Genomic DNA, 52,970 nt, shown 5'->3' on the forward strand with positions numbered 1-52,970 from the left:
GATCCTGGGCCACCGACGGCAGGGCGACCAGATCGTATTTGCCTTCGTCGAAGAAGGTTTCCAGCCGGTCGGCTGGCTTGATCTTCATGTGGTAGCCCGAATTGGGCACCACCCACTGATTGGCCTCGAGATCGCGATAGAACACCATCTCGCCCGACTCGGGGTCCTTGACCCAGAGGTTTTCCGGGGTCTCGCGCTTGGTATTGCCAAGGATCGAGCGGATTTTCGGACGGACGAAGTTATCGATCCAGTTCATGGAATTGACCCCTGTGGGTTAGCCCTGTTGTGCAGGATCTAGGGTATGATTGTGGCAAATCTTATCAGGTCGCGGTGATGGTGGCAAAGTCTGGTGTGGGGTTATGACTGCATTCTGCCACGCCCTCGTGGTTCGAGGCTTTGCCAAGAGCAAAGCACCTCACCATGAGGACTACTGACAAGCGCTACCCCAGTAGCCCTCATGGTGAGGCGGGAGCGTAGCGGCCCTCGAACCACGAGGGCGTGGCCACTAACCCCGTGCCATGCGAACGCCTTCGGCCAGCGCCGCCACCAGAGTACGCGCCGCCTCGACCGTGTGATCGGTGGCCTTGCCGTCCACCAGCGATTTGCCGATGGCATCGACCAGCACCGAACCCACCACGACGCCATCGGCATCGCGACCCAGGGTCCGCGCATCCTCAGGCGTCTTGATGCCGAAGCCGACCGCCACCGGCAGATCGGTATGAGCCTTGATGCGCTTGACCGCGTCGCCGACGGCAGCGCGCGACTTGATCGCCGCGCCGGTGATGCCGGTCATGGTGACGTAATAGACAAAGCCCGAGGTATTGGCCAACACGGCGGGCAGCCGCTTGTCATCGGTGGTTGGGGTGGCGAGACGGACAAAGTTGAGGCCGGCCCGCATTGCCGGCAGGCATAATTCCTCGTCTTCCTCTGGCGGCAGATCGACGATGATCAGGCCATCGACGCCCGATGCCTTGGCGACAGCCAAGAACTTTTCGACGCCGAAGATATAGATCGGGTTGTAATAGCCCATCAGAACGATCGGGGTGGTTTCGTCCTTGCGGCGGAAATCCTCGACCATGGCCAGGGTGGCCAGCAGCGTCTGCCCGGAGGCCAGAGCGCGCTGCCCGGCGAGTTGCACCGCAACGCCGTCGGCCATCGGATCGGAGAAGGGCATGCCCAGCTCGATGATGTCGGAGCCGGCCTGCGGCAGCGCTTCCAGGATCTTCTGGCTGGTGGCCAGATCCGGATCGCCCGCCATGATGAAGGTGACGAAGGCGGGTCGGTTCTGGGCGGCGCAGGCGGCAAAACGCTCGGCGATACGGGTACTCATTTACATCTTCATCCCGAGATAGCGGCCAACGCTTTCGACGTCCTTGTCACCCCGACCGCTGAGGCACAGCACGATGGACTGGTCCTTAGCCATGGTCGGCGCGATTTTCATCAGCAGCGCCAGGCCGTGTGCCGATTCCAGCGCCGGAATGATGCCTTCGAGCCTCGTGCAAAGCTGGAAGGCTTCCAACGCCTCATCGTCGGTGATCGGCGCGTAGGTGACGCGCTTGGTATCGTGCAGGAACGAATGTTCCGGACCGACGCCGGGATAATCAAGGCCCGCCGAGATCGAGTGACCCTCGAGAATCTGGCCGTCCTTGTCCTGCAGCAGATAGGTGCGGTTGCCATGCAGCACGCCGGGCGAACCGCCGGTCATCGAGGCGGCATGGCCGTTCTCGACGTCGATGCCATGCCCGCCCGCTTCGGCGCCATACATGGCAACTTCAGGGTCGTCAAGAAAGGCGTGGAAAGTGCCGATGGCGTTGGAGCCACCACCCACACAAGCAACCAGAGCGTCAGGCAGCTTGCCTTCGGCCTCCTGGAACTGGCTCTTGATTTCCTTGCCGATCACCGACTGGAAATCGCGCACCATTTCTGGATAGGGATGCGGGCCGGCGGCGGTGCCGATCAGATAGTAGGTGGTGTCGACATTGGTGACCCAGTCGCGCAGCGCCTCGTTCATGGCGTCCTTGAGCGTGCCGGCACCGGCCGTCACTGGCCGCACTTCAGCGCCAAGCATCTTCATGCGCAGCACGTTTGGCCATTGCCGCTCGACATCGGTGGCGCCCATGAAAATGGTGCAGGGCAAATCGAACTTGGCGCAAACGGTAGCCGTGGCGACGCCATGCTGGCCGGCGCCGGTTTCGGCAATGACGCGAGTCTTGCCCATGCGCTTGGCGAGCAGGATTTGCCCCAGGCAATTGTTGATCTTGTGGCTGCCGGTATGGTTGAGCTCTTCGCGCTTGAACCAGACCTTGGCGCCGCCGAGCTTTTCGGTGAGCCGTTCGGCATAGTAGAGCGGGCTGGGGCGCCCGGCATAGTGGGTGGACAGGTTCTGCAACTCGGCCTGATAGGCTGGATCGACCTGGGCGGCGCGATAGGCCTTTTCCAGATCCAGGATCAGCGGCATCAGGGTTTCGGCAACGAAGCGCCCGCCAAACATGCCAAAGCGCCCATGTTCATCAGGGCCGTTGCGCAGGGAATTGATACCGTCGGTGTCCACGAAATGTCCTAACCTGTCCTGCCGCGTCCAGACGCGGCGCCCGACCTTATACGGCGGCGCGCGCGTTTCGGATGAAGGCCTCGATCAGCCCTTTATCCTTGACGCCAGGAGCAGATTCCACGCCGGAGGACACGTCGACGCCAAATGGCCGAACGGTCTTGATTGCCTCCGCCACTGTCTTGGGCGTCAGGCCCCCGGAAAGCATGAATGGGAGTTCGGGGTCAAGCGCCTTGAGCAGCGTCCAGTCAAAGGTCTCGCCCAAACCACCCGGCCGATCGGCACCCTTGGGTGGTTTGGCATCAAGCAGGATCATGTCGGCGATATCGACGAAATCGCCGACATGGGTAACATCCTCGGCCGAACCGATGGGTAGCGCCTTCATGATCTCGACCCCGGCCTCGGCGCGGATCGCCTCGACACGATGCGGGGTTTCGGGGCCGTGCAACTGGATCCAGTCGGGGCCGAGCGCGGCCACTTCGGCAACGCAGGAATTGTCGGGATTGACCAGCACGACAACGGTCTGGATGCGACCGCGCGCCTCCGAGATCAGGGAAGCGATCTCTTCGATGGTGACATGGCGCGACGAGCGCACGAAGTGCATGAACCCCACCATGTCGGCACCGGCATCAATCGCCACTTCGAGCATTTCGGAGGTCTTGATCCCGCAGATCTTGATTACCAGAGGGGTGGTCATTTTGCCTTTGTGCCCGGTTACAGTCCGCGAAGGTCCATCAAATCATCGACTTCGGACAGGCCGTGTCCAGCAGGCTGGCCGTGCGTCTTGCGCAGGGCTTCGAGTTCATGGCTCAGCGTGGCCGCTTCGCGCCGCCAATGGCGCCCGCGCACGCGATGCACGCCCTGGGCAAACCAGCTGGCAACGCCGCCCAGCATGACGCCAAGCAGCAGCACTATGTAAAGCACCAGAAACAGCGGCACGCCATAGCCGGGCGCGCTGAGCTGTTCCGCCGAGACAAACGGATTGAAATTGAGCACGATGAGTTGGCGGTTCGCCAGGGCAAACACAATCAGCACCACGCACAGCGGCACCAGCACGACCCAACCAATAATTCGTCTGACCATGCGTTTTGTGCCTTGATGCGGCCCTGCCCCGCTAGTCGCGGTTCAGGCGCTCGCGGATTTCCTTGCCCGCCTTGAACTGGGGCACGTATTTTTCGCCCACGTCAACCTGTTCGCCGGTGCGCGGATTGCGGCCGACCCGCGCCGGGCGGTTCTTGACCGAGAAAGCGCCGAAACCGCGCAGTTCGACCCGGTCGCCGCGCGCCATGGCGTCGCCGACCTCGTCCAGAATCGCGTTGACGATATTTTCGATATCACGCTGGAACAGATGCGGATTTTCTTCCGCCAGTTTTTCGACGAGTTCCGATTTAATCATCTTCGCCCCCCCGGGCAGTGCCTTCGAAAATGTTATTCGGCTCGCATCCTGGAATGCTCATTCAACCTGCCAAAGCGAGACCACCCCGTCAAGCGCGATAGGACCGGAGGTCGGAAGCCCCAAAGCAGCGCGGGCCTGCCCGCCGACCATCTGGGTCAGCCAGCCAAGACCCTGTTCGGGCAGCGGAAAGGCAGTCGCCACCGGCAAATCCTTGCCGATCCCCTGGTCGGTTTGCAGCCAGGCGATGGCCTCGTTCTCGCCGCCAACCGCATCAATCAATTTTGCATCCAATGCCATGCGTCCCGACATGACGCCGCCATCGGCCAGTTTGAGCGTCACTGCACGATCGATACCGCGCCGTTCCGAAACAATGTCGACAAACCACTGGAAGGTATCATCGACCAGTGCCGCCAGCGAAGCGCGTACCGCCGGATCGATAGCCTCGTCGATCTCCGGCTTGCCCTTGAGCGGTCCGGAAGCGACCTTGTCCAGATCAACCCCGATAGTGCCAAACAGCTTGCTGGCGTCGACATGCTGCACATAGGCGCCGATCGAGCCGACGATCGACAGCCGCCTGGCAAAGATGCGGTCGGCCGCAATGGCGGTCATGTAGGCCGCCGAAGCGCCCAATTCGTCGATCACGGCGACCACGGGCTTTTTGGCGCGCAAGGCGCCGAGCGCTTCATACAGTTCTTCGCCGCCAGCCGTGGTCCCGCCAGGCGAATTGATCGCCACGATCACCGCCTTGACGCGATCATCCTTGGCCAGATCGTTGATGATCTCCAGCCGTGCCGGGTCGGTGGTGATGGCGCCATCGATCTTGATACGGGCGATCTGGTCGCCGACCGGGGTGTTGTTGGCAAAGCGACCCGCCACCGCCAGCACGGCAATCGCCAGCGCGATGAACGCCACGATCCGCCATGTGCCGCGCGAACGGCGATAGGCATCAGCGGCGAGAATGGCGTGGGGATCGGTGGTCTGGTCGGTCACAGCGGGCTCGCGGCTTGGACGTCGTGCCAAGGCAGGTAGTCCTGCCCTTGGGCAAAAGCAAGCCGGTCACGTAAAACGCCGCACCATGAACCGCGCCGCATCCTCGTAGCTGGCCAGCTTTTCGGTGAGCGCTGGAACATCTTCCACCACAAAACCATGCTTTTCCCAGAATGGCCGGCTGGCATTGACCGCCACCAGGCTCATCGTTGGAAAGCCATTGACCCGCGCGTGCTTGATCAGCGCTTCGACGATGTGATTGGCTGCGCCGATACCGCGGGTCAGCGGCAGCAGGGCCAGGTCGTGCAGATAATAGGTATCGGCATCGGCGGGGATTTGTCCGAGCAGCGAATTGAGCGCTGGCAGTTGGCCGAAGCGCCATGGATGGCTCAGCACATAGCCGGCCGGGCGTTCGCCCACTTCGAGCAGATGGCAGCCGCTGGGATAGAGCCGCTGACGTTCGGCCAGCACTTCGGGGGCTTCGAAAAAACCGGGATGCACCACATCGGCGATCTTTTGCACCGCCGCCATGTCGTAGCCGGACATGGCCCGCCAATGCACATCCTTGAGCTTCATTGTTTGCACCTCAAAAAAAGGCCCGCGCAGTGTTGCGCGGGCCTCGTATCTGCAAGCGGTTGTCCGCTTAGTTGCTGTCGCGGCCCTTGAGTGCGGCGCCCAGGATGTCGCCCAGCGATGCGCCCGAGTCGGACGAACCGTAATTGGCAACAGCTTCCTTTTCCTCGGCGATTTCCAGTGCCTTGATCGACAGGGAAATGCGCTGGGTCTTGCGATCGTACTGGACGACGCGAGCATCGACCTTTTCGCCCTTGGAGAAGCGTTCCGGACGCTGATCATTACGATCACGCGACAGGTCGGCGCGGCGGATGAACGCGGTCATTTCCGAGTCGGCAATCCGCACTTCGATGCCGCCTTCGTTGACTTCGGTCACGGTGCCGGTGACGACAGAACCCTTCTTGATCCCGCCGGTTTCGCCAGCATCGCTACCCCCTGCCGAGGACGAAGCCTCGCCAGTCGAGAGCTGCTTGATACCCAGAGAGATGCGTTCCTTTTCGACGTCAACGTCAAGCACCTTGGCCTGAACCATGTCGCCGCGATTGTAGTCTTCCAGCGCAATTTCGCCGGCCTTCTGCCAATCGATATCGGACAGGTGAACCATGCCGTCGACATCGCCGTCGAGACCAATGAACAGGCCGAATTCGGTCTTGTTCTTGACTTCGCCTTCGATGATGGCGCCAACCGGGAACTTCTCGGCGAAGCTTTCCCATGGGTTCGCCAGGGTCTGCTTGAGACCGAGCGAGATGCGGCGCTTGTCGGGATCGACCTCGAGCACGACGACTTCGACTTCCTGGGAGGTCGAGACGATCTTGCCGGGGTGGACGTTCTTCTTGGTCCAGCTCATTTCGGAGACGTGGATAAGACCTTCAATGCCGGGCTCGAGTTCAACAAAAGCACCGTAGTCGGTGATGTTGGTGACGCGGCCAGAGAACTTGGCATTGATCGGATACTTGGCTTCGATACCGTCCCATGGATCGGCCTGCAGCTGCTTCATGCCAAGCGAGATGCGGTGGCTTTCATGGTTGATGCGGACGATCTGCACCTTGATGGTTTCGCCGATGGTGAGCACTTCGGTCGGGTGATTGACCCGGCGCCAGGCGATATCGGTGACGTGCAGCAGGCCGTCGATGCCGCCGAGGTCAACGAACGCACCGTAATCGGTGATGTTCTTGACCACGCCGTCAACAACCTGGCCTTCTTCGAGCTGCTGAACGATTTCCGAACGCTGCTCGGCACGCGATTCTTCGAGGATCGCACGACGCGAGACAACGATGTTGCCACGGCGCTTGTCCATTTTCAGGATCTGGAACGGCTGCGGCACATTCATCAGCGGCGCGATATCGCGGATCGGACGGATGTCCACCTGCGAACGCGGCAGGAAGGCGATGGCGCCTTCGAGGTCGACGGTGAAACCACCCTTGACCTGGTTGAAGATGATGCCTTCAACGCGCTCATTGGCCAGGTGCATGGCTTCGAGCTTGACCCAGCTTTCTTCGCGGCGAGCCTTTTCGCGCGACAGCACGGCTTCACCGGCAGCGTTTTCGACACGGTCAACATAGACCTCGACGATCGAGCCCACCTTGATGGTGCCGTCACGGCCAGCCTGGCCGAATTCCTTGAGGGCAATGCGCCCTTCGGTCTTGAGACCGACGTCGATGATCGCCAGATCCTTTTCGATGGCGACCACGGTGCCCTTAACAACGGCACCCTCTAGAGGTTCGTTGTCGATGAACGAGTCCATCAAGAGCGATTCAAAATCTTCTTTAGCAGCAGTTTGCTGTGCCAAATAACTTCTCCAATTACGCCGGCGGTTCGGGGTTGCAACATCAACGGATACGTCACCCGCTCGAACTGGCCTGAGGCCAAAACGAGCCGGCGTACGGGAAACGTCCCGGGCTTTGATGTCGATGTGATCAGTCCACTACGGTAGGGTTAGATGATGATCAAAGAGTGGGGACGCAAGGTTTGAATTGAAGCTATTGCTTCGACTTGCGTTCCATCACCTCGTCGATGATCGCTACGGCGGCGCGGAGTGCGGCTTCTATACCCAGAAGCGTCGTATCTAGCAAGTGCGCGTCGGCGGCCTGGTAAAAACCACCATTGGGGTTGGCCATGTCGCGGGCATCGCGCTCTTCGATCTGGTGATACAGCGCATAGCGATCCACCTGCTGGCCGCGCGCTTCGAACTGGCGGGCGCGGCGCTCCATGCGCGCCTTGCTGTCAGCCTCTATGAACAGCTTGACGTCCGCATCGGGGCAGATCTTGGTGCCGATATCGCGGCCATCGAGCACGGCGCCGCCGTCCTGCTCGGCAAATTCGCGCTGGAAATCGAACAGCGCATGGCGCACCGCACCAATGACGGCGACCTTGGAAGCCAGATTGCCCACCTTGGCGGTGACCAGGAATTCCGGTTCGATATCGGCGGCATCGAGGGTCTGGGCTGCAGCAATGGCGCGCTGCTCGAATTCTGGCTTGTCCTCGTAGGCTTCAACCGCCCGACCGACGGCCCGATAGAGCAGGCCGGTATCGAGATGGGGCAGGCCATAGTGCTTGGCCAAGCCTTCGGCCAGCGTGCCCTTTCCCGATGCGGCGGGGCCATCGACAGCAATAATCATTTATGGCTCCAGCTCATTTGCGGGCATCAATCGGGGCACCAAGCGCTACGAACTGGCTGACGAAGCGGGGAAACACTGCGGCGATCGAGGCCGGATCGGTGACGGTGACCGCATCGCGGCCAGCCAGCCCCAGCACCAGCATGGCCATGGCCAGCCGATAATCGGTGCCACAAGCAATACTGGCGCCGCCGCAACGATCAGCACCGACAATGCTCATCCTGTCCGGCGTTTCCTCGCAGGTCACATGGTTGGCCGTCAATGCGACCTGCAGCGCGGCAATCCGGTCCCCGTCACGCCGGCGCAGTTGCTCCAGCCCCAGCAGCAGCGTTTCGCCATCGGCCAGGGCCGCAGCCACAGCCAGCGCATGATAATCATGGGCCAGCGCAGCGGTGCGATCGGCCGGAATAGTGATGCCGCGCAGGCGCGAATGGCGGATGCGCAGATCAGCGACGAATTCTCCGCCACTCTGGCGCTGATTGAAGAATTCGATATTGCCACCCATTTCGAGCAGCGTATCGATGAGGCCCGTCCGGCCGGGATTGACCAGCACATTGGGCAACACGACTTCCGAGCCCGGCACCAGCAACGCCGCCACAATCGGGAACGAGGCCAGCGCAGTATCTGCCGGCAGCGCGAGGAACTGACCGCGCAGATCGGGCTGGCCCGTCAGAACAATCGTTCGCCACCCCTGCCCGTCGACCTGGCTTTCGATGCTGGCGCCGAAATGGCTCAAGAGAATTTCGGTGTGGTCGCGGCCGACCGCCGGCTCGGTGATCTGGGTGACCCCGGGGATCGCCAAACCGGCCAGCAGCAGCGCCGACTTTATCCCGGCCGAAGGTTCGGTGATTTTTGCGGTGATCGGCAGCGGCAAGGCCGGACCCATGAGGGTCATGCCATCGACGCCGCTCAATTCAGTGCCCATCAGGCCAAGCGGCTGGCTCAGTTCGGTGGGCAGGGCATCGGCGGCGTCCGCCAGATTGGTGGCAAATCGATAGGGCGCCACCAGACCCGCCGTCAGCAACAAGAGCAGCCTTGATGCTCCAGTCTGCACCGGGCCCAGCGGGGCCAGCAGACCACCAACGCCCAGGCCATCGATGATGCAATTGTCGCCATCGTGATCGACGCGCGCACCAAAGGCGCGGGCGACGGCAAGTGCGGTTTCGATTGTCGGTCCGCCCGGTATGCCGTCGAGTACGGTCTGGCCCAAAGCCGTCGCGCCGATCAGCACGGCGCGCAGCGCAATGGCCTGGTCACCGGGCAAGGTGAAACTCCCCTTGAGCGCCTTGGCGCGGCGGGCTGTCAATCTTTCCTGGGCGGGGCTGGCATCAGCCATGGGCGATGGGACCGGGAGCGGACAATTGGGTTGGCGCCGCACTTAGCATGGCGCGAGTGGTTTAGGCCACAGCGGACTACCCCCCACTGCCACCGCCTGCTCACGCATTTTCGGTTTGACAGGCCGGAGGTTTCCCCCTAACCGGACTGACCGAAGCGGGGTTGCCCCGCCCCTTTCACGACAAGGAACCTCGATGGCCAGTTCCGACCGCGGCACCAAGCGAACCGATCCCGATACGGGCAAGAAGTTCTACGATCTCAATCTCGACCCGATTGTTTCTCCGTTCACCGGCAAGTCCTATCCCCGTTCGTATTTCGAGCAGGTGATTGCAGCCAAGGTCGGCGCCATCCGCGCTGCCAAGGTGGCAGAGGAAGCCGAGACCGAGGAAGAAGAAGAAGTCGAAGACGTCGCAGCGCCGGAAATCGTCTCCCTTGAGGACGCCGATGCCGAAGAAGCGGGCGAAGAGGAAATCCCCGACGTTGAAGACGTCGAAGTGGATGAAGAGCTTGCCGACGACGAAGAAGACGTGTTCCTCGAAGAGGAAGACGATGATGACGACGACCTGGCCTTCAACGTCGGTGGCGACGACGAACGCTAGGATCTTAGCGCTGGAATTGATCAAACCCGCTGGTGCAAACCGGCGGGTTTTTGTTATCTGATCTTCCTCCTCCCCTTGCGGGACTTCGACGCGACGCCGAAGGCGGCAAATCGCTCCAGTGGAGCGATTTGAGCTAGAAGGTGCCCGAAGGGCGGATGAGGGGTCTCTTGCTTTGCGTATGCGGAAGCAACCCCTCACCCTGATTTTCTGCTGAACGCAGAAAATCTGTCCCTCTCCCGCAAGGGGAGAGGGAATAAGAGACAGGCAAGCACCCCTATTCCTCGCCCCTGGCCGCGGCGCGGATCACGGCCAGCACCTTGCTGGCCGTGGCGATCTCCTGCGGGGTCAGTTCGGCAAAGGTCATTGCCCGCAATTGCTGGAGTTCGGCCTCGATGCCCGTCAGCTTGCGCTGCCCGTCCTCGGTCAGGCTGAGCAGGTTCGCCCGGCGATCCGATGGATCGGGGACCCGCACCACCAGCCCGGCGCCTTGCAGATCATCGATCAGCCGCACCAAAGACGGTCCCTCGATGCCGCAATATTCGGCCAGAACGTTTTGCCGTACATTGCCGCCCAGACGGTTGATCCACAGCAGCGGCGATGCGCCGGCTTCGGCAATGCCATGCCGGGCCACCATTTCGCGGGCCAGCTTGCGCCACAGGCGGGCGGTGATGGCGAGTTCCCCGGTGAATTCGCGTAGCTGCTCTGCAAAATCACTCATGTTAATTCGTTAGCATCCTATCTATTATTATGCAATCAGTCTATAACCACTCCACGCCCGCCGGCAGCGACCATGCCGTTCGCCGCCGCGACCGGTCGTGTTTTAGCAAAATACGTTGTATACATGTCCACTCCAGAACACACGGCTCATGGCGATCGGCATAAATGGATCGTCTTGAGCAATACTACGCTTGGCGTGTTTGCCGCCTCGGTCACCGGCTCGATTATCCTGATTTCCTTGCCGGCGATTTTCCGGGGCATCGGCCTGCAACCGCTCGATCCGGGCAATACCAATACCCTGCTGTGGACCATCATGGGCTATATGGTGGCTACCGCCGTGCTGGTGGTGACCTTTGGCCGGCTCGGCGACATGTTCGGGCGCGCCAGGATCTATAATCTGGGGTTTGCGATTTTCACGCTGGCCTCGATTGCCCTGGCCTTCATGCCCACCGGACCGATCGCTGCCAGCTATCTGGTCTGGCTGCGCATCATCCAGGGCATCGGCGGCGCCATGCTGACCGCCACCTCTACAGCCATTCTGGTCGACGCCTTCCCGCCGCATCAGCGGGGCCTCGCCATGGGCATCAATACCATGGCGATCATTGGCGGGCAGTTCATTGGCCTGATTCTAGGCGGCCTCCTGGCTGACGTGAACTGGCGCCTGATCTTTTGGGTCAATGTTCCCATTGGCATTGTCGGCACGCTCTGGAGCTACCTCAGCCTCAAGGATAAGAACCCGCCGCAACAGCGGGGCGGGCTGGACTGGTGGGGCAATATCACTTTCGCCATCGGACTGGTGCTGGTGCTGGTCGGCATCAATGACGGCATCCAGCCGCATGGCGCCGATCTGATGGCCTGGGGCAGCCCCAAGGTTTTGTCCGAGTTGCTGGTCGGCCTGGGGTTTCTTGTGGCCTTCTATGCCATCGAAAAGCGCGTCGCCCGGCCGATGTTCAATCTCGAGCTGTTGCGGATCAAGCCATTCGCTGCCGGCATTTCGGCCAGCCTTTTGACCTCGATCGCCCGTGGCGGCTTGCAGTTCATGCTGATCATCTGGTTGCAGGGCATCTGGCTGCCGATCCATGGCTACAGCTTTGAATCGACCCCATTGTGGGCCGGCATCTTCATGCTGCCACTGACGCTGGGCGTGCTGCTCTCGGGGCCGGCTGCCGGCATTTTGTCGGACCGCTACGGTTCGCACCGGTTTGCCGCCGGCGGCATGCTGCTGGGGGCCGCGACCTTTGTCGGCCTGATGCTGCTGGGCGCCGATTTCCCCTATCCGGTGTTTGCGCTGCTGCTGTTTATCAACGGCGTTTCGTCGGGCCTGTTCAGCGCTCCCAACGGCACCCAGATCATGAACGCTGTCCCTGCGACCGAACGCGGCCAGGCCTCCGGTCTGCGGGCCACAACGATGAATGCGGGACAGGTGATGTCGATCGGCGTGTTCTTCACGCTGATGATCATCGGTCTGGCCTGGAGCCTGCCCGCCAGCATGCAAAGCCATCTGATCGCCGAGGGCCTGCCGACCGATATCGCCGCGCAGGTTGCTTCGGCGCCGCCGGTCGCCAGCCTGTTCGCGGCGTTCCTGGGCTATAACCCGATGGGCGAACTGATCCCCGCCACGGCGCTGGCCGCCCTGACCCCGGCGCAGGTTGCCACCATTACCGGAACGCAGTTCTTCCCCGAATTGCTGTCCGGCCCGTTCATGGTTGGCATCAAGATCGCCTTCTCGATTTCGTTCGTGCTCTACCTTCTGGCCGCATGGGCCTCATGGTGGGGCGGCTCGACCCGCAAGCAGGAAGCGGTTGAAGAACGCCAGATGGACCTGGCCGAACAGCGCGGCTGACCCCGTCTCCAAAGCCACTGGCGGGGCGCACGCGACCTGCCAGAACTTCTTCTCAAATCTGTCAAAATACACCCTTGCGTCTCAGGACGAGCTTGAATAGGTTGCGCCACGCTACGGACCGGGCTGATAAATCCCGAACCGCAGCACCCAAGGAAATGGGGCCATAGCTCAGCTGGGAGAGCGCTTGCATGGCATGCAAGAGGTCAGCGGTTCGATCCCGCTTGGCTCCACCAGCCTTCGCTGCTCCGCAGATTCGGCTCGGCAAGCCCGCGAGGGCGCCGACGAGATTAGCGGAAGTTTCAAGCGAAGGCTGTCGCGCCGTAGTTGCGCTGGCAACGCAGGCTGACCAAACCCTCCACACGCCTAATCCAATCCTTCCGGAATTGTCCCGATTGCACCGCCAACGGCGGGCGATCGTAACCGGGCCGCTTCTGACCACGGGCCCATAAAGCAGGCTGACCCTCCTACCCCAACGCCTTGTTCAGCGCGGCATTGATCGCGATACCGCCGCCAGCCAGTTGAATGGCCTTGCCGATGGACTTCGGCTCGGTCAGCACCGCTCCGATCACGGCGGCAACATCGGCTCGGGCGATCGCCGTTTCCTTGATTGCCACGAGGCTCGCCGTGACTTTCCCGGTGCCCGGCTCATCCGTCAGCTCGGCCGGTTCGATCAGGGTCCAGTCCAGCGTCGAGCCAGCAATGTGCTTGGCGGCCGCGCGTTTCTGTTTGTAGTAATCCTTCATCTCGTCATCCATTGTCCGGGTGGACATGCCAGTGCTGGCACCGATGGAGGACACCGAGATGTAGCGCCTGACCCCGGCCTTTTCGGTGGCCCGCACGGTGCGCAGCGTGCCCTTGCGGTCCAGCGCGCTGCCCTCGCCCGCTGCCGAGCCGGCAGCGAAGATCACGGCGTCTGAGCCCTTGCAGGCCTCGACCACGTCCTCGAACGCTGATTTGTCCAGATCGACCATCCTGGTTTCGGCGCCCAGCTTGACCAGATCGGCCATATGCCCCGGGTTGCGGATGGTGGCCACGACCTGGTGACCGGCGGCGAGCAAAAGCTGCACCAGCAACAATCCGGTACGGCCATGGCTGCCAAAAACGGTGATCCGCATCGCCTGTGCTCCTCTGCATTGGATTGTCATAGCTTGTGCCGCGGACAAGGCAGTTGCAAGCGCTGGCACCCCGGTTAAGCTGCCGCTCTGCCCAATCGCGGCGATTCCCTGACCCTTGTGGATGCCTGACATGTCCCATCTCACCATTCCCGACCTTGCTGGCAAAGCCGTTCTGATCACCGGTGCTTCGACCGGCATTGGCGCGGCGCTGGCGCTGGCTTTTGCGGCGCAGGGCGCCAAGATTGGCGTGCATTACAATTCGAGCCTGGAAAAGGCCGAAGCGGTGGTTCGGCAGATCGAGGAGGCCGGCGGCCGGGCCATTCTGGTCAAGGCCGAGGCCGGCAGCACTGCCGAAATGGCGGCAGCGGTGGCGGCCACCGCGCAGGCCTTTGGCCGGTTGGACGGGTTGATCAACAATGCCGGCGGCATGGTCGGGCGCACGCTGTATCAGGACATGTCGGACGCCTATTATGACCAGGTGATGGACCTCAATGCGCGTTCCGTGGTGATGACCGCGCAGGCGGCGATCCCGCATCTCAAGATCAATGGCGGCTTTATCATCAACACCACCTCGGTGGCCGCCCGCAACGGGGCCAGCAATGGCGCGGGGCTGTATGGCTCGTCCAAGGCGTTCGTTTCCAACGTCACGCGCGGCATGGCCAAGGAACTGATCCCCTTCGATATCCGCGTCAATGCGGTGGCGCCGGGCGTGATCGAAACCCCGTTCCACGAGCGCTATTCCACCGAAGCCCAGCTCAAGGCGCAGTTGGCGACCATTCCCGCCGCCCGGCTGGGCGTCTCCGAGGATTGCGTCGGCGCCTATCTGTTCCTCGCCTCCAAGCAGCTTTCGGGCTACATGATCGGCCAGACCCTTGAGGTCAATGGCGGGCAGTTGATGCCCTAGCCTTGGCGAAAAAACCCTTCAGCATTTCGCGCTCGGCGGCCCGCCGCATCTGGCTGCGGGCGCAGCGGCTCGACGAGTTGACGCCCTTCGGCAGCGGCCCGGCAGCAGTGCCGGCGGCGATCGAGCATCTGGGCTATGTGCAGATCGATACCATCAGCGTCATCGAGCGCTGCCACCACCACATCCTGTTCTCGCGCATTCCCGATTATCGGCGCGAACATCTGAGCCAGGCACAGGTATCGGACAAATCGGTGTTCGAATACTGGACGCATGCACTGGCCTATGTGCCGGCGCGCGACCTGCCGTTTTTCCTGCCGGCGATGCAGCAGTTTCGGGAGACGCCGAGCCGCTGGTTCGGCTCGGTAGCACCGGACGAAGTCAAGAAGATGCTCAAGCGCATCCGCGCCGACGGCCCGATTTCGATGCGCGATATCGATGATGACGAACTGGTCGACAAGACTCATCCCTGGGCCAGCAAGAAACCCTCAAAGCGGGTGCTGGAGATGATGTTCTATCAGGGTCACGTCACCATTGGTTCGCGTGCCGGCATGCTCAAGACCTATGACCTGATCGAGCGGCATTTCGACTGGCAGGGCAAACCGAAACCGGCCACGGCAAGGCAGGTTATTGCCTATCAGCTGGACCGGGCCTTGCGCGCTCAAGGGATCGTCAGCCTGGATTCGATCTGCCACCTCACCCCGTCCAGCAAGAAGCCGGTCAAGGAATTGATCGAGAGCCGGGTGCGGACGAAAAAGCTGGTGCCGGTGCTGATCGAAGGCTCGGAGGTGCAGCACTGGGCCGCACCCGACACGCTCGATGCCATCCCGGCCGATGCGCCGACCCTGATCCATATCCTGTCGCCGTTCGATCCGCTGATCATCCAGCGCAAGCGGCTCAACCTGTTCTTCGGCTACGATCATATTTTCGAAGCCTACGTCCCCGCCGCCAGGCGCAAGTTCGGCTATTTCACCCTGCCGGTGCTGGCAGGCGAGCAGATCATCGCCGCGATCGATCTCAAGGCCGATCGTGCGGCCAGGTCGCTCTTGGTGCAGAAGCTGACCTGGCTCGAAGACGAAACCGCCGAGCGGCGGGCATTGCTCGATACGGCGCTGGAGCGGTTTGCGGCGTTTCAGTTCGACAACTGAGCGCCTACTGCGCCGTCCACCCGCCATCGACCATCAGCACCGCGCCATTGACCATGCCGCCGGCCGGCGACGCGAGATAGATCACCGCGCCGGCCACATCGGTGATGGTCCCCACCCGCCCGATCGGCAGCCGGTCCAGCACGCTTTTGAGGTAGTCCGGCTGATCCAGCCGTTCCGCCGTGCCCGGCGTGTAGATAAACGTCGGCGCCACGGCGTTGGCGGTGACGCCGCGATGGCCCCATTCCAGCGCCAGCACGCGGGTATATTGATCAACGCCCCCCTTGGTGGCGCAATAGACCGCGTGGTCCCGGATGCCCACGGTGCTGGCCTGCGAGCTGATGTTGACGATGCGGCCCTGGCCCTGCGCCAGCATGATGCGCCCGGCAGCCTGGGCGACGAAGAAGCTGCCCTTGAGGTTGACCGCCATCATGGTGTCCCAATCGGCTTCGGTGACGTCCTCGGCGGGGTGATTGTCCCCCAGCCCGGCATTGTTGACCAGAATATCGACACTGCCGAAATGGTCTTTGATCGCCGCAAAGGTCTTGCCAATCGAGGGCACATCGCGCACGTCCAGCGCAAAGGCCGCCGCCTCGCCGCCCTCGGCTTCGATTTCGCTGACCAATTGGCCAAGCCGCACCATGTCCCGCGATGCCACGGCGACCCTGGCGCCAGCGGCGGCCACTGCCTTGGCCAGACCATAGCCAATCCCCATGCTGGCGCCGGTAACCACGGCGACCTTGCCGGCCAAGCTGAAATCGGGATTGGACATGGGAACCCTCACAAGGTCGGGGAATCGGTTGGTGGCAGACTAGTGCCAAACCTGCCGTACCCAAAACGGCGCGCGCGACTTTCTTTCATCGGCATTGCACGATAAAAGCGAATGCCAATTATTGGGCGAAGTTCTGGGCGGATGGGTTTGCGTTATGCCAAAGACCGATATTGCGCGGCGGGTTTACAACCACACCTGGAAGCTCGATCCGATCATCCGGAGCCTGCTCGATACCGATTTCTATAAAATCCTGATGCTGCAGATGATCTGGGGGCTTTATCCCAAGGTCGATGCGACATTCTCGCTGATCAATCGCAGCAAAACCGTGCATCTGGCCGAAGAAATCGACATCGATGAACTGCGGGCCCAGCTCGATCACGCGCGCACGCTGCGGTTTTCCAAGAAGGAAATGATCTGGCTGGCGGGCAACAGCTTTTATGGCTCCCAGCAGATCTTTGAACCCGGCTTCCTCAAATATCTCGAAAATTTCAGCCTGCCTGAATACTCGCTCGAAAAACGCGACGGCCAGTTCGTGCTGGAATTTCATGGCCGCTGGATCGAAACCTCGATGTGGGAAATTCCGGCGCTGGCGATCATCAACGAACTGCGCAGCCGCGCCGCGATGAAGCGCTACGGGCCGTTCACGCTCGATGTGCTCTATGCCCGCGCCAAGGCCAAGATGTGGGAAAAGGTCGAGCGGCTGCAAAAGCTGCCGGACCTGCGGATCTCCGATTTCGGCACAAGACGCCGCCACTCATTCCTGTGGCAGCGCTGGTGCGTCGAGGCGCTCAAGGAAGGCATCGGCGAGAGCTTTACCGGCACCTCCAACGTCAAGCTGGCAATGGACAATGACCTCGAAGCCCTGGGCACCAACGCCCACGAACTGCCAATGGTGCTGGCGGCTTTGGCCAAGAGCGACGAGGCGCTGAAAGCGGCGCCTTATCAGGTGCTGCAGGATTGGGAGAGTTATTACGGCGGCAATCTCAAGATCGTGCTGCCCGATGCGTTCGGTACCACGGCGTTCCTGCGCGATGCGCCCGACTGGGTTGCGGACTGGACAGGATTCCGCCCCGACAGCGCGCCGGCCATCGAAGGGGGCGAACGCATCATCGCGTGGTGGAAGCAGCATGGCCGCGATCCGCGCGACAAATTGCTGATCTTTTCGGACGGGCTGGACGTCGACATGATCGAAGCGGCTTACCTGCATTTCGATGGCAAGGTGCGCATGGCGTTTGGCTGGGGCACTAACCTCACCAATGATTTTGAAGGCTGCGCGCCCGATCTCAACCACCAGCTCGATCCGATTTCCATCGTGATCAAGGTCAGTCAGGCCGATGGTCGCCCGGCGGTCAAGCTCTCGGACAATCCGGCCAAGGCAACGGGCAATCCGGAAGAGATCGCCCGCTATCTCAGGATTTTCGGCGACAAGGACCGGGTGGAGCACGCGGTCAAGGTTTAGCCTTCCCCTCCCTCCGGGCGTCACCCCGGCGCAGGCCGGGGCCCATCCCCAGATATCAGGATGGATCCCGGCCTGCGCCGGGATGACACCGAGTTTGGGATCTGTCGCAGCCTAGTTATCGTTCCGACGCCGGCGATATTCACTCGCCAGATAGATCGCCAATAGCGAAAAGCCCCAGCCCACGGCCATTTGCGGCCAGTCGATCCGGCCCAGCAGGTCGGTGGCAAAGCTTGGCGCGCTGAATGGCAGGTCAGCATTGAACCAGCCCTGCAGATAGCCCTCGACCAGCGGGAAATCGAAGCGGTACGACAGGTACTTCCAGGTATGGGTGTGGACCGGGCTGAGCCCGCCAAAGGTCACCCATTCCAGCACGGACAGCAGCGTCGGCAACAGCAGCGACAGCGGGATGGCCCAGCGACCGACGACACTGGCAAGGCTGCCGACCGCGGCCATGAATGGCATGCACCAGAGCAGCCCCAGCACCAGCACCACGATGCTAGCCAGCGCCACCTGGACAAAGCTGCCCAACAGCCCGCCGATCAGGGCGAGGCCGGTGCCGCTGGCGATCTGGGTGGTGACGGTAATCACCACCACCAGCAACAGCCCGCTGAGCAGCGAGACCGCAAAGATCATGCCCGGAAAGATCGTCAGCGTCGCCGCCAGCTTGGACAGCAGCACGCGGAAATCGCTCATGGGCATGGATTTCCAGAACAGCATGGCATTGTTGCGCCGGTCGGCCGAAAACCCGTCGGCGCAGTAGAAAAACAGCGTGCCCATCAGATAGAGCAGCCAGGCAAAAGCCAGCCCAAGCAGCCCCACTTCGGCGATGCGCAAGGGCACCATGGTCATTAGCTGGCCCGACATGCGGGCATCGACCCGCCCGACCGTAAAGGCCAGAATGGTGGCACCGGCCAGAATGGCGACCAGTCCCAGTGGGGCGACGAGAAACGCACCGCGATGTTCAAGCAGTTCGCGATGGATCATGGCGATAAAGGCTTTCATCGCGCATCACCCGGATTGACGGTGGGGCGCTGCATCAGCGCCACGAACAGGTCGGACAGGGTCGGTGTCGAAACCTTGCCCAGCGTTTCGAGCACGGCGCGGTCGGCGCCATCAAAGATCATCACCGTCTGGCCGAACCTGGTTTCTTCGTAGACTGGCTTCAGGCCGCGCGCGGTTTCGGCACTGGCCGGATCGCTGACCACCAGTTGGGAAAATTTCTCGCTGACGGTTTCCATCTGCATGTGCAGGATCAGGTCGCCATCGCGGATGAACATGATGTCGGAGAGCATGAACTCGATCTCGTCCACCTGGTGGGTGGTGATCAGCAGCGTGCGCTCCTCGGTCATGTAGTCTTCCAGCAGCCGCCGGTAGAAGCGCTTGCGATAGGTGATGTCGAGCCCGAGCGTGGGTTCATCGAGCACCAGCAGTTTGGCATCGATCGCCATCACCACGGCCAGATGCAGCTGGGCGACCATGCCCTTGGACAGGTGCTTGACCTTGGCCTCGGGGCGAATATCAGTGCCCTCAAGAAATGAGCGGGCCTTTTCCTGCGAAAAGTTGGGATGGATATTGGAGAGCAGCGCGAACAGCTCCCGCACCCGCAAAAACTTGGGCAGGCTGGCGACGTCGGAAATGAAGGCGACGTTTTCCATCAGCTTGGCGCGCTTGGCGAAGGGGTCTTCGCCCAGAACGCGGATGGTGCCCTCGCAATTGGTCAGGCCGAGAATGGCGTTGAGCGTGGTGGTCTTGCCGGCGCCATTATGGCCGATCAGGCCATAGATGCGGCCGGGCGGGATTTCGAAATCCAGACCATGCAGGATTTCGCGATTGCCGAATTTCTTGCGCAGGCCGTGGGCCGAGACAATGGGGGCGATGGCAGTGGTCTGGTCGGTCATTTGCTTGGTGTCCCCTTGGGGGTTTGATCGAGCAGGGTCGATACATCGAGTTCAAGCGCCTTGATCTGGGCGGCGATGCGCGGCCAGTCTTCGCTCAGGAATTTTTCGCGCTCGTGGGTCAACAGACCCGCCCGCGCTCCGGTCTTGACGAACATGCCCAGTCCCCTGCGTTTTTCGACAACGCCGAGATCGACCAGCGCTTCAAACGCCTTGGTGACCGTCAGCGGATTAACCTGCATATCGGCAGAAATCTGCCGCACCGAGGGCAGTGGATCGCCTTCGGCAACCCCGCCGCGCAGGATCATTTCGATGAGGCGCTGCCGGATCTGGATGAAGATCGGCGACCCCGAATGAAAGTCGTCCATATGTCTCTTGCCTACTTAGTGTATTAGTTATGTAGCACACTAAAATCCGACGTCAAGCGAAATTTCGACAAGGTCAGGGAAACCGGCGTCGGCTGGGCGATCTCGGCCATGGCGCTGCCCGTGACCTTGAGCAACAGCGCATCGATCAGCTTGGCCGTGCCAATAGTCGGTGTGGTGTTGAAGTCGCCAAAGCTGGCGGGATTCACTTCGCCGCAGGCCGATCAGGAGAACCCCTTGGGGTAAACCCGATAGGCGCCCGCGGTATCCCGGTGCCGGTGAGGGTTCGGACGCAATGGTGCAACACCAAAGACCGCCGCAGATCGGTCAGCGGCGGTCCTCGGCCAGCGGATCTCAAGCGATCTCAGTCGAATTTTTCGTTGGGATAGACGCCCCAGATATCGCCTTGATGCAGATAGCCCGAATAGCTCGAGGAGCGTTCGCCTTCGGGCTGATTGATGGCGGTGACCTCGCACCAGACACCATCGCATTCCTTGATCTGAATGCGAAAACCCTTGCCCAGAACGGCGCGGGCGCTGCTGTCATCACTCTCGGAGGCGCGCAGGCTGGTGTCGCCATCGGCGGCGACATAGCCGGCGCGAGTGCCTGCCAACAGGTTCTGATGAACCCAGCCTTCGGAACCGTCAATGTCGCGAATCTTGCGCCAGGTATCGAATTCCTGGACGATTTCGACCGGCACGCCGGCCTTGAGATAAATCCAGGCCACTTCATATTTGGTGCCCGGCCCAACCCGCACGTTGATCGGGGTGGAGCGGGTGGTGGCAAAACGGGGCAGCACCAGACCGCTCGATGCACCGCGATCCTTGGGTTCTGCCTGTTCCTGCCCGGTTACCGGCGCAACGGTGAGCGCCGGCAGCAACACCAGCGACAGCAGGCCAAGCAGGGTCAGATAGGGGCGAAGCGGCCGTAACCGGCGAATAGGTTCAAACATGACTTTGCGGAGAATTTGCCAATCTCTCATCGTTACGGCAGGAACCTTAATGCGCCCTGAAAGCGCCGTCTATTCACGTCCTGACGGACTGGCGGGACGAGGGCTTGTATTGGCCGGAGCGGCGTTCCAAAATAGCCGCAATGACCGCTCCTCGCCCCAGATTATTGGTAACGCGCCGCCTGCCCGAAGCGATCGAGGCGCGGATGGGCGCGTTGTTTGAAGCCGATGTCAATGAAGCCGATGTCCCCCTTACCGCCGAAGACCTGATCGAGGGCCTGGCGGGCAAGGATGTGCTGGTATCGTCGATCACCGACAGCATCGATGCCGACCTGATTGCCCGCCTGCCCAAGTCGGTGCGGATGATTGCCCAGTTCGGCAATGGCGTGGACAATATCGATATCGACGCCGCCTGGGCGGCCGGCCTGACCGTCACCAATACGCCCAGCGTTTTGACTGAAGACACCGCCGACATGGCGATGGCGCTGATGCTGGCGCTGCCGCGCCGGCTGATCGAAGGCTCGCAATTGCTGGTGCGCGACGGCATCTGGGCCGGCTGGTCGCCCACCTGGATGCTGGGGCATCGCCTGCGCGGCAAGGCGCTGGGTATTGTTGGCATGGGCCGCATCGGCACTGCCGTGGCGCAGCGGGCCAGGGCCTTTGGCCTCAACATCCATTATTTCTCCCGCAGCCGCCGTTCCGCCGGCATCGAGGAGCCGTTGGGGGCCACCTATTGGCCAGAACTCGACGCCATGATCGAGGCGGTCGACATTGTCAGCCTGCATACGCCCCACACCAGGGAAACCTTCCATATCCTCAACGCCGACCGGTTGGCGCGGATGAAAAAGCACAGTTTTGTGGTCAACGTGTCGCGCCCCGAACTGGTTGATGAAGCAGCTTTGGTCGCTGGCATCGAGAGCGGTCATCTCAGTGGCGCAGCGCTCGACGTATTCGAGCACAAGCGCGGCATCGACGCGCGACTGCTGGCACTGGCCGAGACCAACAAGGTGGTGCTGACCGCCCATATGGCCTCGGCCACGGTGGAAGCGCGAATCGAGATGGGCGAGACGGTGATCGTCAACATCAGGGCGTTCATGGACGGGCATCAGCCGCCGCATCGCGTGCTGCCCGAAGGCCGACACGGGCTCAAGCGCCCCGATCCGCGCTAGCTGACCGTTCGAGATCAAGCCCGACAGGGATGGAAAGCCGGCTAGAGCGGGCGGTGGGAACGCTAATCTGGTTCTTTGGCAATGTCATCCGGTCATTTGAACCCCGGTGGGGTCTTGCGCATTGCCTGATGACTCGGTGCGGGTCTAGCATTGGCCTTACCGAGCGACCATATCCAATGGATCGCCGGGACCAAATCGGCGGTATTTCAAACGAGAGAGGGATCCATGACCTTACGCGTTTCAGGCAAGAACATGGACGTCGGCGACACGTTACGAACCAAGGCAGAGGAGAACTTTGACGCTCTGGTCGCCAAATACTTCGACGGAAATTATGATGGTCATCTGACCATGACCCCCGATGGTGGCGGGTTCCGCGCCGATTGCGTGGTGCATCTGGACAGCGGCGCCATGCTGCAATCGAGTGCCCAGGGCGGCGATGCCAATGCCGCCTATGACGTGATGGCGCTGACCATCGAAAAGCGCCTGCGGCGCTACAAGCAAAAACTCAAGATGCACGGCAAGGGCGTCAAGGGCGAAGGCGTGCTGGCACAATATACCGTGCTTGGCAGCGCCGACGATTTCGATGAGGTCGACGAGGACTATGCACCCCCGGTGATTGCGGAGACGACCAAGAACCTGCGTTCGCTCAGTGTCGGCGAGGCGGTGATGGAACTCGACCTGTCACAGTCGGGTGTGGTGGTATTCCGCCATGCTGGACATGGCGGGCTGAATGTGGTCTACCGCCGCTCCGATGGAAATATCGGCTGGATCGATCCAGCTCTTGGCGCCAATTAACGGGGCGCCGATCCATCCCGACATTGATCTGACCCCAGGACGACTGAATGGAACTGGCCGACATTCTGGCTAAGGGTTCCGTGCTTGTTTGCGCGGACATCACTTCTAAAAGTCAGTTATTTGAACATCTTGCCGACAATGCTGCCAAAACCTGCGGGCAGGATCGGGCGGAAATTCTTCGCGCTCTGAGCGAGCGCGAAGCTCTCGGCTCGACCGGGCTGGGCAATGGTCTGGCGATACCGCATGGCAAGCTGGGCAGCCTGAAGCAGGTGATCGCCGTGTTCGCCCGGCTGATTCCACCACTGGATTTTGATTCGGTGGACGACCAGCCTGTCGATATCGTGATGATGCTGCTGGCTCCGGCCGGGGCCGGCGCTGACCATCTCAAGGCATTGTCGCGGGTAGCGCGGCTGCTGCGCACCGAGGCTCTGGTCGATGATCTGCGCCGGGCCGATGATCCGGCCCGGATCTATGAATTGCTGACCGCACCGATGGCGACCACCTACGCCGCCTGATCGGCTTCGGCGAAGACAACAAAAAACCCTCGCGACCGGTGTCGCGGGGGTTTTGCTTTTTGGTAAGGCTGGCGCGCTAGTGCAGCGACACCAGGCCCAGATCCATGTCGCCGAACCAGTCGGCAATCGCATCTTCGGTGTCGGTGACCAGCAATGGCGTGCCATCGGCGGACATCACCAGTTGATAAACCTCGTCGGCCTCGAAATCAGCGTCGTTGATTATGGCGTCGAGGGCCTTGCCGGTGATGGGGCGGACAAAGGCAACCGCGCTGCCGCCCAGTGCCGCGAATTCTTCAGCGGTCAGGGACTTCAGCGGATGGATGGCGGTTTCGACGGCTTCGGGCTGCTCACTGCGTTTTTCGTACATTTTCGGCCCTTTCTTACACTGAACGGATTTCGATATGGCGGGCGATCTTCTCGACTTGTGGACGTTCAAGAGAAACAACGAGCATACCGTGCCCTAAAGTTGCATCTTTGACGATCATTCCTTCGGCCAACAGGAAGCTGCGCTGGAATTGCCGCGCCGCGATACCGCGATGCAGGAACTCCCGGCCCGGATCGTCCTTCTGTCGACCGCGAACCACGATCTGATTGTCCTCCGCAATGACTTCCAGCTCGTTAATGGCAAATCCGGCCACCGCGATGGAGACCAGAAAGCACTCCACGCCCTCGGGCGAGGTCGAGCGTTCGATATTGTAGGGAGGATAACTATCGGCGGATTTGGCCAGCCGGTCGACGCGCTCTTCGAAGCTGTCGAAACCAAGCAGGAACGGGGCCGAAAACACGGAAATGCGCGACATCGATAAGCGTCCTTGAACCAAGCAACGTTTGGCGCTGGACCCTTTGATGTTTGGCATCTGGCGCGTGACACAAATATGGGGCAGTGATCCGACAGCTTCAAGACCACGTTCCTGTTCCAGCAGAGGGGCCAATGAACCAGATCGTTTCGGTGATCACCCCGGCTTACAAGGCCGAGCCGACCATCATCACCACCGTACGAAGCGTTTTGGCGCAGACCTGGCCGGACTGGGAGATGCTGATCATCGCCGACGACGGCGCCGACTATGAAAAGCTGCTGGCTGATGTCGGCCTGCGCGACCCGCGCTTCAAGTTCCTCGACAGCGGCAAGATCGGCGGCGGCGCCTCCAATGCCCGCAATGTAGCGCTGGAGCAGTTGCAGACCGGCTACGCTGCCATTCTCGATGCCGATGACCGGCTGAAGCCGCAAAAGCTCGAACGCGCCGTGGCCGCGCTTGAGCACCATGGCATTGTCACCACGGCGCTCGATGTGATGGACGAAGGCTTCAACCACCTGCGCGATGTCGGCGCCGGTCCTGATCGGACGCTCACACCCAGCCAGTATAAATGGATCAGCGTCTCGATGGATTCGATGCTGGTCTGGGACACCAGCAAGGCCGATGGGCGCTATGACCTGACCATGTCCAACATGACGGACCTGGCGTTCCTGCTGCAGCTCTACCGCACCGTGCCCGCCTCGTTCCACCTCGGCACGCCGCTGCACGACTATATCAAGCGCGCCGGCTCGATGAGCAATGGCGCCAAGACCGCCGCCGGCATGATCGCCAGCAAGACCACGCTGCTGGACCGGCTGGGGTCAGGCTATTATCCACTGGCTTCTGCTGATGGCGCGGAAGGAATCGAAGCCTTCCTGCACGTGTCATTGCAAGCCGAAGCGCTCTATGGCGCAGCGCTGGCGGCAAAGCCGGGATTATTGTTTGAGGATCATCTGGAGCCGATGCTGGCGGCCTCGGACCTTTCTCCATTTTAGCCAAATTCTCAGCGTTCCCTCGGGTTTGACCCGAGGGCCGTTCACAACACGGCGCGAACAACCAGTGGCGCTCGGGTCAAGCCCGAGGGAGCGGACTGTGATATGGGGGAAGCACGCAGACTGCGAACCTTGCGCCTTCGCCCCTTGCCTTCCCCCGGCTTTCCTCCTATAGACGCCACTTCTCCGGATCGCCCGGCCAAAAGGCATGCCGTGGCGATCTATGAATGCGATAGGCCCTAAACCTATCTGAAAACTCCAAGGACCCGCAAAATGCCCAAAATGAAGACGAAATCTGGCGCGAAAAAGCGTTTCAGTTTCACAGCGACCGGTCGTGTCAAAGCAGGCGTCGCCGGCAAGCGCCACCGCCTGATCAACCACAACGCCAAGTACATTCGCACCAATCGCGGGACCAAAATCCTGTCGAAGGGCGATGAAGGCCTGGTCAAGTGGTACATGCCGTACAACCGCTAAGAACGCTGAAAGGAAGCTGACACATGTCACGCGTTAAAAGAGGCGTTACCAATCACGCCCGTCACAAAAAAGTTCTGAAGGCTGCCGAGGGCTATTATGGCCGTCGCAAGTCTACGATCCGTATCGCCAAGCAGGCCGTCGAAAAGGCCGGCCAGTACGCGTACCGCGATCGTCGCGTCAAGAAGCGCAATTTCCGCGCCCTGTGGATCCAGCGTATCAACGCCGCCGTGCGTGATTACGGACTGACCTATGGCCGATTTATCGACGGCCTCAGCAAGGCTGAGATTGCTGTCGACCGCAAAGTGCTGAGCGATCTCGCGATCACCCAGCCTGCAGCGTTCGGCGTGCTGGTCGAAAAGGCCAAGGCCGCTCTTGCGTACCTCGAAGGCGTCGAAGCGACGACCCACGAACGCATCACTGCTGCTTAATCTCTCGGCTTAACGCTGAGGCCCCAAATTGACGCCTTGCGCCGCCTGAAAAGGCTGGCGCGGGGCGTTTTGTTTTGGTCTAAACCCACGCAAGATCACACTGGAATTCATGATGTCCCTCGACCAGCAAATCGACGCCCTGCGCACCGAGTTCACTGCGGCCATTGCCAATGCCGGCGACGAAGCCGGGCTCGACACCGTGCGGGTTGCCGCGCTCGGCAAAAAGGGCAGCGTTTCAGCGCTCCTCGCCTCGCTGGGCAGCATGGCTCCCGAAGAGCGCAAGAGCGCCGGTCCGGCGATCAACGGCCTCAAGAACGAGCTCGCCAGCCTGATTGAAGCGCGCAGCGACGTGCTCAAATCCGCCGCGCTTAACGCCCGCCTTGCGGCCGAGACCCTCGACATCACCCTGCCTCTGCAGCCCGCACCCACCGCGCGTGGTCGCATCCACCCGATCAGCCAGACCATCGACGAAATCACGGCGATCTTTTCGGACATGGGTTTTTCGATCGCCGAAGGGCCCGATATCGAAACCGATTATTACAATTTCACCGCGCTCAATTTCCCCGAAGGTCATCCGGCCCGGGAGATGCACGATACCTTCTTCATGAAGACCGGCGCTGATGGCGTCAAAAAGGTGCTGCGCACCCACACCTCGCCGGTGCAGGTCCGCGTCATGCAGAAAACCAACGAAAAACCTGCGGCCGGTTACATGACGCCGGCGATGGACCCACCGATCCGCGTGGTCATTCCCGGCCGCACCTATCGCAATGACTCGGACCAGACCCACACTCCGATGTTTCATCAGGTCGAAGGCCTGGTCATCGACAAGACCAGCCACATCGGCCAGTTGCGCTGGGTGCTCGAGGAATTCCTCAAGGCGTTCTTTGAAGTCCCCAATGTCACGCTGCGCTTCCGCCCGAGCTTTTTCCCGTTCACCGAACCCTCGATGGAAGTGGATGTGCAGTGCGATCGCTCCGGCGCCGAGGTCAAGATCGGCGAAGGCAGCGATTGGCTGGAAATCCTGGGCTGCGGCATGGTCCATACCAACGTCATCGCCAATGCCGGGCTCGACCCCGACATCTACCAGGGTTTTGCCTTCGGCGTCGGTATCGACCGCCTCGCCATGCTCAAATACGGCATGCCCGACCTGCGCGCATTCTTTGACGCCGACCAGCGCTGGCTGGACCATTACGGGTTCCGCCCACTGGATTTGCCAACGCTGTTTGGGGGATTGAGTTCGTGATTTAATTGTGGCCACAATTAAATGGATGTGGTAGGTGGAGCTAGAGTGGGACGAGGTTAAGCGACAGGACACGCTGATACGGCGTGGTTTGGACTTTGCCGATGTGGAGTTCTTTGAATTCGACACCGCCGATACCGTGGCTGACCAGCGCATGGAGTATGGCGAAGTTCGCCAAGTCTCTACCGGCTACCTTCATGGCCGTCTGTGCGTGCTGTGTTGGACCAAGCGTGACGCTCATACAGTCCGTGTTATTTCCCTGAGGAAAGCCAATGACCGCGAACAAAAAAAATATACCGATGCTACCGGCAACTAGGCCGCCGCTCACTGATGAAGATGGCGAAGTTCGAGAATTAGAAGCGGAAGACTTTGTGCATTTTCGACCCATGCGCGAAGTACACCCGGAAATCGTGGAGGCTTTCGAGCGGGCTCGCGGCCAGCGCGGTCCACAAAAGTCCGAGGTCAAAGATCGTATTGGCCTGCGGCTTGACCACACTGTCGTCGAGCATTTTCGCGCCACCGGCCCCGGCTGGCAGAGCCGGATCAACGACGTGTTGGCCGACTACGTGAAAAAACATCCCTGACCGAATCCGACCGTCTCGCCTCGGTCAGCTATTTTAAATACCTGCGGCCCTGCCGTGTATCGACGCTACTGAAAGCACAACCCAATGAAGTTCACCCTCGACTGGCTCAAAGAGCACCTCGATACCGATGCCTCGGTGGATGAGATTTCCAAAACCCTGACCATGGTCGGGCTGGAGGTCGAAGCCGTTATCAATGAGGGCGAGGCGCTCAAGGCGTTCGTGGTGGCCCATGTGGTCAGTGCTGAAAAGCACCCCAATGCCGACAAGCTGCGCGTCTGCAAGGTCGATGCCGGCACCGGCGAGTTGATCGACGTGGTCTGCGGCGCGCCCAATGCCCGCACTGGCCTCAAGACGGTGTTTGCCTTCCCCGGCACCTATATTCCGGGCAAGGACATGACCATCGGCAAGGGCAATATCCGCGGCGCCGACAGCAATGGCATGCTGTGTTCGGCGGCCGAACTGGAATTGTCCAACGACCATGACGGCATTATCGAGCTGCCTGCCGATGCCACCGTTGGCCAGCGCTATGTCGATTTTGCCAAGATCAACGGCGTGACCTTCGATATCTCGATCACCCCCAATCGCGGCGATGCCACCGGGGTTTACGGCGTGGCACGCGATCTGGCGGCATTCGGCCTCGGGATTCTGAAGACCACCGATATGTCGCCAATTGCCTCCAAGGGCAAAAGCTCGATTGCCGCGCTGCCGCAGCAGTTTTCCGCCGACGAGCCCAAGGCGATCCGCAAGTTCGCCGGCCGCCTGTTCCGCAATGTGAAAAACGGGCCGTCGCCCGCCTGGCTGCAACAGCGCCTGCGCGCTGTGGGCCTGCGGCCGATCAATACCGTGGTCGATATCACCAATCTGGTGTCGCTGGGCTGGGGACGGCCGCTGCATGCCTATGATGCCGACAAGATCGTCGGCCAGCCGGTGCTGCGCACTGCCCGTGGCGAGAGCTTCGATGCGCTCGACAACAAGACCTACACGCTCAACGAAACCATGACGGTGATTGCCGACGATCAGGGCCCGCTCTGCCTCGGCGGCATCATGGGTGGCATCCGCTCGGGCTGCACCGATGGCACCGTCAACGTGTTCATGGAATGCGCCAGCTGGGACCCCGAACTGATTGCCCGCACCGGGCGCAAGACCGGCATCGTCTCGGACGCGCGCTATCGGCTGGAACGCAATGTCGATCCAGCGCTGACCGAACCGGGGCTGGAACTGGCCACACGGCTGATGATCGAACTGACCGGCGGTGAACCCGCCGAGCCGGTGATTTCGGGCGAGGACGTGTTCCCCAATACGGTGATCGAATTCCCGCTGTCGGAGGTCAAACGCCTCACTGGCCTCACCGTCGAACCAATGGTGATCAACGCCATCCTGACCAGCCTCGGTTTTATCATCGAGGGCCGTGGCGAGGTGGTCAGCGTCAAGGTGCCAAGCTGGCGCCCGGACGTGACCCAGAAGGCGGACCTCACCGAAGAAGTGATGCGCATGGTGGGCGTCGACAACGTGCCGGTCGAGCCGTTGCCGCGTCTCAATCATGTGGCGCCGCGGATGCTGACCACGATCCAGAACCGCCGCCGCATCGCCCGCCGGGCGCTGGCCTCGCGCGGGCTGGACGAGGCAGTGACCTGGAGCTTTATTTCGCACGAGCTGGCCGAAAAATTCGGCGGTGGTTCGGACGATCTGCAACTGGCCAATGCCATTGCCTCGGACATGACCGACATGCGCCCGTCGCTGTTGCCGGGCCTGTTGGCGGCTGCCAAGCGCAACGCCAATCGCGGCGTCAGCGATCTGGCGTTGTTCGAAGTTGGGCAGATTTTCCTGTCGTCGGCGCCCGAAGGCCAGCACACCTACGCATCGGGCATTCGCACCGGCACTGCGGGCCTGAACGGCTCCGGCCGGCATTGGAGCGGCAAGGCCGACAAGGTCGGCGTGTTCGATGCCAAGGCGGATCTGGGCGCGGTGCTCGACGCCCTGGGCGTCGATATCGACAAGGTGCAATTGGTCGCCGAACCCGCTTCCTGGAGCCATCCGGGCCGTGGCGGGCGTATCCAGCTTGGCCCCAAAGTCATCATCGGCTGGTTCGGCGAACTGCATCCGGCCTGGGCCATTGCGCTCGATGTCGAAGGCCCGGTGGCAGCGTTCGAGATCGATCTCGATGCGCTGCCCGAACCGCGCAAGAAGCCGACCAAGACCAAGCCGGCGCTCAACCTTTCCGGCCTGCAATCGCTGAGCCGCGATTACGCCTTCGTGGTCGACCGCGCCGTCACCGCCGCGACGATCCTCAAGGCGGCGCGCGGCTCGGACAAGGCGCTGATCACCGAAGTGAACGTGTTCGACGTGTTCGAAGGGGTTCACGTTGGCGAAGGCAAGAAATCCGTCGCCATCGAGGTCACAATGCAACCGCAGGACAAGACCCTGACCGATGAGGACATCGACAGGGTTTCGGCTGCGCTGATCGCCGCCGTCACCAAGGCCACCGGCGGCACGCTGCGCGCATGACCATGGTATCGGGGCTTGATGCGATAACGGCGTCGAGCCCGCTTTACCTGCCGGTAGGCGGTGCGGTGCGCCGCATTCCGCTCGGGCCCGAACTGCCTCGCGAGCAGAAATTCTGGGACAATTTCGAGCCGCTGGCGGTGTTTTATGACGTGTTCCGCGACGTCAGCGGCCGCCATGTCTATCTGATCGGTCCGATGGCGCTCAATCTGGCGCCGCTGCTGGAGCAGATGCAGATCACCGGCCTGCCCTCGGGCACCAAAGCAAGGGTCAAACTGCACCACGGCATCCAGGCCGAAATCGTCCGCGCCACCCTACCGCGCAGCGATGATCGCTTGTCGATCCGCCTGGGCGAGAAGACCTTTGAGATTTCCATCCAGCCCAACCGCAGCGAGGCGCTCAAGGGTGATCGGGTGGTGTTTACCATCAACAAGAACAACGATCTCGCCTGGATCAGCGACTGGGCCCGCTTTTACGTCAAGGAACACGGCGCCACCGCTGCGGTGATCTACGACAATGGCTCAACCGACTACACCATGGCCGAGCTGCAAGCGGCGCTGGCGGTGCCGGGCCTGAAGCACGCGCTGGTCATTCCATGGCTCTACAAGTTCGGCGTCATGGAGGACGTGTTCACCGGCCACGACTTTGGCGGCAACTGGCCGATGTTTGCGCAGCCGCCGCTGTTTCCGCAGTTCCTGCGCAAATACGCTGCCAAGGCGCGCTCCATCGTCAATGCCGATATCGATGAGTTCGTGGTGTCGCCGCAGCGCAAATCCATCTTCAAGGCCACCGAGCGCGCGCTGTTCGGCACCATCCGCTTTAACCGGCTATGGGTGGAAAACATGCGCGACGGCGATGACCCGCCACGCCACCGCGATTTCTTCATCCGCAAGGCAGGTCGCAAGTCCAAGGATCGCGGCAAGAAGTGGTCGCTGGCGCCCGGCCGGTCGTGGCTCGCCTCGTGGCGCGCCCAGCCATGGACGCATCAGGTCAAGGGCTGGCTGAACCTGTCCGGCTCCAGCGTCGATTTTTATTGCTACCATTTCATCGGCATCTCCCACAGCTGGTACTGGGACCGCACCCAATCGCCCGCCTTCGATCCCAAACTGCATCAGCGTGACCAACTGCTGGAAAAAGTGCTCAAGGACACCTTCGATCGATGACCGCAACCCATAACGGCCTGCCGGTCATCGCCTCGTTCTGGCACGGGCCGCTGAGCTGGCTGGAGCGGCTGTGCATCGACAGCTTCGTCAAGCAGGGCCACGCCTTTCACCTCTACAGCTATGAGCCGATCAGCGGCCTGCCGCCCGGGGCCGAGTGGCGCGACGCTGCGACCATCCTGCCGCAGGACAAGCTGGTGTTTTACAAGGGGCGCGGCACGGCAGGGGTGTTCTCGGACTATTTCCGCATGAGCCTGTTGCAGCGTGAAAAAGGCATCTGGGCCGATGCCGACGTCTACTGCGTCAAGCCGTTCGTCGATCCGCCGGAGTTTTTCGTCGGCTTCGAACGCCAGGGCTCGATCAATGGCGCCGTGCTGTTGATCCCATCGGATGCGCCGCTGCTCGCGGATCTGATTTCAGTGTTCACCGAGGCCAAACGCCCGCTGTTCGAACCGCACCTGCCGCTGTGCCGGCGGCTCGAAGTGGCCGGCAAACGCCTGCTCGGCCAAAAGGTAGCGCCCGAATACATGCAGTATGGCGCCACCGGCCCGTTCGCTTTGACCCATTATGTGGCCAGGCGCGGGCTGTGGGATCAGGTGCAGCCGGTGGATGTGTTTTACCCAGTGCCCTATGAAGGCATTCCGGCACTGATGCAGGCCGGCAGCGATCTGTCGGCCATTACCGAGCGGACATTGGCGGTCCATATCTGGCGCAGCCAGCTGACCAATCGCGGCCGCGCCGGGATGGGCGTGCCGGAAGCGGGGAGCGCGCTGGCGGATTTGTGTGCGAAGCACGGGATTGATCCGCAATAGCTAACGCCCACTTGTCACTGGAGCCGCCCAGAACGCGGTTGTCACCCCGCGTTTTTTGAACGACTTAGTACAAACCTGAGCGGTCTGCTGCGCTACAGCAACCCCAGCCGTTTCAGCAGCGTCCGCCGCCAACGATGGCGCATGAAATCGTAAAACACCTTATTGGTCATCACGTGCCGGTAGAGCCGTTTCTGGGCGACATTGCCGAACAGGAACCAGGGCTTCTGCTTGCTGGTATAGTGCAAGATCGCCGGATCGGTCGGTTCGTGGGCGCGGCGCGCTTCGATGGTGTTCCAGCGCGCTGGCAGAGGGAGCCAGGTGTTGCGGAATACCAGGTTGAGCAGGTCCTGATCGTAATACAGCCGCGCCATGATGCCTTGCGCCAACAGCGCATCCATCTGCGTCAGAATCCGCGCCTGCCGCCAGGCCTCAACGTCGATGACGATGACGCCGGAGTTGAAATACGGATCGGCGATGTCGAAGGTATCGGCCTTGGCCCGCAGGTCCTTGCCGCCGGCAATGAACGCCCCAAGCGTATCGCGCACCGCTGCAATCGGGTGTCCCTGCAGGTCGATATCGTGGATTTGCGCCACGTCGTCCTGCAGCATGATATCGCAATCGAGATACAACACCCGCGCCACGTCGGCCGGCAGCAGCTGGTCGATCAGCAACCGGCCATAAACGATGGCCGGCCAGCGGCTATTGGCGGGCATACGCGCCGCGATCTCGGTAAAACTGGGGTTCTGGTCCAGATCATAAAACACCAGCCGGGCGCCAAATTCGGTTTCGATCTGTTTGAGATCGGCGACATGCTCCGCCGTCAGCGTCCGGTGCAGCAGGTGAAACACCAGTTCCTTGCGTCGTCGCGTGAACAGGCAAACCGAGCGCATGGTCGCGTAGGCGGGCGCCCAGAAATTATCGTCAAAGGTCAGCGCAATATGGATGGCGCCCATGCCTAGTTGCGCCCGCTCAGTTTACGTCCCTGCTTGCGCCAGAACTGCTTCCAGCGATGCCGCATGAACCGGTAAAACAGCTCATTGGTCATCACATGGCGATAGGTGCGCCGGAACGCGGTATTGGAGACCAGATGCCAGGGCCTCGAGCCGCCGGTATAGTGCAGCAGCGCCGGATCGAGCGCCTCATGCACGGCGCGCGCGTCCATCAGGTTCCAGCGGAACGGCAGGCGCAGCCAGTTGTTCTTGAACACCAGGTTGAGCAGATCCTGATCGTAATAGATCCGGGCCATGACGCCGCTTTTAAGATAGCCTTCCATCTTCCCGATGATATCGGCGGCACGCCAGCCGGCCACGTCGATCAGCAGCATTCCGGCGTTGAAATAGGGATCGGCGATGTCGAAGATATCGCGATTGGCCCGCAGGTCACGCCCGCCGACAATGATCGCGCCGGCTACGTCGCGCACCGCCGCAATCGGAAAGCCCTGCAGATCGAGATCGTAGAGCTCCTCGATCGGGGCGCGCACCATCATGTCGCAATCCAGATACAGCACCCTTGCGACATCGGCGGGCAGCAGCCGGTCGATCACCAGCCGGGCATAAACGATATTGGTCAGCCTTTTGTTGACCGGCATGCGCGCTGCGATATCGGAAAACAGCGGTGACTGGTCCAGATCGTAAAACACCAGCCGGGCGCCGAACTCGGTCTCGATCTGGCGCAGATCGGCGACGTGTTCATCGCTCAGCGTGCGATGCAGCAGGTGAAACACCAGATCGCCGTGGCGATGGGTGAACAGGCACACCGAGCGCATGGTGGCATAGGCGGGGGCCCAGAAATTGTCGTCAAAGGTTAGGGCGATATGCAGGTCTTGGGACAAGTTCTGTGCTCGCTGGGCCAGGGTGCTGGCGGTTTCTAGCACAGGGGCCGGTCAGCGCAACTCCGGCCGCGCCAGATGGCTGATCACCACGCCCGCAACGGCAAAGAACACGGTCAGCATCAGGATGCCGAACGTGGCATTGGTCAGCCCCATGATCAGGAAGCCCACCACCAGCATCAGGGCGCCAAAGATCGCCGCCGGCCGATGGGGTCCGGGCGGCGCAGTCAGCGCATCGACCAGTGGCGCCAGCAGGAACAGCGCATAGCCGATGAGGCCAAACACGCCGCCGCTGACAGCGAAATCGGCGATGTCATTGTGCAGATGCCCGACATTGGGAAACGCGACGCCCTGCGGCGCAAAGCTTGCTGCAGCGGCAATCAGATTGGTCAGGCCGTAGCCAAAGATCGGTGCTTCCTTGAACGCTTGCCAGGCCGAACCATACATGGTGAGCCGCAGCGCCGAGGATTCGTCGCCGGGTGAGCCGGACCGCACGGTCTGAATCAGGTCGGCAAAAACCTTGAGCGCGCCGGTCTGTTCAGTGAGCCCGACATAGATAGCCAGCGCCAGCACGCCGAGGCCCAGCACGGCAATGATCGCCGAGACCCATTTCGGCAGACCACCCCAGATCATGGCGAACAGCAGTGCTACCCCCGCCAACGCGACCACGGCGACCAGCGGGCCGCGCGACCCGGACAGCAGCACAGAGACGCTGGCCAGAACCGGCGCCAACAGAAACAGCCCGCGCGCGTAGCCAATTTTGGAGAACAGGCCGATCAAGGACATGAACCCGGCGGCCACGGCGATATCGGCGAAATGGATGGCATTGCCGACGGAATAAAATGCCCGCTCATTGGAATTGGTGAAATGGTCGTTGACCGCAATCGTCAGCGCCCCGATCGTGCCTGCCATGGTGAGTGTCGCCGGCAGCGCCGGGTCGAGGGTCTCGTCATCGCCGCGCAGCAGCGCCAGCAGCGGCCAGCCCAAAAGCAGAGGCGCAAAGACGTAGATGCTGGCCATTTCCGGTAGCGAGCGGGCGCCGATAGCGTAGGTGACGGCCAAGATGGCGCCAGCCGCCAGCGGCATCCACAGTGCCGGGCGCCGCAACAGCACCAGATGGCTCCGGCGCAGCGTGACCAGACCGATTGCGGCGGTCACGATCAGCAGGCTGCTGCTGAGCTCTGAGGCCATGCAGCCCAAGCTCAGCCCGGCCACCAGCGCCACCATGCGCAGGGCTTTTACGATTGGATGCACAGGCAAAGCGCTCCCCGGGAAATCGGCGCGACCATGACGGGACGCGCCGTTGCGGTCAATAACCCCGCCCGGGAAACGCTGTGGCAAAACGCCTAGAAGCGCAGTTTCAGTGCCTTGGCGACAGCGGGATCGTAGTGGATGGTCACTTCCACATCATTGGCCTTGTCGGTGACGCCATCGATATATTGGCGCTGCCTGACCACGATGTTTTCGCGGTCGGGACTGACGCGCAGGAAGGCATAGTCAAAGCAATCATAGGAAGTATCGCCGGTATAGGCATCGGCAATGCTCTGCTTGAGCGTGGCCAGGTCGCGGCCCTGGATCACGCTGCCATCGGCGCGCGATACTGCCCAGGTGGTCGATGCCGGGGTCTCGGGGATTTCGCAGATATAGCGACCGTCCCGCAACTCGGTCTCGTGGGTCATGCCGATATCGGTGTTTTCGTCCCAGGCGGCACCGCCCTCATACTGGGCCGAGGTATCGGTCACGTTGAGATAGACGTCGGTCCAGCCGCAGGTGCCGTCCTGTTCGGCGTAGCACCATTTGGCACTGCCGCGCATGAAGGTGGCGATATCGGCGATCGGCACTGTCTTGCCCGGCTTGAAATGGGTCAGGATGGCGTCCGCATCGGCGTCGAGCGCCAAGGCTGGCGCGGCAACGGCGAACAGGGCGGCGGCGGCAAGCATCAACGACTTCATCGGTCCCTCCCAGGATCGTCCTGCGTTCATCCTAGCTGAAGCAGGACTGCGGCGGAACTGCGATGCGGGCTTGACGGATCATTTCAAATGTAACATTAAAGATTACATGAAACGCAGCAGCCGCCTCTCCGTTGCCCTGCATGGGCTGGTGCATCTGGTCAATCGGCCCGATGGCGCCATGACGTCCACCGAACTGGGCGAGTGCATGATGACCAATCCGGTCGTGGTGCGCCGCGTCATGGGCGAATTGCGCGAGGCGGGGCTGGTCAGTTCCGCCAAGGGGCATGACGGCGGCTGGCGCCTGCTGAAACCCGCGGCCGAGATTTCGCTGCGCGCCGTCTATGCGGCGCTGGGCGAAAGCCTGTTGCTGCGCACCGAGAGCGATCCTGGCGACATCACCTGCGGCATCGTGCGCAGCGTCGACACGATGATGACCGATTTCCTGGCCGACGCGGAAGCGCTGTTGGCCGCCCGGCTCGAGCGCATGTCGCTGGCCGATCTGGCCCGCAATGCGAGCCATCACCACCACGGAGCTTAAATCATGGATGACGTGTTGATCGTGGGCGGCAGCTTTGCCGGCCTGACGGCTGGTCTGCAACTGGTGCGCACCGGCCGCACTGTTACGGTGCTCGACACCAAATTGCCGCGCAACCGCTTCGTCAAGGCGGCCCATGGCGTGCTCGGCTTCGATGGCGCCAGTCCCTGGGATATCCGCAAGGCCGGCGAGCGCGATTTTCTGGCCTATCCCACCGCCAGCATTGTCGACGCCAAGGCCATCTCGGCGCGCCACATCGATAGCGGCTTTGCGGTCATTGATGAGGCGGGCGTCGAGCGACAGGCCAAAAGACTGATCCTGGCCTATGGCCTCACCGATGCGATGCCCGACCTGCCGGGCTTTGCCGAAAGCTGGGGCAAGAGCGTGGTGCCCTGCCCCTATTGCGATGGCTATGAAGTCGCCAATACCAGGCTGGGCGTGCTCCACACCAATCCGATGTCGGTCCACGTCGCGCTGCTGATCCAGGACTGGAGCCGCGACATGACGCTGTTTGCCAATGGCGCCGTGATTGCTGACGAAGACCGGCAGGCGCTCGCCGCCAGAGGCATCAAGATCGTGGAGCCGAAGGTCACCGCGCTGGCGCACAACAGTGGCATGATCCAGTCGGTGGTGCTGGAGGATGGCTCATCGGTGCCGCTCGATGCGCTGTTCGCCCATCCACGCCATGCACCCTCATCGCGCCTGCACGAAACGCTGGGCATCGAAACCGCCGAAAGCCCGGTCGGCCGCTACATCAAGGTCAACGAATTGTTCCAGACCAATGTCAAAAACGTGTTTGCCGCCGGTGACGGCGCCAGTGCAATGCACAGCGTTACCAACGCGCTCTATGGCGGGGCCATGGCCGGCGTGATGTGCCATCGCTCGATGGTGTTTCCGGACTGAGCCAATCGATCACATTTGAACAATACAGTGATGCGACGCACATTTCTGTTGAAATTGCTTCGGCGCTCGCGTTTGTTCCTGCCGCTGGCAAAATCGCCGGCTTGGGGGATTTCTGAATTGAAACGCTTTGTGGTGACCGCAGCCTTTGCTCTGGCCGGAATGACTATGATTGCAACTTCGGCGCAGGCGCTCGACCGCCGCGTCACGATCGTCAACAACTCGTCCTATGACATCGTCGAGTTCTACGCGTCCAACAAAGGCACCAATGACTGGCAGGAAGACATCTTCGGCGACAAGATGCTGCCGGCCGGCAACAGCGTGCAGATCAATATCGACGACGGCTCGGGCTACTGCAAATTCGATTTCCTGGCGGTGTTCGAAGATGGCGACAAGGTCATCTCGAAAAACAACAACGTCTGCGCTTTGGGTACGTTTACCTTCAACGACTGATCGCCGCCTCGCCCATCGCCCTCGGGTTCTGCCCGAGGGTGCTTCACTGGGCCGCAAGCCGCTAGCGCAACCACCCGCTCGGTAGCGGATGCAGGTCCATCAGCCCGCCTTTGGTTGCCGCATCGATCGCCGCAATCTCATCGTCGCGCAGCGTCAGATTGTTGAGCACGCCCAGATTGTCCTTGAGCTGATCCAGGTTGCGCACGCCGATCAGCGCCGAAGTCATTTCCGGCCGCCGCAGCGCCCAGCTCAGCGCCAGTTGCACCATGGACTGCCCGCGCGATCTGGCGATGGCACCCAGCGCATCGACCGCCGCCAGCACGCGCGGTTCGATATGGCTGGCGCGCAGCGTGGTGTTGGTATTGTCGCCGCGCGTCCCCGTCGCGCCGCCCAAATTGTACTTGCCCGACAGCACGCCCTGCGCCAGTGGCGAAAAGGCGATGATGCCGATGCCCAGTTCGCCACAGGCATCGATGGTCCTGTCCGCTTCGATCCAGCGATTGAGGATAGAATAGCTCGGCTGATGGATGGTCGTGGCGACGCCCATTTCCTGCAAGATCCGATGCGCCGCGCGCGTTTCGTGCTCTGGATAGCTGGACACTCCAACATAGAGCGCCTTGCCCGAGCGGACAGCCTGGGCCAGCGCGCCCATGGTTTCTTCCAGCGGCGTGTTGGGATCGTAGCGGTGCGAATAGAAAATATCGACATAGTCGAGGCCGAGGCGTTTCAGGCTCTGGTCAAGGCTGGCCAGCAGATATTTGCGGCTGCCGAATTCGCCATAGGGTCCGGGCCACATATTGTAGCCGGCCTTGCTCGAAACGATCAGCTCGTCGCGATAGGGCTTGAAATCACGCGCCAGCACCTGACCGAACAGTTCTTCGGATGACCCGGCCGGCGGGCCGTAATTGTTGGCGAGATCGAAATGGGTTACCCCGGCATCGAAGGCATGACCGAGGATCTCCATGGCGCTGGGATAGTCGCGCGTCCCACCGAAATTCTGCCAAAGGCCCAGGCTGACCACCGGCAATTGCAGGCCGGATTTGCCGGAATGGCGGTATTGCATGGTGTCATAGCGCGCCGGATCGGCCCGATAGGTCATGGTCTGTCTCCCGAAATCTTGCTTGGCTCATGGTTTGGCAGCGCTTTGCAGCGCCCCATGGGCAATGATAGAAGCGGCGCGATGAACGCAGCAGCCCAGAACATGACCGCCAATCTGCCGGAAACCGTCCCGCCCTTCAAGGTGATGGCGATCTACAAATTTGCCCGATTGCCCGACGCCGCTGTGATCCAGCCGGTGCTGGCCAAATTCTGCTGTGCGCGTGGCATCAAGGGCACGCTGATCCTGGCGCCCGAAGGGATCAACGGCACAGCCGCCGGCGCCGCAACCGAGATCGATGCGCTCACCGATCACCTGCTCAACGATCCGCTCTGGGCTGGACGCCTTGACGGCGCCGAGATCAAGTTCTCCACCGCCAGCACCATGCCGTTCCTGCGCATGAAGGTGCGGCTGAAGCAGGAGATCGTCGCCCTGCGCGCGCCCGAGGCCAATCCGGCGGTCGCGGTCGGCACCTATGTCGAGCCCGAGGACTGGAACGCGCTGATCGAGCGCAACGACATCGTACTGGTCGATACCCGCAACGATTACGAAGTGGGCCTGGGGACCTTCCAGCGCGCGCTCGATCCGGCAACCAAAAGCTTCACCGAGTTCAAGGGCTATGTCGCCACCCACCTCGATCCGGCGCGCGACAAGAAGGTGGCGATGTTCTGCACCGGCGGCATCCGCTGCGAAAAGGCCTCGTCCTACCTGATCAGCCAGGGCTTTGAGGAAGTGTTCCACCTCAAGGGCGGGATTCTGAAATATCTCGAAACCGTACCGCAGGCGCAAAGCCGCTGGCAGGGCGAATGCTTCGTGTTCGATGAGCGGGTTTCGGTCGGCCATGGGCTGGTCGAGGGCGACGCCACGCTCTGCCGCGCCTGCCGCCATCCGCTCACCGCCCAGGATCGCGCTGATCCGCGCTACCATGATGGCGTTGCCTGCCCCTGGTGCGTCGATGATACGGGCAAGCACGCCGCAGCCGCCGAACGGCACAAGCAGATGCTGCTGGCTGCCCAGCGCGGCGTGGCGCATCTGGGCGACGACGCGGCCAAACTGGCCGCTGCGGCCAAGGAAAAAAAGCGCGAACTGGCCGAGGCTTCGCGCTTGCGCAATACGCCGCGCTAAGCAGCGCGAGGTGTGATTAAGGCCAGATCGTCGCCAATTTCACGACGGCGCTGCATCAGATCGTAATCGGATTGCAGCCCGAGAAAGAATCCTTCGGACATGCTGAAATAACGCGCTAGCCGGAGGTCTGTGTCGGCGGTAATTGCGCGCTTTCCGAGCACGATTTCGTTGATGCGACGCGGGGGGACAGACATGGCGCGCGCCAAAGCGTTCTGGCTGAGCGCCAAAGGTCGCAAAAATTCCTCAAGCAGAATTTCTCCCGGATGCGGGTTGGGTAACAAGTCAGTCGTGGTAGTCGATAATCTCGACATCGCCGGGGCCTCCTTCCTGCCAGACAAAGCAGATGCGCCATTGCTCGTTGATACGAATACTGTGCTGTCCCGCATCGTTACCGCGGAGCAGCTCCAGCCGGTTTCCGGGCGGCACGCGAAGATCCTGCAGCACCCGCGCCTGATTGAGCAGGCGCAATTTACGCAAGGCGACCGCCTGAATGTCGGGCGGCAGCTTCCGGCTGCGGCGGCCCGACCAGATCAATTCGGTTTCGCCATCGGCAAAGCTGCGGATCATGACGAACTATAACGCGACACGTCATAGGACGCAATGCAGCAGTGCGACACACCTTCACCATCAGCCAAACCAATGCTAAACTGATGCAAGCAGACATTTTGATAGCTTGCATCCGAAAAATTTATCGATGGACCTCGACCAACTCCGCACGTTTGACCGCATCGTTCGCGACCAGAGCTTTACCCGAGCGGCGGCGTATCTCAACATCACCCAGGCGACGGCCTCGATGCGCATCCGGGCGCTCGAGCAACTGCTGGGCGTGACGCTGTTCCTGCGCGGCCGCACCGTCACCCTGACCGATCAGGGCATGACCTTCTTGCCCTATGCCCGTCGTATCCTGGGCACGGCGCAGGAGGGCCGCGAGGCGCTGCGCCGGGTCGAGCGCGGCCGCATTTCCATCGCCTCGCTGCGCAGCCTCGTCGCGCCGCTGGTGACCGAATCGCTGCTGCGCTTCCAGGAGAAATATCCCAGCGTCGATGTGGTGGTGAATGAGGGCCGGCAGGGCCAGATCGCCGCCATGCTGCATGAGCGCGAGGCGGAGCTGGGGATTCTGTGCTGGCCCAACCTTGATCCGCTGGTGGTCGATCTGGTGCCGCTGATGATCATGCGCGAACGCGTGCCGCTGGTCGTCGCCCCCGAAATCGCCGCGAGGCTCTCCAGCCAGCCCAGCATCGAGGATGTGCTGGCGCTGGTGCCGCGCGTCATCTCGTTGCGCTGGTGGCAGGCCGAGCCTGAAACCGCCGCCTCGCTGGTGCGCATGGCCAAGACCAGCGTCGAACTGCCCACCGGCCCGGCGCGCCGGCTGGCGGTGAAAGGCGCGGGCCTGGGGTTCTTTGTCGCCTCGGCCATCGGCGAAGACGTCAAGGCCGGTCGGCTGGTGGAAATCGCGCCGGTGGATTTCGAGCCGCTGCATCGCGATACTGCCATGGTGGTGCGCTCGCTGGCCGTCCTGGAGCGCGAAATGCTGGCCGATTTCGTCGACGAAATCGCCATCGAATGCGCCCAGATCGGGGTCATTCTCGACAACCGGCTGGATGCGCTGCGGCTGGACCCGGCTTAAGCACAAAACCAACAGTCGTCACCCTCCCCCTTGCGGGGAGGGATCAAGGGTGGGGGATGAGAGCCCCAATTTCACTGAGGTGTACCGGGCTCCGAACACCCCTCCCAACCTCCCCCGTCACGGGGGAGGTGCCGGGCCGGTGCATGCCGCCAACCCAGTTCTAAACCACCAGTCCCGCCGCCTTCGCCTCGGCCATGAACCCCCGGCTCACTGGCAGCCGCGCGCCATTGCGCATTTCCACCACCGGCTTGCCATCGACCCGCAACACCTTGCTGACCGCATCGAGCGCCACCCAATGCGAGCGGTGGATCTGCACGCCCTTAATCGGCGCCGTCTCGCGGATGGCATCGCTGAGCCGCATCAGCACCAGGGTGGTGCCCTTGTCAGTGACCACATCGATATAATGATCGCTGACCGAAATATGGCTCAGCTTGCCGCGCTGCGGATGCGGCAGCCGCTCCAGGATCGGCGGCGGCACCGGCACGGTCGCCGGTTCGGCCAGCTTCTGGGTCCGCGCCATCACCACCAGTACCGCAACGATCGCCAGCGCGATGGCGAGGCAATAAAACCACAGCCGCAGCGGATCGACATTGGCATGGCCGCCACTGGCCACAAAGGTCGTGCCCCAGACCACCAGCCACGACGGTACCGAACTGACCGCGGTCGCAATGGCGATACGCGGCGCCATGGCATTCAGCCGCCCGTCGAGCGACGCCAGTGCCACCGTCGCCACCCCCTGGCTCAGCACATAGGTCAACGCCACGATTACCAGCCAGTAGATCAGCCGGTGCGGCGTATCGAATTGGTCGAGCGTGTTGAACGGCCCGGAAATGGTCAGCACCACGATTGCCGCGGCCATGCCGGTCAGCACCCGTGGCGAGGTCAGGTTGCGCTGCATTTCACGCAGCGCCAGTTGCAGCGGGCTTCCGTTCACGTAGCAGGCCTTGGTTTTGCGTAGGCGCATTTGAATGGGGGCGAGCATAGCGGCACACCGGTTTTCGACAAGCCCGCCACGTCTGGCAGGCACCAGATCGGAGCCCGAAATGACCAATGCCATCATGTCCATCACCACCATTCTCGCCCATACCCCGTTCTGGGTCTGGATCATTCTTGCCCTGCTGATCTGGCGCGGCCTCAAGAGCACCATGCCGCGCGAAGTCGGGCTGACCAGCCTGTTGCTGCTGCCTGCGGCGCTGGTGCTGCTCTCGGCCTACAATATCTTCAGTGGCGGCCTGACCATGGCCGTGGTCGCCGGTCTGGCAATGGGCGCCCTGCTGGGCATTGCCGCCGGCCTGCAGCTTGAACGCCGCTTTGCCGCTGTTCCCGTTGGCCCCGGTCGCCTGCTGCTGCCGGGCGAATGGACCTCGCTGGGCGTGGTGCTGACCGTATTTGCCACCCGTTACATCAAAATCGTTGCCGGCATCGTCAATCCGGCGCTGGCCGCAAACGGCACCTTCGTTTTGGTCATGACCGGCATTTCTGCCTTCACCGTTGCCATGCTGCTCACCCGTACCGCGTCCCGCTTCCGGGTCATGCAGGGCGCCGCCCAGCCGATGCTGGTGCAGTAATCAGCCGCGCCAGAATTCCAGCAATGCCGAACGAACGTCGGCCGTTGCGTCAAGATTGGCGCAACGGCCGCACTATTCAATCTGCCAACCTCCTCAAAGGCGAGTGGAGCACAAGGGGGGGGGTCAACATGCGGGCCTGGGCAGGAAACTGCCTCCTATCGGAGCAGTGGACGGCGAAGCAAATATCCGTAACAAGATGGGCGGGGAAAATTACGGCGGCGTTTTGCAGCAATGTCTGGCATCCATCGAGACGACAGACCTGCACTTATTGCTCTAGGGCTCATCCTTCTTGCGATTGTTCTTGTCAGCGTTCTTGTCCGGCCAAACCACCCCATAGAAAAAGTTGCTGGCAACCTCGGCACCGAACAAAATGCTCAAAATAAAATCGTCCAAAGTCTGACCGGCGGCAGCGATTTCAACCCTTGGCAAGACCCGGTTGATCAATGGCTTATGGCTATTTTCTCCGTTGCATCAGCAGGCGTAAGTGCTTGGGCAATTTTTGAAGTACGCAAAACCTTCAGGGAAACCAAGCGAACTGCCGATGAGGCCGTTAGGGCCAATCAAACTGCACGCGAAATCGGGGAAGCTCAGGTACGCGCTTACATCGATACGGTTGAAGTCACGTATCGCGTCTCCCCCCGACATGCTCATTATGCGCGGGAGATTCCGTAACAACGGGCAATCCCCAGCCTTCAAATTCAAGGCGGAGCCCAAGCTCAGCGTCAATATAGCGTTCTACGATGCTTCTCGAAACGAACTGCCAAGTCTCGTTGCTAAGGAAGAAGGCTTCACAAGCTGGTGGTCTAGCACAAGACTCAGTTTTGCTGATATCACCCACATCTACAACGGTGGGACACAGTGGGCAGCACACATGACTTCGACGTGGACTGACGTTTTCGGAAAAACAAACGTCGTGGCTGCCAGCTTGTCGCACACCGGCGGTCTGTCAGAACCGGATAGCAAAGGCTTCCGAACTGGCGAAATGCGCGTAACCTACACCACTGCCGAATTCGGCAAAGAACCGACACAGCTTAGTTAATCATAGTCGTGACGCACAGCCTTGGTGCTTTTGGTAAATGGGCCGGGTACACGTCGCTGCCAAGCGTTAGCACCAACATCTGTGGTAATCCGCGCTGAAGGCGACAGGGTCCGCTTCAGCCACTGCTGACCTGCGATTGATAGACATAGCCATTGACCGAGGCCGGCACCTCGCGCGCCAGCCATTCCCGGAACAGCCGCACCTTACGTGGTTCGCGGCGGCCAGTGGCGGTGGCCAGCCAATAGGCCTGCGTGCCCTCGGCGACGATATCGAACGGTCGCGCCAGGCGCCCGTCGCTGACCGCATCGGCGCTCATCATATCGGCGGCCAGCAACACGCCCTGCCCGGAAATCGCGGCATCGAAGGCCAGTGACGCATCCGACAGCGTCGGGCCGGAAAATTTCAGCGCCGGATCGACCCCGGCGGCGCTCCGCCACGTCTCCCACGACAGCATGCTGGTCTGGTCGCGGATCACCGGCACCCGTGCCAGATCGGCGGGTGATTGCAGTTGCCGTGCCAGTTCCGGCGCACAGATCGGGCGGAAACCGGTGCCGCCAACCAGGCTGGTGCTGGTGCCCGGCCACACGCCCAGCCCATAGCGGATGCCGCAATCGACATCCGGGCGGGTCAGGTCGAGCATGGCGGCGGTGACCGTCAGCCGCACCTCGATTTCGGGATAGAGCGTGGTGAATTTGTTGATCCGCCAGATCAGCCAGCGCGAGGCGAACACGCTGCCCATGGTCAGCGTCAGCACATGATCGTCGCGCCCCTTGAGCCCGGCGAGGCCATCCTGCAGCGCCGTGAACCCGGCGCTGAGCTGCGGCAAAGCCTGCACCAGCGCCGGCAGCGGCACCAGCCCGTGGGCGGTGCGTTCGAACAGTTCGACGCCCAGCCGTTCTTCGGCCCGCCGCAGATGCTGGCTGACGGCGCCAATGGTGACGCCCAGCTCTTCTGCCGCCGGGGCCAGCGCGCCGCGCCGGGCGACAATTTCAATGGCGCGCAGCGCATTGAGGGGAATGGGAAACACATTGGCCATATAGCTAATCTATAGCAGGCCAAATCTCTTGTCGATTGTTCCGGCCACGGCGGAGCGCCTATTAGTAGAGGCATCCAATAGCCATGACACGCCGAACAACCGAGACCCGGAGGTCTTTCATGCACAAAATCTTGAACTGGATCGCCGCAACACTTGCCGCCCTGCTGCAATCGGACCCGCCCGATGCGGCCTTTGATGCGCTCACGCCACAACAATGGGCCGATCTGCCGCCGCACCACCCCTGTTGCGACCAGGCCTGCTGCGTCTGAGCGCTTGTGCCGTGCTGAGGCCATAATATGGGGATTGAAGGGGGATCAATTGTGCCGGTCCAGCCGGCCCACTTTCCCCGGAGATGCCCCATGATCCGTTCCGTGATTGCCCTGTCCACCCTGCTTGCTGTGCTTTCGCCCGCTTTTGCGCAGGATGCCGCGCCGGCGGCAGCAATACCTGCGCCGGCAGCGGCGGCGCAAAAGCCGGATGTCGGCAATTTCCTGACCGGGCTGTACGCCACCCGCGCGGTGATCGAAATCTGCACCGTCACCGTCGATCCGGCCATCACCAGCGCCATGCAGGCCGATCAGCTCAAATACGAGCAGGATATGGGCTACGATCCCGCCTCGGCAGCGACCGCCTATGCCGACATCAAGAAATCAGTCGAAGGTACCAAGCCCGATTGCACCGCAGGCAGCGCCGATCTGAAGGGCGTCGATGCGGTGGTGGCGCTGTACAAGAAGTAATTCACTGCAGCTAGACTACCTGTCAGCATCCGATCGAAAAGCATCCACCGGCCCGGCACCTCCCCCTTGATGGGGGAGGCTGGGAGGGGGTGCTGGAAGCCACGATTTTTGGCTCTCCCGCCCCACCCTTGGCTACTCACACAACCGCGCCGTGCAGCTCTTGCCGTGGCAGCCGAAATCCACGTGGATATGATCGTGGTGCTCGGCATTGGCTTCCGGGCCCAGCGTGGTCATGAACTTCGAGCAGGCTGCGTCGTGGGCATAGCGCACGATGGCGCTGCCCTGTTCCTCGGTGCCGGGCCAGCCGGTTTCCACATTGATATTGCGCCCGTCTTCGAGCGCAAAGCCAGTCACGTCCAATGCATCGGCAAAGCCGTGTTCGGAGAGCGTCTCGGTGGATGAGCCGCCGACCCGGTTGCGGCACATATAGCTGGTGCCGACATTGATCGACTTGATCCGCGTATTGTCCTTGGCCCAGACATAGCCATCCACATCCGCCATCCACGCGGGCAACATGGTGGCCATGGCGCAATCGGTGGTCACCGCGCCCGAAATCGGCACCATGCGGCCGTTGACCGAAACGGCCGTCAGGCTGAGCGGCGATTGCGCCTGGCACTGCCCGTCATGGATCGGCGGCAGGATTTTGCCCTCCACCGCGCCCGTGGTCAGCGCCGGGCAGGCGGTCTGGTAAATCCGGTCGGGCTCCGGCGGCGCAGCCTGTGGCGCAACCGGCTCCGGCTGAGGTTCAGCGCCTGGCACCACCGGCTTGTCCGGCAGCGTCGGCGCCACCGGCGCGGCGACCACGGGTTCGGCCGGCTTTGCCACTTCTGGCACCGCCTCAGGCTCGCCCAGATGTTCCGGCCTTGGTCGTGGCAGCACCATATCGGGAGCGGCCGGCGCTGCATCCAGTTCCGCCGGGCGCGGTTCGGGCCTGGGTGCCACGGGCACCGGCTTGTGCGGGGTCGGCGCGTGCTGGGTGGGCGGGGTGAACACCTCGACCATCTGCTGCAGAAAATCCCTGGCGGCGACGGGCGCGGCGAGGGCGATGAAGACGGCGACGGTGGCGGGGATGAGGTGACGCATGCCTGTCCAACGCCCGCACGCGCCAATCGTTGCCCGAAGTGGTCAAACCCTGCGCAAAAAGCGCGGTTAACCTGCGATAAACCATCTTTGCGCCGCCGCCGCCTTTCTGCTAACAGGGCGCCATGACCACGCCCCTGCACCTCATCCGCAATTTTTCCATCGTCGCCCATATCGACCATGGCAAATCCACCCTCGCCGACCGGCTGATCCAGATGACGGGCGGGCTGGAACTGCGCGAAATGAAGGAGCAGGTGCTCGATTCGATGGATATCGAGCGCGAGCGCGGCATCACCATCAAGGCGCAGACCGTGCGCCTCAAATATCATGCCAAGGATGGCCTCGATTATATCCTGAACCTGATCGACACCCCCGGCCACGTCGACTTCGCCTATGAAGTGAGCCGCTCGATGGCCGCCGTCGAAGGCTCGCTGCTGGTGGTCGATGCCTCCCAGGGCGTCGAGGCCCAGACGCTGGCCAACGTGTATCACGCGCTCGATGCCAATCACGAAGTCGTTCCCGTCCTCAACAAGGTCGACCTGCCCGCCGCCGATGTCGATCGCGTCAAGCAGCAGATCGAGGATGTCATTGGCCTCGATGCTTCCGAGGCGCTGGAAATCTCCGCCAAATCCGGCCTCGGCATCGATACGGTGCTCGAAGCCATCGTCACCCGCCTGCCCGCGCCCAAGGGCGATATCAACGCCCCGCTCAAGGCGCTGCTGGTCGATAGCTGGTACGATACCTATCTCGGCGTCGTGGTGTTGATCCGCGTCATCGATGGCACCGTCCGCAAGGGCCAGAAGATCCGCATGATGAATGCGAACGCCACCTATGAACTGGATCGCGTCGGGGTGTTCACCCCCAAGCTGGTCGATATCGCCGAACTCGGGCCGGGCGAGCTGGGCTTTTTTACCGCATCGATCAAGGAAGTGGCCGATACCAATGTCGGCGACACCATCACCGACGACAAGAAGCCCACCGCCCACGCGCTGCCCGATTTCCGCCCGGCGCAACCGGTGGTGTTCTGCGGCCTGTTCCCGGTCGATGCGAGCGATTTTGACGAGCTGCGCGCCGCCATGGGCAAGCTGCGGCTCAACGACGCCAGCTTTTCCTTTGAAATGGAAACCTCGGCGGCGCTCGGCTTCGGCTTCCGCTGCGGCTTTTTGGGCCTGCTGCATCTGGAAATCATCCAGGAACGCCTCAGCCGCGAGTTCAATCTCGATCTGATCGCCACCGCCCCGTCGGTGGTCTATGAAATTGCCCTGCGCAATGGCGAGACCATGTCGCTGCACAATCCGGCCGATCTGCCGGACGTGATGCAGATCGAGGAAATCCGCGAGCCCTGGATCAAGGCGACCATCCTCACCCCCGACGAATATCTGGGATCGATCCTCAAGCTCTGCCAGGATCGCCGCGGTATCCAGAAGAACCTGAGCTATGTCGGCAATCGCGCCATGGTGGAATATGAGCTGCCGCTCAACGAAGTGGTGTTCGATTTCTATGACCGGCTGAAGAGCATTTCCAAGGGCTATGCCAGCTTTGACTATACCCTGGCCGATCACCGCGTCGGCGATCTGGTCAAGCTCAGCATCCTGGTCAATGCCGAACCGGTCGACGCGCTCTCGATGCTGGTCCACCGCACCGTCGCCGAAACCCGCGGCCGCATCATGTGCGAAAAGCTCAAGGAACTGATCCCGCCGCATCTGTTCGTGATCCCGATCCAGGCCGCCATCGGCGGCAAGATCATCGCCCGCGAAACCGTCCGCGCCATGCGCAAGGACGTAACGGCAAAATGCTACGGCGGCGACGCCACCCGCAAGCGCAAGCTGCTGGACAAGCAGAAGGCCGGCAAGAAGAAGATGCGGCAGTTTGGGTCGGTTGAGATTCCGCAGGAGGCGTTCATCAAGGCGCTGAAGATGGGGGACGACTAACCGGTTGGCGCTTTGGCAGGTTACTCGCCGGGTCGCTGCCGCAGGCAGCGGGCACCCGGAGCGATCCATCAGTCAGCCCCTCCCGCCCCTACCGAAAAATTATTCCGCCCCCATTTTTCCACACACGACATTAAGGGTTCACTGGTGCAAGATAGCATCGAATCCGACTTGGAGGTTTTCATGACTGACGCACTCGCCGCGCTGATCGAAGCTGCCAAGAAGATTCAGCAAACCGAGCAGCAGCAGGAACAGCAGCGGCGCAGCTTTGCCTACGGCAATACCGCGTTCGAGAATTCCGATATTACCCGCTCGATGATCGACGAACAGGCCGAACGGCTCGCGACCCTCCACGCGGAAGAGCTGAAGCACGACTAGGCGGGGCCTCAATGTCGGACGATCTGGTGCAGCGCCACAGCAAGGCATTCGAAGCTGAGCTGATTACCGACCCGGCCGAAAAGGCCAAGGCCGAAGCGCTCAATGGCCTTCGTCAATATGATTTCGGCCTGGACGTCATCAAGCAGGCCATGGAGCGCAAGAGTTTCAAGCTACGGGTCTCACTGGTCTTGTCGCTACAGCGCGAAGCGCTGCGCGGCATCAGCGCCTATGCCGGCAATTTCCGACCCGCTGGTGTCACCATCGAAGGCAGCAAGCACGCGCCGGTCGGCGCTCACCTTGTCCCCGAACTGGTCGAGGACATGTGCGACTACGTCAACGACAATTGGGAGACCGCCTCGCCTATCCACCTAGCCGCCTATATCATGTGGCGACTGAACTGGATTCATCCATTCTCGGACGGCAACGGCCGCACCTCGCGAACACTCTCCTATGTGGTGATGTGCTGCCGATTGGACGCCATCCTGCCCGGCCATCCGACCATTCCCGAACAGATCGTCAGCTACAGAAATCCCTATTTCGACGCCTTGGACGCTGCCGATGCCGCTTGGAAAGACGGCAAGCTGGACTTGTCCGCCATGGAGGAGCTGCTCGGGGGCATGTTGGCCGTCCAGCTCAAAGGCGTATACGACGCCGCGTCTGGGACGCCGGCCGCCGAATAGGCCCCGAAGTTTTCCCACCCACGGTCTCCTGGCGTAGTCCGCGCGCAGCGATCCGCTGAGGTGGCCTCTCCTACGCCCGCGGCTCCCTCAGTCTGCCACCCTCCCCCTTGTGGGGAGGGAAGCGAGATAGGACTTAGCCCTTCGCTAAGTCCGTTATCGAGTAGGAAGGGGGTATCTCTCCACCAGTCCGGTGCCCGCTGTCACCCTTCCAACCTCCTTCATCATGGGGGTGCCACTCGGTGGATGCCAAAACCTCCTACCCGACCGCCCTCAAGCTCAGCCCAGCTTGGCGTCCAGCGTGATGGTCAGTGCGCCCAGTGCATTGGACACCGGGCAGGCCGTCTTGGCCTTTTCGGCGATTTCGGCAAACTTGGCCGCATCGATGCCGGGCACCTTGCCCTCCAGCGTCAAAGCGCTGCTGGTAATGCCCGTGCCGGGGATCAGCTCAACGGCAGCCGAGACGCGCAGATTGTCCGCCGGCGTGCCATTTTCAGCCAGAAAATGGGCCAGTTGCATGGCGAAGCACCCCGCATGCGCCGCTGCAATCAACTCTTCCGGGTTGGTGCCCGATTGGCCGCTCTCATCGACAAACCGCCCCTTGAACGTATAGGGCAGGCCCGAAAGCGCGCCGCTTTGCGAGTCCAATGTGCCCTTGCCCTCGGTGAGTGACCCCTGCCAGTTCGCTGTCGCTGTGCGCTTCATGGTGCATATCCTTGCTTGAGAGTGATACCTGTCGGCGCGAAATAGTCAGGCTCCGATGTCCTGCCAAACCCCGAGCGCCTGGTTTCAGCTTACAGCACTGATGTAGAGAGGCCCACCACCCTACGCACGCTGTAGACGCTCCCGATGTCACCTCGGCGCAGGCTGGGGCCCATCCTGAGATGACGCGGCGGGCAACCGCCGCCTTCACCCAACCACGATGTCACCCCGGCGCGGGCCGGGGTCCATCCTGTGGCGCGTCTGGCCCATCCTCAGATGGGAATAGGTCCGGCGTATCTTTGTCTCGCCGCCGCGAGAGGCCCTGACCTATAGAAAAACAGGAGTGCTTGACTCCAGTCAGTCCGTCACGGCCTTCGAAGAAGGTAGTTCCGCCGTTCGGCATTCGAACGCGGATTATCGGGGCCCCACATTTCTCGCATTTAAGAGGAAACGAACCTGCGACACGGTCTACCGCATCCACTCGGTAGACTAAGCATTCACGCACGGGAATATTGCCGCGCCGGCCTTTCCGCAGGTGCGCGCGTCGCTTGAAAACAAGACCTGCCATCTAGCTAACGTCCTCCTCAACCTTGGGCCACAAGGCCTTTAAAGTTGCAGGTCGATACGGTTCCCAGGTTCTTCCCTTGGCCTCGTACGCCAGCCGGTTGCGTGTGCTCTCTGCCAGCAAGCTCTCTTGTTGCGGTCCTTCGCGGTGCCCTCGCCGGTAGATGCGGTCCAAGAAGTCCGGCGCCTTGGTCTGGTTGTGGAGTGGAGCCAGGGGATCTGCCATGGCACGCAATCCATCCAGCCGGACATTGTCGATGGCAAGACCTTCCGCCCTTGCACCGTCCATAATCCAGCCTAATGCGTCATTCGAAAGGCCTCGGATTTCGCCACCGCCGCCAACAGAGCCGTGATCGCCGGGAAACCAAAGCTGTTGATACTTCTCACCAGGGCTCCCTGCATTCAAAGCGTCAAGATTGGACCAGAGCGCTGGCCCAAAAGTCAGTCGATCTTCATCGGTGGCGACCGCATGCCGCGCGGCTTTGACGGTGCTGCTAAGGGCTGTGTCGTGGAACTGGTACTTTGCCCCCGTGCCGAATAGCGATCCAACAAGCAGGTGCTGCGGGATTCCAAGAGCCCCGACCGTATCCCAGACCCCAACATAGCGGATTATCAAAGGCATCGCGTTAGCTACTATAGTGGGGTCTCCGCCATGCTCTAGACGCCAACTACGATCCGCTTCTTTCAGAATGACATCTGGCGACCAGGCCATGCGTCGCCGCTGTGCTTCGTCACTGTCGGGATGTGTGCCTCCATCCTTATAGAAGGCGAAAATATTCCGGATTTCTCGGGCGCTGGCTCGCGGCACAATTCCGCACTTGCGGATAAGGCCGGCCAGCGACCTCGCCGTAAAGGCGCCCCTTGAAAAACCGAAGATGAAAATTTCGTCACCGGGCTCGTAATTGAAGATGAGAAAACGATACGCCGCCTCAATCTTGTCAAGCAAACCCAACCCGAAGGCGCCGGCTAACCGAGTCTCCCACCATTCGTTGATGACGTATGAGGTGCCGACCCCCTCGTCGTAATACGTTATCTGGGCGACGCCATCATCGCCCCTCGGAAGTAC

Annotated in this window: 61 protein-coding genes, 1 tRNA gene and 1 pseudogene (1 of these 63 running past the window's edge); 30 read left to right on the forward strand and 33 right to left on the reverse strand. The window is 61.6% G+C overall.

What is annotated here, in order from left to right:
* From ABIT12_RS17860 to ABIT12_RS17910, 11 genes and pseudogenes are all read right to left on the reverse strand, one after another.
* Positions 1 to 256 (reverse strand): annotated as a pseudogene (locus tag ABIT12_RS17860) (acetyl-CoA carboxylase carboxyl transferase subunit beta); the annotation flags it as partial.
* A gap of 249 nt (positions 257 to 505) precedes the next feature.
* The gene (trpA, locus tag ABIT12_RS17865) at positions 506 to 1,330 is read right to left on the reverse strand and encodes a tryptophan synthase subunit alpha (RefSeq protein WP_348041357.1); all 825 of its coding nucleotides are present in this window, start codon (positions 1,328 to 1,330) and stop codon (positions 506 to 508) included.
* Positions 1,331 to 2,491 carry a tryptophan synthase subunit beta gene (gene trpB, locus ABIT12_RS17870; protein WP_348041533.1) on the reverse strand — a complete coding sequence of 387 codons (1,161 nt, stop codon included), beginning with the start codon at positions 2,489 to 2,491 and terminating at the stop codon, positions 1,331 to 1,333.
* A 106-nt stretch (positions 2,492 to 2,597) separates the two neighbouring features.
* Positions 2,598 to 3,245 carry a phosphoribosylanthranilate isomerase gene (locus ABIT12_RS17875; RefSeq protein WP_348041359.1) on the reverse strand — a complete coding sequence of 216 codons (648 nt, stop codon included), beginning with the start codon at positions 3,243 to 3,245 and terminating at the stop codon, positions 2,598 to 2,600.
* A gap of 17 nt (positions 3,246 to 3,262) precedes the next feature.
* Complete coding sequence (locus tag ABIT12_RS17880) at positions 3,263 to 3,631, reverse strand: LapA family protein (RefSeq protein WP_348041361.1); 369 nt, start codon at positions 3,629 to 3,631, stop codon at positions 3,263 to 3,265.
* A 31-nt stretch (positions 3,632 to 3,662) separates the two neighbouring features.
* Complete coding sequence (locus ABIT12_RS17885; RefSeq protein WP_348041363.1) at positions 3,663 to 3,944, reverse strand: integration host factor subunit beta; 282 nt, start codon at positions 3,942 to 3,944, stop codon at positions 3,663 to 3,665.
* A 57-nt stretch (positions 3,945 to 4,001) separates the two neighbouring features.
* A complete protein-coding gene (sppA, locus tag ABIT12_RS17890) occupies positions 4,002 to 4,964 on the reverse strand; it encodes a signal peptide peptidase SppA (protein WP_348041365.1) in 963 nt (320 codons plus the stop codon).
* A gap of 36 nt (positions 4,965 to 5,000) precedes the next feature.
* On the reverse strand, positions 5,001 to 5,507 hold the full coding sequence (locus ABIT12_RS17895; RefSeq protein WP_348041370.1) for a GNAT family N-acetyltransferase: 507 nt from the start codon (positions 5,505 to 5,507) through the stop codon (positions 5,001 to 5,003).
* Positions 5,508 to 5,574: 67 nt separating this feature from the next.
* Complete coding sequence (rpsA, locus tag ABIT12_RS17900; RefSeq protein ID WP_407065650.1) at positions 5,575 to 7,248, reverse strand: 30S ribosomal protein S1; 1,674 nt, start codon at positions 7,246 to 7,248, stop codon at positions 5,575 to 5,577.
* A 235-nt stretch (positions 7,249 to 7,483) separates the two neighbouring features.
* Positions 7,484 to 8,122, reverse strand: a complete 639-nt coding sequence (gene cmk / locus ABIT12_RS17905) for a (d)CMP kinase (RefSeq protein WP_348041374.1) — start codon at positions 8,120 to 8,122, stop codon at positions 7,484 to 7,486.
* Positions 8,123 to 8,135: 13 nt separating this feature from the next.
* On the reverse strand, positions 8,136 to 9,425 hold the full coding sequence (locus ABIT12_RS17910) for a 3-phosphoshikimate 1-carboxyvinyltransferase (protein WP_348041376.1): 1,290 nt from the start codon (positions 9,423 to 9,425) through the stop codon (positions 8,136 to 8,138).
* A gap of 223 nt (positions 9,426 to 9,648) precedes the next feature.
* Here ABIT12_RS17910 and ABIT12_RS17915 point away from each other — a divergent pair, with 223 nt between their 5' ends.
* Positions 9,649 to 10,053: a TIGR02300 family protein gene (locus ABIT12_RS17915; protein ID WP_348041378.1), complete on the forward strand. Its 405-nt coding sequence runs from the start codon at positions 9,649 to 9,651 to the stop codon at positions 10,051 to 10,053.
* Between the two features lie 274 nt (positions 10,054 to 10,327).
* Here the strand turns inward: ABIT12_RS17915 and ABIT12_RS17920 are convergent, their stop codons facing one another.
* The gene (locus ABIT12_RS17920) at positions 10,328 to 10,771 is read right to left on the reverse strand and encodes a MarR family winged helix-turn-helix transcriptional regulator (RefSeq protein ID WP_348041380.1); all 444 of its coding nucleotides are present in this window, start codon (positions 10,769 to 10,771) and stop codon (positions 10,328 to 10,330) included.
* A 123-nt stretch (positions 10,772 to 10,894) separates the two neighbouring features.
* Here ABIT12_RS17920 and ABIT12_RS17925 point away from each other — a divergent pair, with 123 nt between their 5' ends.
* Together ABIT12_RS17925 and ABIT12_RS17930 are read left to right on the forward strand one after the other, a co-directional pair.
* Positions 10,895 to 12,613: an MFS transporter gene (locus ABIT12_RS17925; protein WP_348063385.1), complete on the forward strand. Its 1,719-nt coding sequence runs from the start codon at positions 10,895 to 10,897 to the stop codon at positions 12,611 to 12,613.
* A 157-nt stretch (positions 12,614 to 12,770) separates the two neighbouring features.
* Positions 12,771 to 12,846 (forward strand) — tRNA-Ala (locus ABIT12_RS17930).
* Positions 12,847 to 13,077: 231 nt separating this feature from the next.
* Here the strand turns inward: ABIT12_RS17930 and ABIT12_RS17935 are convergent.
* Positions 13,078 to 13,728: an NAD(P)-binding oxidoreductase gene (locus ABIT12_RS17935; RefSeq protein ID WP_348041384.1), complete on the reverse strand. Its 651-nt coding sequence runs from the start codon at positions 13,726 to 13,728 to the stop codon at positions 13,078 to 13,080.
* Positions 13,729 to 13,849: 121 nt separating this feature from the next.
* On the opposite strand from ABIT12_RS17935, the gene ABIT12_RS17940 reads away from it, so the two are divergent.
* Positions 13,850 to 14,632, forward strand: a complete 783-nt coding sequence (locus ABIT12_RS17940; protein ID WP_348041386.1) for an SDR family oxidoreductase — start codon at positions 13,850 to 13,852, stop codon at positions 14,630 to 14,632.
* Positions 14,633 to 14,634: 2 nt separating this feature from the next.
* Positions 14,635 to 15,777 carry a DNA glycosylase AlkZ-like family protein gene (locus ABIT12_RS17945; protein WP_348041388.1) on the forward strand — a complete coding sequence of 381 codons (1,143 nt, stop codon included), beginning with the start codon at positions 14,635 to 14,637 and terminating at the stop codon, positions 15,775 to 15,777.
* A 4-nt stretch (positions 15,778 to 15,781) separates the two neighbouring features.
* On the opposite strand, the gene ABIT12_RS17950 is transcribed toward ABIT12_RS17945, so the two are convergent.
* Positions 15,782 to 16,546, reverse strand: coding sequence for an SDR family oxidoreductase (locus ABIT12_RS17950; protein ID WP_348041390.1), 765 nt, complete (start codon positions 16,544 to 16,546; stop codon positions 15,782 to 15,784).
* A gap of 154 nt (positions 16,547 to 16,700) precedes the next feature.
* Between ABIT12_RS17950 and pncB the strand changes: the two genes are divergently transcribed.
* On the forward strand, positions 16,701 to 18,005 hold the full coding sequence (gene pncB, locus ABIT12_RS17955; protein ID WP_348041392.1) for a nicotinate phosphoribosyltransferase: 1,305 nt from the start codon (positions 16,701 to 16,703) through the stop codon (positions 18,003 to 18,005).
* Between the two features lie 111 nt (positions 18,006 to 18,116).
* On the opposite strand, the gene ABIT12_RS17960 is transcribed toward pncB, so the two are convergent.
* The 5 genes from ABIT12_RS17960 to ABIT12_RS17980 form a co-directional block, all read right to left on the reverse strand.
* Positions 18,117 to 19,007: a hypothetical protein gene (locus ABIT12_RS17960; protein ID WP_348041394.1), complete on the reverse strand. Its 891-nt coding sequence runs from the start codon at positions 19,005 to 19,007 to the stop codon at positions 18,117 to 18,119.
* Positions 19,004 to 19,903: an ABC transporter ATP-binding protein gene (locus tag ABIT12_RS17965; RefSeq protein WP_348041396.1), complete on the reverse strand. Its 900-nt coding sequence runs from the start codon at positions 19,901 to 19,903 to the stop codon at positions 19,004 to 19,006. The genes ABIT12_RS17960 and ABIT12_RS17965 overlap by 4 nt, the downstream gene beginning before the upstream one ends.
* Positions 19,900 to 20,268 carry a GntR family transcriptional regulator gene (locus tag ABIT12_RS17970; RefSeq protein WP_348041398.1) on the reverse strand — a complete coding sequence of 123 codons (369 nt, stop codon included), beginning with the start codon at positions 20,266 to 20,268 and terminating at the stop codon, positions 19,900 to 19,902. Before ABIT12_RS17970 ends, ABIT12_RS17965 begins: the two co-directional genes overlap by 4 nt.
* Positions 20,269 to 20,291: 23 nt before the next feature.
* Positions 20,292 to 20,474, reverse strand: a complete 183-nt coding sequence (locus ABIT12_RS17975; RefSeq protein WP_348041400.1) for a hypothetical protein — start codon at positions 20,472 to 20,474, stop codon at positions 20,292 to 20,294.
* A 155-nt stretch (positions 20,475 to 20,629) separates the two neighbouring features.
* Positions 20,630 to 21,217: an SH3 domain-containing protein gene (locus ABIT12_RS17980; protein ID WP_348041402.1), complete on the reverse strand. Its 588-nt coding sequence runs from the start codon at positions 21,215 to 21,217 to the stop codon at positions 20,630 to 20,632.
* 140 nt (positions 21,218 to 21,357) lie between these two features.
* Here ABIT12_RS17980 and ABIT12_RS17985 point away from each other — a divergent pair, with 140 nt between their 5' ends.
* From ABIT12_RS17985 to ABIT12_RS17995, 3 genes are all read left to right on the forward strand, one after another.
* Positions 21,358 to 22,383 carry a D-glycerate dehydrogenase gene (locus ABIT12_RS17985; protein ID WP_348041404.1) on the forward strand — a complete coding sequence of 342 codons (1,026 nt, stop codon included), beginning with the start codon at positions 21,358 to 21,360 and terminating at the stop codon, positions 22,381 to 22,383.
* A 225-nt stretch (positions 22,384 to 22,608) separates the two neighbouring features.
* Positions 22,609 to 23,178, forward strand: a complete 570-nt coding sequence (gene hpf, locus ABIT12_RS17990) for a ribosome hibernation-promoting factor, HPF/YfiA family (protein WP_348041406.1) — start codon at positions 22,609 to 22,611, stop codon at positions 23,176 to 23,178.
* Positions 23,179 to 23,225: 47 nt separating this feature from the next.
* On the forward strand, positions 23,226 to 23,693 hold the full coding sequence (locus ABIT12_RS17995) for a PTS sugar transporter subunit IIA (protein ID WP_348041408.1): 468 nt from the start codon (positions 23,226 to 23,228) through the stop codon (positions 23,691 to 23,693).
* Between the two features lie 76 nt (positions 23,694 to 23,769).
* Here ABIT12_RS17995 and ABIT12_RS18000 read toward each other — a convergent pair whose 3' ends face one another.
* Positions 23,770 to 24,060 (reverse strand): DUF1150 family protein, encoded by a 291-nt coding sequence (locus ABIT12_RS18000; protein ID WP_348041410.1) that lies wholly within the window; start codon positions 24,058 to 24,060, stop codon positions 23,770 to 23,772.
* A gap of 13 nt (positions 24,061 to 24,073) precedes the next feature.
* Entirely contained in the window at positions 24,074 to 24,493 is a 420-nt protein-coding gene (locus ABIT12_RS18005; protein WP_348041412.1) for an Hsp20 family protein, read from the reverse strand.
* Between the two features lie 131 nt (positions 24,494 to 24,624).
* Here ABIT12_RS18005 and ABIT12_RS18010 point away from each other — a divergent pair, with 131 nt between their 5' ends.
* The 9 genes from ABIT12_RS18010 (at position 24,625) to ABIT12_RS18050 (ending at position 32,679) form a co-directional block, all read left to right on the forward strand.
* Complete coding sequence (locus tag ABIT12_RS18010) at positions 24,625 to 25,482, forward strand: glycosyltransferase family A protein (protein ID WP_348041414.1); 858 nt, start codon at positions 24,625 to 24,627, stop codon at positions 25,480 to 25,482.
* 270 nt (positions 25,483 to 25,752) lie between these two features.
* Positions 25,753 to 25,953: a 50S ribosomal protein L35 gene (gene rpmI, locus ABIT12_RS18015; protein ID WP_035099236.1), complete on the forward strand. Its 201-nt coding sequence runs from the start codon at positions 25,753 to 25,755 to the stop codon at positions 25,951 to 25,953.
* Positions 25,954 to 25,976: 23 nt separating this feature from the next.
* Positions 25,977 to 26,381 (forward strand): 50S ribosomal protein L20, encoded by a 405-nt coding sequence (gene rplT / locus ABIT12_RS18020; RefSeq protein WP_348041416.1) that lies wholly within the window; start codon positions 25,977 to 25,979, stop codon positions 26,379 to 26,381.
* A 109-nt stretch (positions 26,382 to 26,490) separates the two neighbouring features.
* Positions 26,491 to 27,624: a phenylalanine--tRNA ligase subunit alpha gene (gene pheS / locus ABIT12_RS18025; protein WP_407065648.1), complete on the forward strand. Its 1,134-nt coding sequence runs from the start codon at positions 26,491 to 26,493 to the stop codon at positions 27,622 to 27,624.
* Between the two features lie 88 nt (positions 27,625 to 27,712).
* Positions 27,713 to 27,937, forward strand: coding sequence for a BrnT family toxin (locus tag ABIT12_RS18030; RefSeq protein ID WP_348063386.1), 225 nt, complete (start codon positions 27,713 to 27,715; stop codon positions 27,935 to 27,937).
* Positions 27,894 to 28,205, forward strand: a complete 312-nt coding sequence (locus ABIT12_RS18035; protein ID WP_348041422.1) for a BrnA antitoxin family protein — start codon at positions 27,894 to 27,896, stop codon at positions 28,203 to 28,205. The genes ABIT12_RS18030 and ABIT12_RS18035 overlap by 44 nt, the downstream gene beginning before the upstream one ends.
* An 84-nt stretch (positions 28,206 to 28,289) precedes the next feature.
* The gene (gene pheT, locus ABIT12_RS18040; protein WP_348041424.1) at positions 28,290 to 30,710 is read left to right on the forward strand and encodes a phenylalanine--tRNA ligase subunit beta; all 2,421 of its coding nucleotides are present in this window, start codon (positions 28,290 to 28,292) and stop codon (positions 30,708 to 30,710) included.
* Positions 30,707 to 31,870: a hypothetical protein gene (locus ABIT12_RS18045; protein WP_348041426.1), complete on the forward strand. Its 1,164-nt coding sequence runs from the start codon at positions 30,707 to 30,709 to the stop codon at positions 31,868 to 31,870. The genes pheT and ABIT12_RS18045 overlap by 4 nt, the downstream gene beginning before the upstream one ends.
* Positions 31,867 to 32,679, forward strand: a complete 813-nt coding sequence (locus ABIT12_RS18050; RefSeq protein WP_348041428.1) for a hypothetical protein — start codon at positions 31,867 to 31,869, stop codon at positions 32,677 to 32,679. Before ABIT12_RS18045 ends, ABIT12_RS18050 begins: the two co-directional genes overlap by 4 nt.
* Positions 32,680 to 32,771: 92 nt before the next feature.
* Here the strand turns inward: ABIT12_RS18050 and ABIT12_RS18055 are convergent, their stop codons facing one another.
* From ABIT12_RS18055 to ABIT12_RS18070, 4 genes are all read right to left on the reverse strand, one after another.
* Entirely contained in the window at positions 32,772 to 33,632 is an 861-nt protein-coding gene (locus ABIT12_RS18055; RefSeq protein ID WP_348041430.1) for a glycosyltransferase family 8 protein, read from the reverse strand.
* Between the two features lie 2 nt (positions 33,633 to 33,634).
* Positions 33,635 to 34,510 carry a glycosyltransferase family 8 protein gene (locus ABIT12_RS18060; protein ID WP_348041432.1) on the reverse strand — a complete coding sequence of 292 codons (876 nt, stop codon included), beginning with the start codon at positions 34,508 to 34,510 and terminating at the stop codon, positions 33,635 to 33,637.
* Between the two features lie 51 nt (positions 34,511 to 34,561).
* Positions 34,562 to 35,761: an O-antigen ligase family protein gene (locus ABIT12_RS18065; protein ID WP_348041434.1), complete on the reverse strand. Its 1,200-nt coding sequence runs from the start codon at positions 35,759 to 35,761 to the stop codon at positions 34,562 to 34,564.
* Between the two features lie 92 nt (positions 35,762 to 35,853).
* Positions 35,854 to 36,459, reverse strand: coding sequence for a hypothetical protein (locus ABIT12_RS18070; protein ID WP_348041436.1), 606 nt, complete (start codon positions 36,457 to 36,459; stop codon positions 35,854 to 35,856).
* Between the two features lie 106 nt (positions 36,460 to 36,565).
* Here ABIT12_RS18070 and ABIT12_RS18075 point away from each other — a divergent pair, with 106 nt between their 5' ends.
* The 3 genes from ABIT12_RS18075 to ABIT12_RS18085 all read left to right on the forward strand — a co-directional run bounded on the left by ABIT12_RS18075 (position 36,566) and on the right by ABIT12_RS18085 (position 38,347).
* On the forward strand, positions 36,566 to 36,997 hold the full coding sequence (locus ABIT12_RS18075) for an Rrf2 family transcriptional regulator (protein WP_348041438.1): 432 nt from the start codon (positions 36,566 to 36,568) through the stop codon (positions 36,995 to 36,997).
* Between the two features lie 3 nt (positions 36,998 to 37,000).
* Positions 37,001 to 37,897, forward strand: coding sequence for an NAD(P)/FAD-dependent oxidoreductase (locus ABIT12_RS18080; RefSeq protein ID WP_348041440.1), 897 nt, complete (start codon positions 37,001 to 37,003; stop codon positions 37,895 to 37,897).
* Positions 37,898 to 37,969: 72 nt separating this feature from the next.
* Positions 37,970 to 38,347 carry a hypothetical protein gene (locus tag ABIT12_RS18085; protein ID WP_348041442.1) on the forward strand — a complete coding sequence of 126 codons (378 nt, stop codon included), beginning with the start codon at positions 37,970 to 37,972 and terminating at the stop codon, positions 38,345 to 38,347.
* 61 nt (positions 38,348 to 38,408) lie between these two features.
* On the opposite strand, the gene ABIT12_RS18090 is transcribed toward ABIT12_RS18085, so the two are convergent.
* The gene (locus tag ABIT12_RS18090; RefSeq protein WP_348041444.1) at positions 38,409 to 39,446 is read right to left on the reverse strand and encodes an aldo/keto reductase; all 1,038 of its coding nucleotides are present in this window, start codon (positions 39,444 to 39,446) and stop codon (positions 38,409 to 38,411) included.
* Positions 39,447 to 39,548: 102 nt separating this feature from the next.
* Between ABIT12_RS18090 and ABIT12_RS18095 the strand changes: the two genes are divergently transcribed.
* Positions 39,549 to 40,568: a rhodanese-related sulfurtransferase gene (locus tag ABIT12_RS18095; protein WP_348041535.1), complete on the forward strand. Its 1,020-nt coding sequence runs from the start codon at positions 39,549 to 39,551 to the stop codon at positions 40,566 to 40,568.
* Here ABIT12_RS18095 and ABIT12_RS18100 read toward each other — a convergent pair.
* Together ABIT12_RS18100 and ABIT12_RS18105 are read right to left on the reverse strand one after the other, a co-directional pair.
* Positions 40,565 to 40,879: a HigA family addiction module antitoxin gene (locus ABIT12_RS18100; protein ID WP_348041446.1), complete on the reverse strand. Its 315-nt coding sequence runs from the start codon at positions 40,877 to 40,879 to the stop codon at positions 40,565 to 40,567. The genes ABIT12_RS18095 and ABIT12_RS18100 overlap by 4 nt on opposite strands.
* Positions 40,851 to 41,135 (reverse strand): type II toxin-antitoxin system RelE/ParE family toxin, encoded by a 285-nt coding sequence (locus ABIT12_RS18105; RefSeq protein ID WP_348041448.1) that lies wholly within the window; start codon positions 41,133 to 41,135, stop codon positions 40,851 to 40,853. Before ABIT12_RS18105 ends, ABIT12_RS18100 begins: the two co-directional genes overlap by 29 nt.
* Positions 41,136 to 41,262: 127 nt before the next feature.
* On the opposite strand from ABIT12_RS18105, the gene ABIT12_RS18110 reads away from it, so the two are divergent.
* Positions 41,263 to 42,195, forward strand: a complete 933-nt coding sequence (locus ABIT12_RS18110; RefSeq protein WP_348041450.1) for a LysR family transcriptional regulator — start codon at positions 41,263 to 41,265, stop codon at positions 42,193 to 42,195.
* A gap of 160 nt (positions 42,196 to 42,355) precedes the next feature.
* Here the strand turns inward: ABIT12_RS18110 and ABIT12_RS18115 are convergent, their stop codons facing one another.
* A complete protein-coding gene (locus ABIT12_RS18115; RefSeq protein ID WP_348041452.1) occupies positions 42,356 to 43,255 on the reverse strand; it encodes a LytTR family DNA-binding domain-containing protein in 900 nt (299 codons plus the stop codon).
* Here ABIT12_RS18115 and ABIT12_RS18120 point away from each other — a divergent pair.
* Positions 43,239 to 43,763 carry a DUF6622 family protein gene (locus ABIT12_RS18120; RefSeq protein WP_348041454.1) on the forward strand — a complete coding sequence of 175 codons (525 nt, stop codon included), beginning with the start codon at positions 43,239 to 43,241 and terminating at the stop codon, positions 43,761 to 43,763. The two genes, ABIT12_RS18115 and ABIT12_RS18120, sit on opposite strands and share 17 nt — an antisense overlap.
* Positions 43,764 to 43,994: 231 nt before the next feature.
* Positions 43,995 to 44,435, forward strand: a complete 441-nt coding sequence (locus tag ABIT12_RS18125; protein WP_348041456.1) for a hypothetical protein — start codon at positions 43,995 to 43,997, stop codon at positions 44,433 to 44,435.
* Positions 44,436 to 44,917: 482 nt separating this feature from the next.
* Here ABIT12_RS18125 and ABIT12_RS18130 read toward each other — a convergent pair whose 3' ends face one another.
* The gene (locus ABIT12_RS18130) at positions 44,918 to 45,838 is read right to left on the reverse strand and encodes a LysR substrate-binding domain-containing protein (RefSeq protein ID WP_348041458.1); all 921 of its coding nucleotides are present in this window, start codon (positions 45,836 to 45,838) and stop codon (positions 44,918 to 44,920) included.
* Between the two features lie 119 nt (positions 45,839 to 45,957).
* Between ABIT12_RS18130 and ABIT12_RS18135 the strand changes: the two genes are divergently transcribed.
* Together ABIT12_RS18135 and ABIT12_RS18140 are read left to right on the forward strand one after the other, a co-directional pair.
* Positions 45,958 to 46,107: a hypothetical protein gene (locus ABIT12_RS18135; protein ID WP_348041460.1), complete on the forward strand. Its 150-nt coding sequence runs from the start codon at positions 45,958 to 45,960 to the stop codon at positions 46,105 to 46,107.
* Positions 46,108 to 46,197: 90 nt separating this feature from the next.
* Complete coding sequence (locus tag ABIT12_RS18140) at positions 46,198 to 46,575, forward strand: hypothetical protein (protein WP_348041462.1); 378 nt, start codon at positions 46,198 to 46,200, stop codon at positions 46,573 to 46,575.
* 132 nt (positions 46,576 to 46,707) lie between these two features.
* Here the strand turns inward: ABIT12_RS18140 and ABIT12_RS18145 are convergent, their stop codons facing one another.
* The gene (locus ABIT12_RS18145) at positions 46,708 to 47,658 is read right to left on the reverse strand and encodes an extensin family protein (protein ID WP_348041464.1); all 951 of its coding nucleotides are present in this window, start codon (positions 47,656 to 47,658) and stop codon (positions 46,708 to 46,710) included.
* A gap of 122 nt (positions 47,659 to 47,780) precedes the next feature.
* On the opposite strand from ABIT12_RS18145, the gene lepA reads away from it, so the two are divergent.
* From lepA to ABIT12_RS18160, 3 genes are all read left to right on the forward strand, one after another.
* Complete coding sequence (lepA, locus tag ABIT12_RS18150) at positions 47,781 to 49,586, forward strand: translation elongation factor 4 (protein WP_348041466.1); 1,806 nt, start codon at positions 47,781 to 47,783, stop codon at positions 49,584 to 49,586.
* Positions 49,587 to 49,766: 180 nt separating this feature from the next.
* Positions 49,767 to 49,961: a hypothetical protein gene (locus ABIT12_RS18155; protein WP_348041468.1), complete on the forward strand. Its 195-nt coding sequence runs from the start codon at positions 49,767 to 49,769 to the stop codon at positions 49,959 to 49,961.
* 11 nt (positions 49,962 to 49,972) lie between these two features.
* Complete coding sequence (locus ABIT12_RS18160) at positions 49,973 to 50,641, forward strand: Fic family protein (RefSeq protein ID WP_348041470.1); 669 nt, start codon at positions 49,973 to 49,975, stop codon at positions 50,639 to 50,641.
* 276 nt (positions 50,642 to 50,917) lie between these two features.
* Here the strand turns inward: ABIT12_RS18160 and ABIT12_RS18165 are convergent, their stop codons facing one another.
* Together ABIT12_RS18165 and ABIT12_RS18170 are read right to left on the reverse strand one after the other, a co-directional pair.
* Entirely contained in the window at positions 50,918 to 51,343 is a 426-nt protein-coding gene (locus ABIT12_RS18165; RefSeq protein ID WP_348041472.1) for an OsmC family protein, read from the reverse strand.
* A gap of 565 nt (positions 51,344 to 51,908) precedes the next feature.
* On the reverse strand, positions 51,909 to 52,970 hold the 3' portion of the coding sequence (locus ABIT12_RS18170) for a DUF2235 domain-containing protein (RefSeq protein ID WP_348041474.1). 87 nt of this gene lie beyond the right edge of the window; only the last 1,062 of its 1,149 coding nucleotides appear in the window; the start codon falls outside the window, past its right edge; it ends in the stop codon at positions 51,909 to 51,911.

The organism is Devosia sp. (genome assembly GCF_039927955.1).
In the GTDB taxonomy this organism is placed as follows: domain Bacteria; phylum Pseudomonadota; class Alphaproteobacteria; order Rhizobiales; family Devosiaceae; genus Devosia.

What these genes read in the sequence shown, in the direction of transcription:
- trpA (WP_348041357.1), bottom strand. Translation starts at nt 1,330, where the DNA reads ATGAGTACCCGTATCGCCGAGCGTTTTGCCGCCTGCGCCGCCCAGAAC.
- trpB (WP_348041533.1), bottom strand. Translation starts at nt 2,491, where the DNA reads ATGTTTGGCGGGCGCTTCGTTGCCGAAACCCTGATGCCGCTGATCCTG.
- ABIT12_RS17875 (WP_348041359.1), bottom strand. Translation starts at nt 3,245, where the DNA reads ATGACCACCCCTCTGGTAATCAAGATCTGCGGGATCAAGACCTCCGAA.
- ABIT12_RS17880 (WP_348041361.1), bottom strand. Translation starts at nt 3,631, where the DNA reads ATGGTCAGACGAATTATTGGTTGGGTCGTGCTGGTGCCGCTGTGCGTG.
- ABIT12_RS17885 (WP_348041363.1), bottom strand. Translation starts at nt 3,944, where the DNA reads ATGATTAAATCGGAACTCGTCGAAAAACTGGCGGAAGAAAATCCGCAT.
- ABIT12_RS17895 (WP_348041370.1), bottom strand. Translation starts at nt 5,507, where the DNA reads ATGAAGCTCAAGGATGTGCATTGGCGGGCCATGTCCGGCTACGACATG.
- rpsA (WP_407065650.1), bottom strand. Translation starts at nt 7,248, where the DNA reads ATGGACTCGTTCATCGACAACGAACCTCTAGAGGGTGCCGTTGTTAAG.
- cmk (WP_348041374.1), bottom strand. Translation starts at nt 8,122, where the DNA reads ATGATTATTGCTGTCGATGGCCCCGCCGCATCGGGAAAGGGCACGCTG.
- ABIT12_RS17915 (WP_348041378.1), top strand. Translation starts at nt 9,649, where the DNA reads ATGGCCAGTTCCGACCGCGGCACCAAGCGAACCGATCCCGATACGGGC.
- ABIT12_RS17920 (WP_348041380.1), bottom strand. Translation starts at nt 10,771, where the DNA reads ATGAGTGATTTTGCAGAGCAGCTACGCGAATTCACCGGGGAACTCGCC.
- ABIT12_RS17925 (WP_348063385.1), top strand. Translation starts at nt 10,895, where the DNA reads ATGTCCACTCCAGAACACACGGCTCATGGCGATCGGCATAAATGGATC.
- ABIT12_RS17935 (WP_348041384.1), bottom strand. Translation starts at nt 13,728, where the DNA reads ATGCGGATCACCGTTTTTGGCAGCCATGGCCGTACCGGATTGTTGCTG.
- ABIT12_RS17940 (WP_348041386.1), top strand. Translation starts at nt 13,850, where the DNA reads ATGCCTGACATGTCCCATCTCACCATTCCCGACCTTGCTGGCAAAGCC.
- ABIT12_RS17950 (WP_348041390.1), bottom strand. Translation starts at nt 16,546, where the DNA reads ATGTCCAATCCCGATTTCAGCTTGGCCGGCAAGGTCGCCGTGGTTACC.
- pncB (WP_348041392.1), top strand. Translation starts at nt 16,701, where the DNA reads ATGCCAAAGACCGATATTGCGCGGCGGGTTTACAACCACACCTGGAAG.
- ABIT12_RS17960 (WP_348041394.1), bottom strand. Translation starts at nt 19,007, where the DNA reads ATGAAAGCCTTTATCGCCATGATCCATCGCGAACTGCTTGAACATCGC.
- ABIT12_RS17965 (WP_348041396.1), bottom strand. Translation starts at nt 19,903, where the DNA reads ATGACCGACCAGACCACTGCCATCGCCCCCATTGTCTCGGCCCACGGC.
- ABIT12_RS17970 (WP_348041398.1), bottom strand. Translation starts at nt 20,268, where the DNA reads ATGGACGACTTTCATTCGGGGTCGCCGATCTTCATCCAGATCCGGCAG.
- ABIT12_RS17980 (WP_348041402.1), bottom strand. Translation starts at nt 21,217, where the DNA reads ATGTTTGAACCTATTCGCCGGTTACGGCCGCTTCGCCCCTATCTGACC.
- ABIT12_RS17985 (WP_348041404.1), top strand. Translation starts at nt 21,358, where the DNA reads ATGACCGCTCCTCGCCCCAGATTATTGGTAACGCGCCGCCTGCCCGAA.
- hpf (WP_348041406.1), top strand. Translation starts at nt 22,609, where the DNA reads ATGACCTTACGCGTTTCAGGCAAGAACATGGACGTCGGCGACACGTTA.
- ABIT12_RS17995 (WP_348041408.1), top strand. Translation starts at nt 23,226, where the DNA reads ATGGAACTGGCCGACATTCTGGCTAAGGGTTCCGTGCTTGTTTGCGCG.
- ABIT12_RS18000 (WP_348041410.1), bottom strand. Translation starts at nt 24,060, where the DNA reads ATGTACGAAAAACGCAGTGAGCAGCCCGAAGCCGTCGAAACCGCCATC.
- ABIT12_RS18005 (WP_348041412.1), bottom strand. Translation starts at nt 24,493, where the DNA reads ATGTCGCGCATTTCCGTGTTTTCGGCCCCGTTCCTGCTTGGTTTCGAC.
- ABIT12_RS18010 (WP_348041414.1), top strand. Translation starts at nt 24,625, where the DNA reads ATGAACCAGATCGTTTCGGTGATCACCCCGGCTTACAAGGCCGAGCCG.
- rpmI (WP_035099236.1), top strand. Translation starts at nt 25,753, where the DNA reads ATGCCCAAAATGAAGACGAAATCTGGCGCGAAAAAGCGTTTCAGTTTC.
- rplT (WP_348041416.1), top strand. Translation starts at nt 25,977, where the DNA reads ATGTCACGCGTTAAAAGAGGCGTTACCAATCACGCCCGTCACAAAAAA.
- pheS (WP_407065648.1), top strand. Translation starts at nt 26,491, where the DNA reads ATGATGTCCCTCGACCAGCAAATCGACGCCCTGCGCACCGAGTTCACT.
- ABIT12_RS18035 (WP_348041422.1), top strand. Translation starts at nt 27,894, where the DNA reads ATGACCGCGAACAAAAAAAATATACCGATGCTACCGGCAACTAGGCCG.
- pheT (WP_348041424.1), top strand. Translation starts at nt 28,290, where the DNA reads ATGAAGTTCACCCTCGACTGGCTCAAAGAGCACCTCGATACCGATGCC.
- ABIT12_RS18045 (WP_348041426.1), top strand. Translation starts at nt 30,707, where the DNA reads ATGACCATGGTATCGGGGCTTGATGCGATAACGGCGTCGAGCCCGCTT.
- ABIT12_RS18050 (WP_348041428.1), top strand. Translation starts at nt 31,867, where the DNA reads ATGACCGCAACCCATAACGGCCTGCCGGTCATCGCCTCGTTCTGGCAC.
- ABIT12_RS18055 (WP_348041430.1), bottom strand. Translation starts at nt 33,632, where the DNA reads ATGGGCGCCATCCATATTGCGCTGACCTTTGACGATAATTTCTGGGCG.
- ABIT12_RS18070 (WP_348041436.1), bottom strand. Translation starts at nt 36,459, where the DNA reads ATGAAGTCGTTGATGCTTGCCGCCGCCGCCCTGTTCGCCGTTGCCGCG.
- ABIT12_RS18075 (WP_348041438.1), top strand. Translation starts at nt 36,566, where the DNA reads ATGAAACGCAGCAGCCGCCTCTCCGTTGCCCTGCATGGGCTGGTGCAT.
- ABIT12_RS18080 (WP_348041440.1), top strand. Translation starts at nt 37,001, where the DNA reads ATGGATGACGTGTTGATCGTGGGCGGCAGCTTTGCCGGCCTGACGGCT.
- ABIT12_RS18090 (WP_348041444.1), bottom strand. Translation starts at nt 39,446, where the DNA reads ATGACCTATCGGGCCGATCCGGCGCGCTATGACACCATGCAATACCGC.
- ABIT12_RS18095 (WP_348041535.1), top strand. Translation starts at nt 39,549, where the DNA reads ATGACCGCCAATCTGCCGGAAACCGTCCCGCCCTTCAAGGTGATGGCG.
- ABIT12_RS18100 (WP_348041446.1), bottom strand. Translation starts at nt 40,879, where the DNA reads ATGTCGAGATTATCGACTACCACGACTGACTTGTTACCCAACCCGCAT.
- ABIT12_RS18105 (WP_348041448.1), bottom strand. Translation starts at nt 41,135, where the DNA reads ATGATCCGCAGCTTTGCCGATGGCGAAACCGAATTGATCTGGTCGGGC.
- ABIT12_RS18110 (WP_348041450.1), top strand. Translation starts at nt 41,263, where the DNA reads ATGGACCTCGACCAACTCCGCACGTTTGACCGCATCGTTCGCGACCAG.
- ABIT12_RS18120 (WP_348041454.1), top strand. Translation starts at nt 43,239, where the DNA reads ATGACCAATGCCATCATGTCCATCACCACCATTCTCGCCCATACCCCG.
- ABIT12_RS18115 (WP_348041452.1), bottom strand. Translation starts at nt 43,255, where the DNA reads ATGATGGCATTGGTCATTTCGGGCTCCGATCTGGTGCCTGCCAGACGT.
- ABIT12_RS18125 (WP_348041456.1), top strand. Translation starts at nt 43,995, where the DNA reads ATGTCTGGCATCCATCGAGACGACAGACCTGCACTTATTGCTCTAGGG.
- ABIT12_RS18130 (WP_348041458.1), bottom strand. Translation starts at nt 45,838, where the DNA reads ATGGCCAATGTGTTTCCCATTCCCCTCAATGCGCTGCGCGCCATTGAA.
- ABIT12_RS18135 (WP_348041460.1), top strand. Translation starts at nt 45,958, where the DNA reads ATGCACAAAATCTTGAACTGGATCGCCGCAACACTTGCCGCCCTGCTG.
- ABIT12_RS18140 (WP_348041462.1), top strand. Translation starts at nt 46,198, where the DNA reads ATGATCCGTTCCGTGATTGCCCTGTCCACCCTGCTTGCTGTGCTTTCG.
- ABIT12_RS18145 (WP_348041464.1), bottom strand. Translation starts at nt 47,658, where the DNA reads ATGCGTCACCTCATCCCCGCCACCGTCGCCGTCTTCATCGCCCTCGCC.
- lepA (WP_348041466.1), top strand. Translation starts at nt 47,781, where the DNA reads ATGACCACGCCCCTGCACCTCATCCGCAATTTTTCCATCGTCGCCCAT.
- ABIT12_RS18155 (WP_348041468.1), top strand. Translation starts at nt 49,767, where the DNA reads ATGACTGACGCACTCGCCGCGCTGATCGAAGCTGCCAAGAAGATTCAG.
- ABIT12_RS18160 (WP_348041470.1), top strand. Translation starts at nt 49,973, where the DNA reads ATGTCGGACGATCTGGTGCAGCGCCACAGCAAGGCATTCGAAGCTGAG.
- ABIT12_RS18165 (WP_348041472.1), bottom strand. Translation starts at nt 51,343, where the DNA reads ATGAAGCGCACAGCGACAGCGAACTGGCAGGGGTCACTCACCGAGGGC.